Raw genomic sequence first — 55,046 nt, forward strand, 5'->3', positions numbered from 1 at the left:
CGAGTAGTCGCGGAACAGGCTGCCGTTGATGTTGAGCTGCACCAGCGGGATGTCGAACGAGGCGTGGCGCACGTCGGACGGGCTGGTGGTGCCGGCGCTGGTTTGCTGGCTTTGCGTGCCGGCGCGCACTTGCACCGTGCCACCGAGGGTCATGCCGCGTTTGGTGAGGGCGGTCTTGGTGTCGCGGTTGCGTTGCTGGTCGTACTTGTAGTTTTCCAGGTCGGTGCGGATGCCATCGATGTCCTGCTTGGTGGCGACTTCACCTGCCGGCGTGCCGGCGGCCACGACCTTGGCGTCATCCGCCTGGGTCTGCAGTTGTTGCTTGAGGGCGTCCACCGCCTGTTGCAGTGCCTGGATCTGCTTTTGCAGGTCTTCGGTGCTGGGGGCAGCCCCGGCGCTGCCCGCCAGTGCGATTAGCCCTGCGCCCAGCCAGCGTTTGCTTGCTTGCATGAGTAATGCTCCCTTATATCGACCTGGCCTCTGCGGGCCAGGGGCTTGCGTTGCGGCCGATACCACGGCCTCGCGTCGATATAAGCAGAAGTCATGCCAGCAATTTTTATTAGACAAATCTGGAATAAATTACGCGAACTGCTGAAAACCCAGCAGGCCACGGGGCACAAGTGCGCAAAACAGCACAGGTATGCAAATACGGTCCGGGTGCAACGCCGTGGCGGCTGGCATGCTTCAGCACGGCCCCCTCCCCCGGCACACCAGCCCGCGCAACATTGCAGCAAGTACTACGTTGCAGAGGCGTGTCACTTTGGCCTCATTGCTGACAGAAGGGGTGTAAGAAAATCGCAAATCACGACATACTGTTATTGGAGCGCTTGATTGAGCGCCAAACAGGTACAAGCCAATGATCTGGGTTGAGCTGATCTCGATGATCACCATCATCGTCGCGGTCTTTCTGCTGTTCTTCCGTGGCAAGACATCGCTGCGCGGCAAGCACCCGCTCTCGGTGCGACGCGCATACGGCAAGCTGCTGAAAGCCTGCCAAGGGGACCGTACCCGCGTGCAGCGACTGATTGATACCGAGCTGCAACGCGGTGCGCCCTCGTTCGCCGCTGCGGTCGATGCCGCATTGCGCAATCAGCGCGGCTATGAAAATACCGTGCTGCTCAACGAGCAAGGCCCGGACACCATGCCACACTGAATCGCAGCCCCCGCAACGGCCATCTTCTGGCATATTTCCTGCTGAACACGCCGGCCTGCAGCCATCACGCTGCAGTATCGACCCCCGCACAGGAACCGCCATGAGCCAGACCACCGCCTTTGCCGCAGCAACCCAGCCCATCACCAGCGATACCCGCATCAGCACCGACAGCGCCGGCCTCAGGCACGGCGATATCACCATTGAATCGCCGCTGGGCGCCTTCCCTGCCTACTACGCAGCACCTGACCAGCCCGGGCCGCACCCGGTCGTGCTGGTGGTGCAGGAAATCTTCGGCGTACACGAACATATCCGCGATATCGCACGCCGGCTGGCCAAACTGGGCTACCTGGCCATCGCGCCCGAGCTGTACCATCGCCAGGGCGACGTGCGCGGGCTGGAAATCGCCCAGATTCGTGAAATCGTCTTTACCGTGCCTGATATCCAAGTGCTGGCCGACCTCGATGCCAGCCTGGATTGGGCGCTGGCCAACGGCGGCGATGCCGAACGCATTGCCATCACCGGCTTTTGCTGGGGTGGCCGCATTACCTGGCTGTATGCCGCGCACCAGCCCCGGCTGAAAGCGGCCGTGGCCTGGTATGGCAAGCTGCGCGGCTTTGCCACCGACATCCAGCCGCGCTACCCGCTGGACGTGATTGCCGAGCTGCAAGCCCCCGTGCTGGCGCTATATGGCGGCGCCGATGAAGGCATCCCGCAGCCCGACCTTGACCTGTTGCAACAGCAACTGACTGAGGCGCAAAGTGCGTCGCAATTGCAGGTCTACCCCGGCGCCCCGCACGCCTTCCACGCCGACTATCGCCCCAGCTATCGCGCCGAAGCGGCCACCGATGGCTGGCAACGGCTGCGGGAATGGTTCAAGCAACACGGCGTGTAGGCAGACAGAAATGCCGCCCTCTTGAACAAGGGCGGCATTTTTTATTCAGCCGCGCTTGCCCCGGCAAATGCATCGGCAAATGCCCGATAAGTGCCCCCTTCCCGACGATCCAGCACGGCAAAGTGCACCAGATCAAAAGCAGATGCAAAGCGGCCCTCGCCTAGCAGATTCACGGCAAACCAGCGCGCCATGTCGGCCGGCTGATTGCCAAACACCCCGCATCCCCATGCGCCAAGCACAAGGGCCGAATGACCATGCTCTCGGGCCAGCGCCAGCAGCATGGCAATCCGATTCAACATGATTGCCTCGAGCCCAGGCAGGATTTCAGGCTCATTACGCACGATCGCACCACGATTGACCGCTGGCGCGGTCACCATCGAAATCAGGTAGGGCTGCGGCAGATAGCCATAATCATCATCACGGAATACCGGCACTCGGGGTGAATAGATCATGTCGTCCAGATAAGTACATGACTTCATCTGTCGATTGGCCTCATACATTGCCATCTGCCGCAACAAGCAGGGATAAAGCCCGGAAGACTTGGCCAGATTTTCCTCTTGCGCCTCCGAGCCACCGAGGAAACCACCGCCGGGGTTCCGCGCCGACGCAAAGTTAAGGCAAAGTACGTCGCGATGCCCGCTATCGATCAGTTGCCGCGCGGCAGCAAGCGTGGTCTGGTTGCTGACTTCAAAACGGCTGTTGCGTTTTTCACTGCCCGGCTTGTGTACGAGCGAGACCAGCTCATGTGCCTGGTAGTGCCTGGTGGCTGTTTCCGCTGCCGTTTGTTCGTTTGCAATCCTCACCTGTTGCCCATCCGGCAACTCATAAAAACCACGGGCGAGAATATCCAGTGTGTCTTGCGCGATACCGGCACGGGCCGCGCGATTATTGTTGTTCATGATGCAGTCCTTTGTTTTTATTATTCTGCCCATGCAACTTGCACGGGCTGCAAGAAGTATATCCACACTTATTGTCCAACAACAACTATCTTATGGTTTCAAAGACAATAACATCTCAAAGGAATAAACTGGCGGACCGGAACAACTGCTCCCTCACCATGCAGGCTGAACAACAAGAAGCGGAATTTCTTCGCAGCTACAATATTCATGATTACGACATCCCGCTGACCAGTGTGGATATAGTGATCTTCACCGTTCAGAATTTCAGCCTTCAAGTATTGCTGGTACAACGGGCAGAGCACCCGTTCAGGTTGCGCTGGGCATTACCGGGCGGTTTCATTGATATTCATCGCGATGATGATCTGCAGGCCACGGCTTTGCGCAAACTCAAGGAAAAGACCGGGGTGGCAACACCTTATCTTGAACAGTTTGCAGGGGTAGGAAACCACACCCGCGACCCGCGCGGCTGGTCTGCCACCTTTCCGTTTTTTGCACTGATCAACCCTGAACAACTCGATCTGCAATCCGGTTCGGCCGTGGAGGACACGCGCTGGTTTGTACTGGATGAACTGGATCAGACGGGGCCGCTCGCTTTCGATCATGCCCAGCTTATTCAAGCTGCCCTGCAGCACCTTCGCCACAAAGTCGAATACTCATCGTTGCCGGTGCATCTTTTGCCGGAAAGCTTCACGCTTTCCGAGCTGCAGCATATACATGAAATCGTGTTGGGTAAGAACATCGACAAAAGCGCCTTTCGCAAACGCGTCAAAGAAGGCGACTTCCTTGAAGCGGTACCGGACGGCTGGCGCCTGGGCAGCAACCGGCCAGCGCAGTTATACCGCCTCAAGCAACTGCAGCCCCTTGTGTACTTCCAGCGACCGATGATCGGCCGCTAGTGACCTGACCGCATCAAGCCATTGGAAGCCCGCATGATCCAGCTCCCCCACGACACCCTCCGTACCACACTGCGCCAACTCAACCAGCAGATCGCCCTGCCCCGCTTTCGCCAGCTCGGTGCTGCCGATGTAGAGGAAAAATCGCCGGGCGAGCTGGTCACCGTTGTGGATAGAGAGCTGGAACAGGCGCTGACGCCCTTATTGTGCAGTCTGTTGTCCGGCTCGCGCGTGGTGGGCGAGGAAGCCGTGGCGGCGGAATCGTCACTCTTGCGCGGGCTGGACCAGGGTTGGGTGTGGTTGCTTGATCCGCTCGATGGCACGGCCAACTTTGCGGCCGGCAAGCCGGACTTTGCCACCATGGTGGCACTGTTGCGTGATGGCGAGACAGTAGCAAGCTGGATCTACGCCCCGGTGGCCGATACCTTTGCACAAGCCGAGTTGGGTGCAGGTGCGTGGCTGGATGGCGTGCGCTGGCAAGCGCCGGCTGCTGCGCATGCGCCACGACATGGCGTGCTCAAGACCCGCTTCATGCCGGCTGACTACCAGCAGGCGCTGCAGGCCAGGCTGAGCCTCGCCGAACACAGTGCCGGCATCGGCCCGGCCGGCAGCGAGTACCCTGCCCTCAGCCGGGGCGAGTGGGATTTCATTCTCTACTGGCGCACTTTGCCGTGGGATCACGCACCAGGTGCGCTGTTCCTGCACGAGAGCGGTGGCCGGGCTGCCCGGCTGGATGGCAGCCCTTATCGTGCAGCAGATGCCGGCAGCGGCCTGCTGGCGGTGGCCGATGCGGCGCAGTGGGCAGCGGCGCGCGCGCTGCTGCCCGACTGAGTACCACGACCAAATCCCTGCTGGCCTACCGTCGGGCTTTGTTCGTGGCGTTCGTACCCGCCATCAGCGCGGCACCGTAGGCAGCACCACCCCGTTGCGCGCTACATACTGCTGCCATTGCTGCTTCAGGTCGGCAACGATATCCGGGTTGTCGGCGGCCACATCGTGCTGTTCGGCCCTGTCGGCGGCCAGGTCGAACAGCTGCCATTCGGCCGTGCCCAGCGGTTTGCTCTGCCACACCAGCTTCCAGTCACCGCGCCGCACGTAGCGGCTGCCGAACAGTTCGTCGGCAAACACGAAGTCTGCCGGCCGCACTTGCTGTGCGCGATCCGTGAACAGCGGCAGCGCCGACACGCCGGTAATCGGGTTCACCTTGCGCTGGCCGTACTGGCTGCCGGGATTGGGAATGCCGGTCAGCTCCAGCAGGGTCGGCAGGATGTCCTGCACTGACACAAAGGCGCGCACCGGCGTGCGGCCTGCGGTCTGGCCGGGCAGGCGCACGATGGCGGGGGTGTTGATGCCGCCCTCGGCCGACGTTGCCTTCCACAAGCGGAACGGTGTGGCGCCCACCTCGGCCCAGCGGCGGCCGTAATCGACGTTGGATAGCGGCTTGCCCAGATTGGCGTCGCTGTTGTCGATGAACTTGCTGCCCAGATAGTGACCGGTGCCGCCCTCGGCGCCGTTGTCGGACATGAAGAAGATCAGCGTGTTGTCGTACTGGCCACGCGCCTTCAACTCGCCGATCAGCCGGCCGACGTTGGCATCGAGGTTCTCGACCATGGCCGCATAGACCTCCATGCGGCGGGCTTCGGTTTTTTGCTGAGCGGGTGTCAGTTGCTCCCAACGGGGCGCCAGCGCATCGCTGATGCCGGCGTTGACGGCGAAATCAGCCGTGATCACGCCCTGCGCCTTCTGTTTGGCGATGCGTGCGGCACGGATGGCGGCATAGCCCGCATCGTAGCGGCCCATGTAGCGGTCTATGTAATCAGGCGGTGCCTGCAGCGGCCAGTGTGGCGCGGTATAGGCGGCGTAGGCAAAGAACGGTTTGTCGTCGCGCTGGGTGCGCAGATAGCCGATCAGCTTGTCGGTATAGAAATTGGTCGAGAAGAAATCAGCCGGAATGGTGGTGAGCTTGCCGTTCTCGCGGTAGGTCACCTGATCGTATTCATTGATCTTGCCCGGCACGGGCGCAAAGTGGCTGCCCGCCCCCTGCAGCAGCGCAAACGATTGCTCGAAACCGCGAGCCTGCGGCCCCTGCTCGCGCGTCAGCCCCAGATGCCACTTGCCGGCCATATAGGTGTGGTAACCGGCATCGCGCAGGATTTCGGGCAGTGATAGCGAGCGTTCGTTCAGATAGCCCTCATAGCCATCCAGGCCGATCTGGTTGGGCTGGATGGCCTCGATCATGGTGCCGATGCCGGCCAGATGATGATCGGTGCCCGACAGCAGCATAGAGCGCGTGGGCGAGCTGGTGGGCGCGGTGTGGAAGTTGGTCAGCAGCCGGCCATTGCCGGCCAGTTCATCCAGATTGGGGGTGTGGATTTCCCCGCCAAACGCGCCGACGTCGGAAAAGCCCAGATCGTCGGCAACGATGACCACGATATTGGGGCGCGGCGCCGCCAGTGCAGGCGCCCACGGCGCCAGCAGGCCGGCCAGTGCCAGCGCGGCCGGCAAACGGCGATAGATCATCAGGATTGCTCCATGCAAGATAACGCCCCGGCATGACCGGGGCGCTGGGGACAGGCCGCCGCACCGAACGGCGGCCCATGCAGGCATTACGCTACGGCGGTTTCGCGTGCGGCTGTGCCTTCGTTGGCAGCACTGTCGGCCTTGTGCTTGGCAACCTTGCTCAAGGTACGGCTGCGGCGGCCGTCCACCGACACCGGCACGGTGCCGTCCACGGTCACGCGGCGTACCACGCGATGCGCGTCGGCATAGTCATCCACTGCGTAGTGCTGGGTAGCGCGGTTGTCCCACACCGCTACATCGCCCGGCTGCCAGCGCCAGCGCACGGTGTTTTCCAGGCTGGTGACGTGGTTTTGCAGCAGGTTGAACAAGTGGCGGCTGTCGGCAGCCGGCAGGCCGACGATGCGTTTGACAAAATGGCCCAGCAGCAGATGGCGCTCACCGGTTTCCGGGTGCACGTGCACCACCGGGTGCTCGGTTTCGTACACGGTGGAGGTGAACACTTCCTGATAACGCTTGAGCGCTTCCGGATCGGCCTGCGGCTTGCGCGCGGCGTAGTCGTATTCGTTGGTGTGGACGGCCCACAGCTTTTCGGCCAGCTCGCGCAGCTCCGGCGACAGGTCGTTATAGGCGGTGTGGGTATTGGCCCACACGGTATCGCCACCTGCTTCCGGGATCGTGACGCCACGCAGGATGGACGCTTGCGGATAGGCATCGACGAAGGTCACGTCGGTATGCCAGCTGTTGGCACGGCCACCGCGATGCGAATCCAGCTCCAGCACATAGCTGGTGCCTTCCTTGGTGTGTGCGGTCGGGTGCGGCACGGCCTTGTCACCGAACAGACCCACCAGTTGCTCCTGGCTGGCATCGTCCAGATGCGTCTGGCCACGGAAGAAGATCACCTTGTACTTGAGCCATGCGGCGCGGATCACATTGCGCACCTCGGCTGGCAGATCGCCAGACAGGGTAATGCCGCGGATTTCGGCACCGATGCGGCCGGCAACCGGGTGAATGCTGATGCCTTGCGGCAGATTGTCGAGAATGTTCTGGCTCATGCTGCTGCTCCTGATATTGGCCGCTTTACGGCTGATGACATGCGTGCCTGCCCATGCAGGCCTCTGGTCACATATAAGCAATACGCATGCCAAACAAAATCATTAGCTTCTACGGGAATATTGCGGCAAAAACGCCAAGCGCTGCTGCATTTGCTGCAAGCCACTGCAGCAGGAATTGGCAAACGCAACAATCCTTGCGCTGCGCCGCAAAATGCAAAAACCCGGCCAGGCCGGGTTCTTGATACAGCTTGCCTTGCAACGGTAAATGCCAGACCGGCTCAACGAACCACCGTGCTGGCATCCTGCCCGTACAGCAGCTTGCGTTCGTCGTCGCTGATGGTCTTGGGGCCGTTGGCTGCCGGATTGATCTGGGGCGCCAGCGCATAGGCACGCTGCACCGCAGGCCGTGCGGCAATGCGCTCGAACCAGCGCTTGAGTGACGGAAAGTCGTCCAGGTTCTGCTGCTGGCGCACATGGCCGACGATCCACGGGTAGCTGGCGATGTCGGCAATCGAGTAATCACCGGCAATGTAATCGCGCCCGCTCAGTTGCTTGTCCAACACCGCGTACAGGCGCGCGGTCTCGTTCACGTAGCGTGTGATTGCGTAGGGGATTTTCTCTGGCGCAGCGTGGCCGAAGTGATTGTTCTGCCCCGCCATCGGCCCGAGGCCGGCCATCTGCCAGAACAGCCACTGCAAGGCGTCGTTACGGCCGCGCAGGTCTTGCGGCAGCAGCTGGCCGGTCTTGTCGGCCAGATAGAGCAGGATGGCGCCGGACTCGAACAGGCTGAGCGGCGCGCCGCCATCAACCGGCGCATGGTCGACGATGGCCGGGATGCGGTTATTGGGCGCAATGCGCAGGAAATCGGCGGCAAACTGCTCGCCCTTGCCGATGTTCACCGGCACGATGCGGTAAGGCAGGCCCAGCTCTTCCAGCGCGATGGTGATCTTGTGGCCGTTGGGGGTGGTCCAGTAGTAGAGGTCTATCATGATGCCGCCTTGTCGGGTGCTTATCCGTTGATTTGCGATTTGCCCGCCGCATCAAACTGCGGCCAGCGCTTTTCCAGCTTCAACGCCTTGAGCGCCGCATCCAGATAGCGGCGGTCTATCCAGCGGTCTACATCCACCGGCTGGCGTATCAGCTTGTATTTGTAGGCATCGGCGGCCGATTGCCGGCTGCGCGCCACGATGAAAGGGTCAAACAAGGGCGACAACCGCTGTGCAAACGGGATGTTGTTGTACTCCTCGCGGTACAGCGCCTCGGGAATGCTGCCGGCCGAGCCCCACAGCTTGAGCACCGCATCGCGGTTGCCATCGCTGCTGGCCCAGTCGGCTGCACGCACCAGCGCCGTCACCACGCGCTGCGTGGCAGCCGGGTATTGCTGCGCAAAGCGTTGGTTGACCAGCACGAAGCCCTGCGATGATGCATCGGGAAAATCGCGCGAGCTGTAAATGATGCGTGCCTTGCCTTCCTGCTGCAGCTTCACCCCCTCCAGCGTGGTGAACAGCGCATCGACATCACCGGACAGAAATGCCGCCTTGGCAGTGGCCGGTTCCATATTGACCACGCGGATGTCGCGTTCGTTCAGCCCCACGGTGGCCAGGATGCGTGCCGCTGCCAGCTGCGTGGCGGTACCCTTGTTGAATGCCACGCGCTTGCCGCGCAGGTCGGCTATGGTCTTGATGCCGCTATCGGGCCGCACCGCAACGAACACATTGCCGCGCGAGCCGGTGACCAGCACCAAGCGCGTATCCAGCCCAACCGATCTGCCGACGATGGCCGGCAAATCACCCAAGGTAGTGAAATCGAGCTGGTTGTTGGAAATTGCCTCGTTCACTGCCGGCCCCTGGCCCTTGAAGAAAATCCACTCGACCTTCACGCCATCCTTGGCAAACTCGTCTTCGACGTAATGGTGCACCTGCGCCACCGAAGTCCAGCCGGTGCTTACGCGTGGCGGGTTACCCACGCCGGCGGTCGAAACGCCGATGCGGATCACCGCCGGTTGTGGTGTTGCCAGCGCGGGCAAGGCCAGCAGCAGCGCCAGCACGATGCCGGTGCCCGCAGCCCACGGGCGCAAACGATGAAACAGGGAACGCATGACAAGCTCTCTTGGTCTGAAGAATGAACTCATCAGAGCAAGAGCCATGCCATTACCCGGAGCAAGGCCGGATGCGGGGTGCGGATCAATCTTGTTCAAATCGGTGCAGCGCTGCGACAGCAGGCTGTTGCATACTGCGCAGCGTAGGCTGCTTGCTCGCGGCCTGCGTTAATCAATTACGACGACTGCGACGCACGGAGATATTCGCCATGAAACATCAGATTGCCATCGCCCTGTTGTCGGCAGTGTGCATGCTGCCCGCCCATGCGGCGCTCAAGCCGGGTGATGCCGCCCCCGTCTTCAGCACGCAAGCCTCGCTGGGCGGCAAGGTCTATGGCTATGCACTGGCTGATGAGCTGAAGAAAGGCCCGGTCGTGCTGTATTTCTACCCGGCTGCGTTTACCAGCGGCTGCACGGTGGAAGCGCATCTGTTTGCCGAGGCGGTCGAGCAATACAAGGCGCTGGGTGCCACGGTGATCGGCGTATCGCACGATGACATCGACACGCTCAAGCGTTTTTCGGTCAGCGAATGCCGGGGCAAGTTTCCGGTCGCAGCCGATACCGACGGCAGCATCATCAAGCAATACGACGCCGGCCTGCCGGTGGGCAAGATGGCCAGCCGCATTTCTTATGTGATCGCGCCTGATGGCAAGGTGATTTACGAATACAGCAGCCTGTCGCCGGACAAGCACGTGAGCAACACGCTGCAGGCACTGCGCGACTGGCGCACCGCACACCCGGCCAGGTAAGCGGGCCTGCCCGGCTCAGTCTGCCTGCGGCGGAGCCAGAAAGCTGCTGCGCGCCTCATCCAGCGTGCGCAGCCCGCTGGCTTGCCCGTATTCAACCAGCTGGGCGTTGTCGAGCACATAGGCAAAGAAACCCTCGGCATCCAGCGGCTGGTGCAGCGCATGCACCACGCGGCCGACAAAGGCATGCGCCACCAGCAGCACCGTCTGCCCGGCGTATTGCTGTTGCAGGCGCAGCAAGCCCTCTCCCACGCGGGCAAACACCGCCTCGATCGATTCACCGCCCTGCGGCGCCAGCGCCCATTGCCGCGCCACCTTGCGCGCCCATTCGTCCGGGTAGCGCGCGGTGATTTCTTCCAGATTCAACCCCTCGAACACGCCCACGCAGCGCTCGACAAAGGCATCATCGTGCGCCACCGGCAGCGCCAGCCGCTCGGCCACTGCTGCGGCTGTTTGCGCAGCGCGCTGCAACGGCGATGCCACGATGACATCGATGCCGTCCGGCACACGCCCCGCCAGCGCACGCGCCTGCGTCTGCCCGTGCGCATTGAGCGGCAGATCAGTGCTGCCCAGAAAACGCCGCTGGGCGTTCCAGTCGGTTTCGCCATGGCGGGCAAACAACAAGCGCATGCGCACTCCTCCAGAATGAAAAAGCGGGCGCAATGGCGTTACGCCCTGCGCCCAGCATACGCCAGCCGGTGCCTGCATGGGCAGGCACCGGCCTCTGCGCCTGAAACCACTCAAAGCACCCACGAGTGCAGCGAGGCCCCCTCGCGGCGGCTAGGGCGGGGGGTTTGGAATCAAAACGGAGAAGCAGACGTGCCGCCTTCATCCCCGGTGGGAACCCGGCTTTGCCGGGTTCTTGATGCCGGTTTGCCTGCCACTCACGGTCGTGTTTACGCCTGCTTCGCGTCGCGGTAGGCGGTGTAGCGGTTTTCCGGAATCGGCAGGCCCAGATTGCCGCGCAAGGTCGATGCCTCGTACTCGGTGCGGAACAAGCCGCGCTTTTGCAGGATGGGCACCACCAGGTCGGCAAACTCGACCAGACCGGCCGGATAGGTCGGTGCCAGCAGATTGAAGCCGTCGGCCGCGCCGTTGACGAACCATTCTTCCAGTTGGTCGGCAATGCTGTCCGGCGTGCCGTGGATGACGCGATGGCCACGCGCACCGGCCACCCACTCGTACAGCTGGCGTATGGTCAGATTCTCGCGCTTGGCCAGCTCCAGCAACAACTGGCGGCGGCTCTTGTTGTTGTTGGTGTCCGGCAGGTCTTGCGGCACCGGGCCGTCCAGATCGTAGTCGCGCAATACCGGGAAGCCACCCAGACTGGCCAGCAGCGACAGGCCGATCTGCGGGTGGATCAGCGCGCGCAGCTGTTCTTTCTTGTCCAGCGCCTCTTGCTCGGTGCGGCCGATCACCGGGTACACACCCGGCAGCACCTTGATGTGATCCGGGTTGCGGCCGTATTGCTCGGCGCGCGTCTTGATGTCGCTGTAGAACGCCTGGGCATCGTCCAGCGTCTGCCACGCGGCAAAAATCGCCTCGGCAGTGCGCGCCGCCAGCACACGGCCCGGCTCGGACGCACCGGCCTGCACCAGCACCGGTTGCCCCTGCGGCGAGCGTGCCACGTTCAGCGGCCCCTTCACCTTGAAGAATTCGCCCACGTGGTTCAGATCGTGCAGCTTGTCCGGGTCGCTGAATACGCCGTTTTCCTTGTCGTACAGCAGCGCATCGTCTTCCCAGCTATCCCACAGCCCCTTCACGACCTCGACAAACTCGGTGGCACGGCGATAACGCTCGCCATGCTCCGGGTGCTCCTCCAGGCCGAAATTCAGCGCGGCCTGCGCATTGCCCGAGGTCACCACATTCCACGCCGCGCGGCCGCCGCTGATCTGATCGAGCGAGGCAAACTTGCGGGCGATATGCCACGGCTCGTTGTACGTCGTGGAGGCGGTGGCGACGAAACCGATGTTCTTCGTGACCGACGACAGCGCCGAATACAGCGTGATCGGCTCGAAGCCGGCGCCCTGCGCACGGCGGCTGCGGGTTTCATGGTCACCGGTGCCACCCCAGAAACCATCGCTGTCGGCGGTGAAGATGGTGTCGAACTTGGCCTTTTCGGCCAGCTGGGCCAGCTTCTTGAAATGTTCGAAATCGGTAGCACCGGCCGGGTTGGTATCCGGGTGACGCCATGAGGCCTCGTGGTGGCCGGACGGGGACAGGAAAACGCCCAGTTTGATTTGACGCTTGTTGCTCATGATCGAGTCCTTCTGAAAGGGAGGGGCAGCACCGGCGCACGCCGGTCAGGCAGGCCAATGCGGCCCGCTATGCGCTCTTCTTCAGCAAGCGGCGTTCCAGCAGCGCGCCAAATGCAGCCGGGCCAGTCTGCACGCGGCTTGCAGCACAGTGCGCGCCCCTGATCGCCAGCGTGCCGGATTGCACAGATTGTCTCGACTGCCACAGCCAACCCAGCAGGCTGCTGAAAAATCATCAGCACATTGATCTGCGATGGAGCGCCACGCCAAACTCGTCTAAGCTTGCGCATCACTTCATCAGGGTGGCAAGCACGCCGCCAGCCCGCAGACAGGAGCCTCGCCATGCCCCGCATTACCGGTCAGTTCGACGTCACGCTTGTTGCCCAGCCGCACGAAGAACAGGTAGGCGATCCGGCCATTGGCCGCCGCAGCATCGACAAACACTTCCACGGCGAGCTGGATGCCCACAGCCTGGGCCAGATGCTGGCTGCCGGCGGCAGCGTGCCCGGCTCGGCCGGTTATGTCGCCATCGAGAAAGTGACCGGTACCCTGGCCGGCCGGCAAGGCAGCTTCGTGCTGCAGCACAACGGCACCATGAACCGTGGCCAGCCCACGCTGACGATCCACGTGGTGCCCGACAGCGGCAGCGACGCACTGACCGGACTCACCGGTAACATGGCCATCCGCATTGAGGATGGCCAGCACTTCTACGATTTCGATTACGCCCTGCCCGATTCGGCGCAGTAAACCACCCAGCCCAGGAGCCAGCACCGCCATGTCCCAGATCACCCTGCACAACCAGACGGCGTATATCGCCCAGTACATTATCAATAAAGGCCAGCAGATCATTGCCCGCTTGCCCGGCCTCGCCCCGCAAGCCACCTTGAGCGTGCCGGTTGAGCATATCTATGAGGTGGTTGCCACCACCATCGTGGACGGCAACACCTATACCAGCGCGCCGGCCACCATCAGCGGCGCCACCAGTTTCCTGGCCCAGATCAAGCAGAACGCGCAGCAGGGCACTTACGACTTCGAAATGGTGGTAGGGCCATCCAGCAAGGGCGACGAGCTGCAGTTCCAGAAAACCACGCTGGCCCCGGTCACCTTTACCATCAGCGAGAATGGCCGGGCACTGCAATCCATCGTTGTCACCGATTCTTTCATGGTCCAGACGCTGCAAATCAGCGATACCTACAGCATTTATGCCGTCATCAACGGCGTCACCACCGATACGGTGACCACAAACAATCCGAATGCAACCGTCAGTGCCGTTACGGACACGACGGACCTGGCGCCCGGCTATTTCACGCTGGTGGTGAGCTGATCGCAGCACGGTTCAGTCTTCGCTCGATGGGCCGGCGCTGCGCGCGATCGGCCCCGCGCCTGCCGATCTGGGCGCACAAAGCGTGCAAATCGGCAACGTATCCGGTTGGCTGGTGCCGGCTGGCAATACGCGCTGCGCCTTGCTGCTGCACGGTGTGCGCGCCGACCGTACTGCAATGACCGAGCGCGCGCTGGTTCAGATCGCTGGGCTATACCGCGCTGCTGATCGACTTTCAGGCACACGGTGAAAGCCCGGGCGAACACATCACCTTCGACGCACTTGAAAGTGCCAATGCCCACGCCGCGCTCGACTATCTGCGCCAGCAGCATTGCCGGCAGGTGATCGCCGTGGGTCAATCCATGGGCGGCGCAGCCAGCGTGCTTGGGCCGGCGCCGCTGGCGGTCGATGCGCAGGTGCTGGAGTCGGTTTACCCCAGCATCGAGGATGCGGTGGCAGACCGGCTGCAAATGCGGCTAGGGCTGCCGGGGCGCTGGCTGGCACCGCTGCTGTACTGGCAACTGCCGCTGCGGCTGGGTGTATCGCCATCCGCGCTGCGCCCCATCGAGGCCATTGCCCGCGTGCGCTGTCCGCTGCTGGTGATGGCAGGCAGCACCGACCAGCACACCACCATGGCCGAAGCGCAGCGCCCGTACGCTGCCGCGCCACAGCCCAAATCGCTGTGGGTGGTCGAGGGGGCCGCGCATCAGGATTTGTATCACTATGCGCCGGATGACTACCGCGCACCTGTCCTTGCGCTGCTCGCCTCACTGCCACCGCCCTGAGCAGATCAAGATGCCGGCTCGCGCAGCGCCGACGCAGCACCGATAATCAAGGCAGTCCCATACCGCAGGAGCCACCATGTTTGCCGCCTCGCCAGACGATTTGTTGCATATCACCCATCTGTTTGCGGCCGTGGTGCTGGGCGGGTTGATCGGGCTGGAACGGCAATGGCGCCATCACCCGGCCGGCCTGCATACCAATGCGCTGGTCGCACTGGGTGCCGCAGCCTATGTGCTGGCCGCCACCCTGGGCAGCGACCCCACCGGCCCTGCCCGCGTAGCCGGTCAGGTGGTGACGGGGGTTGGCTTCCTGTGTGCCGGGCTGATCTGGCACGAGGGAGGCAGCGTGCGCGGCATCAATACCGCCGCCACCGTGTGGTGCTCGTGTACCGTCGGCGTGCTGGCCGGGCTGGGTCAGCTCAAGTGGGCCATCATCGTCGGCTGCATGGTGGTGCTGGCCAACGTCATCCTGCATCTGATCGATCACCGGATGAATGGCGATGCGGGTTAAAGGCTGCCGACGCAGCACGCGGGGTGCTGGGCTGCCTCAGCTTCGGTTCAGCAACCGCCGCAGGGCCGGGTCCAGCTGGCCCAGAAAGGCATCGACCTGCTGCGTATAGTCACCACTGCCGCCCAGGTCCTGATTGATTTCCTTGTGCGATTTGTCCTGCGGCAACACGCTGGCGCTGATACCCAGCAGCTTGGCCTTGGCCGCGTATTCACGCGCGCTGGGGCAGGATTCGGCGCGGCGGCTGGAACACACGCCCAGCCACGGCTGCGCGCCCTTGGCCAGCTGTTGCAGCGGCGATGCCGACTGCCAGAATGCCTGATCGCTGCCGAAGGCGGCATCGTACAGATGCAGATGGCGATGCTGCATCAGGGTCGGCACGTCGATGGCGGCGCTGTCGAGCGAGACGGTGCCCAGCCACGGTCTGGCGCCGGCCTGCAGCGCCTTGGCCGGGGCCGAATTCAGCAGCGAGACCAGATGCGCGCCGGCCGAGTGCCCCATCAACACAAAGCGGGCCGGGTCCGCGTCCCAACTCGCCGCCTTGCCTTGCGCAAAGGCCAGCGCGGCAGCCACATCCTGCGCCTGCACCAGCGGGTCGGCCGCCGGCAGCATGCGGTAGTTGATCGAGACAAAAACAAAGCCCTTGGGCACCCAGTGCGCCACCTTGTTGTCGACCACCTGCGCCGCGCCCTTGTCGCCCAGCCGCCAGGCACCGCCATGCACCATGAAGATCACCGGGGCATTGGCCGCCTGCTGCGGCAGATACACATCCATGCGCTGGCGCGCGTCGCTGCCATAGGCCACATCACGCAACACACGCACACCGGCCGGCAGGCTGGCACTGTCGGCGCCATCGTCGCTCTCCAGCTCGTTCTGCTGCGCCGCCACACGCCGCTCGCGCAGCCTGTCGAGCACCGTGCCTGCGTGGGCGGCCTGCATCAGCAGCAGCCCAAGCAACAGACTCGACACGGCCATGGCAGCCGGCTTGCGCGCCAGTGCGGGGGATTTCGGCTTGTGCATCGTGCAACTCCTGTTCAGATTTACATCGTATTCAGGCTGGCCATTTCGTCGGCCACTGCATCAGCAACGATTTGCCCCAGCGTATCGATGACAGCATCGCTGCGCGGCCCGGCGCGATAGAGCATCACGCCCAGCGGGGGCAAGGCCGGCAGACCATCGATCACCGCCAGCGTGGCCGGCATGCCGATGCGCGTGCGCACCGTCAGCGCCAGCCCGGCGGCGGCGGCGGCCCAGATGCCGCTCAGGCTGGGACTGGTTACCGCCACGCGCCAACTGCGGCCGGCCCGCTCCAGCGCATCGATGGCCGCAGTGCGCAACAGGCACGGTGCAGCCAGCAGCGCCAGCGGCAATGCCGCGCCATCGCTGGCCAGACCGGGCGCTGCGATCCAGTGCAAGGGCAACTCGGCCAGCCGCTGGCCGGGCAAGTCGCTGCCGCTGTCCCACGCCAGCGCGAGATCAAGCTTGCCGGCGCGCTGTTGCGCCAGCAACTCGTGGTTGCGCCCGATGCTGACCTCGACATGCACTTGCGGGTGCGCGCGGGCAAACCGGCCCAGCAGACGGGTAAGCAGGTGTTCGGCAAAGTCCTCCTGCAGGCCGATGCGTACCTGGCCGGCCAGCTCGACGCCGCGCACGGCATCGGCAGCTTCATCGTTCAGCGCCAGCAGCCGGCGTGCATAGGCCAGCATCACCTCGCCGGCCGGCGTCAGCGCCAGCCCGCGCCCGGACTTGCGCAGCACGGGTGCCCCCACCTGCTCTTCCAGCTTTTTGAGTTGTGCGCTGATCGCCGATGTCGAACGCCCCAGCCTGTCTGCCGCCTGGGCAAAGCTGCCCAGCTCCACGCCACAGACAAAGCTGCGCAGCACATCAAGATCGAACTGGATACGTCGCATCAATCATCCCGAATATCAAAACATTCAATCAAAAACTTCCCGATATTCAGCATTAATCTGGCTTGTTAAGGTGGCGCTGTCAAATCCGTATCAGGAGACGCAATGACCCCCGCCCAATCTGCCTTTGGCAACAGCGCCCCCAAGCTGGCACAACTGACCGATGACGTGCTGTTTGGCGACATCTGGCAACGCAGCGAGTTGCCGCCGCGCGAGCGGTCACTGATTACCGTTGCTGCGCTGATCGCGCTGTACCGGCTTGAGCAACTGCCCTTCCACCTGCAACGTGCACTCGACAACGGCATCAGCCGTGCCGAACTGGCCGAGGTCATCACCCACCTGGCCTTCTACGCCGGCTGGCCCGGCGCCGCGTCGGCCGTGCGCCTGCTCGATACCCTGCCCACCCCAGCCTGAGGACCACCACCATGCCTTTCAGCCGCATCTCGCTCCGCCACGGCAAATCCGCCGACTATCTGCGCGCGCTGTCGGACAGCCTGCAACGCGCGCTGGTCGACACCTTCGACGTGCCCGAGGACGACCGCTTCCAGATCATTCACCAGCTGGCCGAACACGAGCTGATCTTCGACCGCCACTATCGCGGCGGCCCGCGCAGCGATGACTATGTGCTGTTCGACATCACCACCGGCAAGACGCGCAGCAACGCACAAAAGCAGGCGTTTTACCTGCGCCTGACCGCGCTGCTGGCCGAATCCCCCGGCATACGCCCGCAGGATGTGATGATCGTGGTCAGCAACAGCCATGGTGACGACTGGTCGTTTGCCAATGGCGAGCCGGCTGCCCCGGCCGCGTGAGTCGCTGACAAAGCCCTGCTGGCCGCGTTACGCTCACTTGCCGTACGGTTTGTACTGTCTGCGTTTCGCGTGCCTTGCCAGCACCGTTTCACTGGGTTTTGTCTGCGACTCTCGGTCAAGCGGTGCCCCCGGCGCGCAGCATGGCCACAAAGCCATCGCGCGCCGGGTTCGCCCGCGCGGCCTGCCAGGCCAGCCCCAGCTGCCATTGCGCAGCCGCATCCGGCAGCGGCAGGCTGCGTATGCCTTGCGCCAGCAAGGCGGTAGCGCGCGCCGGCAGCAAGGCCAGCCCGACGCCGGCCGCCACCAGTGCCAGCACGGTCTGGATGTCGTCGCTGTGCTGCAGCACGCGCGGCACAAAGGCCCGGCTGGCGCACCAGCGTGCAATCTGCCCCGCCAGACCCGGCCCGCGCGATGGTGTGAGCGCAACGAAACCGGTCTCGTTGAGTTCATCCAGCGCAACCGGCAGCGTTTGCCAGCGCACGTGCGCCGGCAGCACCAGCGCCAGCGTTTCGCTGCGTAGCGGCAGGCAATCCAGTGCACCGTCCACCGGCAGGCGCACAAAGCCCAGATCAAGCTCACCAGCCAGCAGGCGGCGCTGCTGCTCGGCTGATGACAGATCGTTGAGTGTGATATCCACCTGCGGATACTGCTGCCGGTAGGCCGCAATTGCCTGCGGTGCCAGATCGAGTGTGGACAGGCCAAAGCCGATGCGCAGCCGGCCGCGCTGCCCGGCCAGTACCTCACGCGCATGGCTGCGCACCTGCGCGGCATGGCGCACCAGCGCACGTGCGTCATCCAGTACGCCGGCACCGAATGCGGTCAGCAGCGCGCCATGCCGGCCACGCTCAAACAACTGCCCTCCCAGTTCCAGCTCCAGCGCCTGTATCTGCTTGCTCAGCGCCGGCTGGGTGATGAACAACGCTTCGGCAGCCTGGCCGTAGTGGCCATGCTCGGCAACAGCCACAAAAGCACGCCAGAGTTTGATGTCCATGCTTTTTCATTCCAATTCATTATTAATATATCAATATTTTTTCATTTTACGCATGAATTGGTACGACGTTTAATGACGTCATCACACCGATGGAGCAAAGCAGCATGAGTACCCACACACTGCGCGCCGCCAGCGTGCAATTCCAGCACCGTGCCAGCGACAAGGCCTACAACCTCGGCCGCATTGCCGACTTCACCCGCGAAGCAGCCGCTGCCGGCGTGCAACTGCTGGTGTTCCCGGAAATGTGCATCACCGGCTACTGGCACGTACCCAAGCTGGATGTGGCCGCGCTAGAAGCGCTGGCCGAGCCGCTGGCCGGCCCGTCAATCAGCGCGGTGCGCACGCTGGCCGCCATGCACGGCATTGCCATCGGCGCAGGCTGGCTGGAGCGTGCCGACGACGGGCGGCTGTTCAACAGCTACGCGGTCTGCATGCCGGATGGCAGCCAGCACGTGCACCGCAAGCTGCACGCATTCGAGCACCCGCATATCCACAGCGGCGAGCGCTATACCGTGTTCGACACGCCCTGGGGCATACGCGCCGGCATCCTGATCTGCTGGGACAACAATCTGGTGGAAAACGCCCGTGCCACTGCGCTGGCTGGCGCCAGCCTGCTGATCGCGCCGCACCAGACCGGCGGCACCAATTCGCGCAGCCCGCATGCGATGAAGCCGATACCACTGCAGAAATGGCACGAGCGCGTGAGCAACCCGGCCGCCATCGAAGCCGAATTCAGGGGGCCGAATGGGCGCGAATGGCTGCTGCGCTGGCTGCCGTCGCGCGCGCACGATAACGGCATGTTCGTCATCTTCAGCAATGGCGTGGGGCAGGATGAGGACGAGGTCCGCACCGGCAACGCCATGCTGCTCGACCCCTATGGCCGCATCATTGCCGAAACCTGGGCAGCCGCCGATGCCATGGTAGTGGCCGATCTGGACCTGGGCCTGATCGACATGAGCACCGGCCAGCGCTGGCTGCGCGGCCGCCGGCCCGAGCTGTATGAAGTGCTGACGCAACGGCGTGGCGACGAATTGGACCCACGCGCCGCACGCTTTTCAACGGCCAGCACCCACAAGGAAACGTAAGATCAATAACAGAAAAAACTACTATAAGTCATTGATTTCTTGACATTCAGTAGGTGATTTCCCACGCTGGGTACACCCGCGCAGCAGCGCGGGATACTCATAATGGAGGAGTCATCATGAAACCGACCGTACTGGCCGGGCTGCTTTGCCTGTTCGGCGTCAACGCCGCATGGGCGTGCACGCTGCCGCCGCAAGCCATCATCACCCTGCCGGCCGGCATCGACGGCAAGCTGCCTGTCATGCCGCCCGATGTTGCACCACTGCCAACACCGGTGCCGGCCACAACTCCGGCCCCAGGCACGACGCCAACCCCGACGCCTTACCCCAGCACCTGCCCGATGAGTTCTTACTACGGCACGACCGCCACCATGCCGTCGCTAAACAATCAGGAGGTCACCGACCGCCTGGGTGGCAACATCAACAGCACGCCGCTGGCGCCGGGCTGGTTGCCGACGCAGGTTTACCTCGCAGGTGCCAAGGCTTCGTTCAATGGCAAGAACTACACCGCCAAGTGGTGGACACAGGGCCAGCAGCCCGACACCCCAAACGGCGCATGGCAGGAAGATGCCAACGCCAGTGGCGTGCAGGTCTGGAGCGCCACCCGCGCCTACAACAACGGCGAGCAAGTGGTTTACGACGGCAAGCTGTATCGCGCCAAGTGGTGGACCCAGAATGAAATCCCGGGCGCCAGCGAATGGGGAGGCTGGGAACTGCTGGGCGACCCGCCTGCCGGCACCATTGATACCAGTGCCATGCCCGACGCGTTCAGCATCCAGGTCAGCAAGACCAATGGTCAGCTGATCCTGAACTACCTGGTCAACCGTACCATTACCCACACCTTTGTCACCAATGGCCAATGCGGTGCCAGCGACAACAAGAGCCCGGTCGGTCCCTTGGCCGAGCGTTGGGAGGTACGACTGGACGGCGTGAAGGTTGCCGATGGCATGCTCAATCCACCGCAATCCTCCGGCTTCCCCCCACCCCCGCCGGTGGCCGTCGGCCCCGATGGCAAATGCCTGCCGGCCGGCACCACAGTGTGGACCGCTGTAGAAGGCCAACAGCAAAGCGGCAGCGCCACCGTCCCGGTGGGCAGCTCGCGCTTCCTCAGCGTCTGGGCCTGCAAGGGCACACAGTGCCGTCCGACCAAGCTGCTGGATCACGGTTTGACCGGCAAGGCCACCGTACCGCCGCCACGCTACATCAATCCCTGATGCTGCTGCGGTAGCGAAAAGGCGAGTCATCCGGCTCGCCTTTTTTGATCCGCTCGAAATACAGCTGCCTGCGTTGCGTAAGTTTTCACGCGTGGCTCGCCACGCTCGGCGAGCAGTCGTACCCGCATGCTGCTTGAATCCCCTCCAAGCGTGGCCACCTCTAACATAAATGTAACAAAAACGATACAACACACATCGCGCCGCAATCCGCCAGATGCCTTGCTCCAACAGCGCAAACTAATGTGTAAGCTTTTGATTTGTTGACATTAATGCCAACAGCATCAACGCTGGCTACACCCTTTGCAACAAGGGCCCACAATAAGGAGGAGTAGTCATGAAACCATCATCGATGGCTGCAATGTTGTGCCTGCTGGGCCTGGCCGGCCCGGTAATGGCGTGCTCGCCACTGCCACCCGTCATCGTCAAGCTGCCGGCCGGTCTGGACGGCAGGCTGCCGGTCATGCCGCCGCTGCCCGATCCCAACTATCCGTATATCCCGCCTGCCACTTCAGGCATGTGCGGCACCCCGGCGCGCTTTGGCTACAACGCCAACGTGCCGGCACTGAGCAACCAGGAAGTGAGCGATCGGCTGGGCAGCCCGGTTACGCCACTGGCGCCCGGCTGGCTGGCCAGCCAGATTTACAACGCGGGCGATCAGGCCTCGTTCAACGCCAAAAACTACAGCGCCAAGTGGTGGACGCAGGGCCAGCAACCCGACACGCCCAACGGCGCCTGGGATCTGTCCATCGACCCGCTGGCCCTGCCCAACTGGGATGCCACCCGCGCCTACAACGCTGGCGAGCAGGTGATCTACGCCGGCAAGCTCTATCGCGCCAAGTGGTGGACACAGAACGAACAGCCGGGCAGCAACGAATGGGGTGCCTGGGCACTGCAGGGCGATGCGCCGGCCACCAGTGTGGATGTGAGCAAGCTGCCGGGCGATTTCACTGTGAGCGCCGTCAAGACCGATGGGCAGTTGTTCGTGAGATATACAGCCTATGGGCAGACCAGCGTGGGTTATACCCAGATGAACAACTGCCAGATCGAAGTTCATCCCCCCATGCCTGACCCGACGCTGGCCGATAGCTGGGAAATCCATGTCGACGGTGTGAAGGTGTTCTCAAGCCCATTGGGTGCACCGTACAGCAGTGCCATCCCGCCTGCGCCACCGGCGCTGCGAAACCCGGACGGCAGTTGCGTCAGCGGGATTCACGGGCTCCCCGGCGCCACGGTGAATTTGACCTCGACCGCCAGCACCACCGTGCCGCTGGGTACCTCGCGCTTCGTCAGCGTCTGGTCGTGCAAGGGCACGCAATGCCGGCCGAGCAAACTGTTCGACCACAGCCTGACCGGCCAGCCGACCACCACACCGCCGCTATACGTCGCCCCCTGACCGGGTAACGCGTATGCCGTGGCGGGCATCCAGCCCGCCATGGTGCAAGCATCAATCCTGCAGCGGCACCCAGATCTGCATGGCGCCATACAGATCACTGCCGACGGCATCGGCATACAGCTCGAAGCTGGGGGCATAGGCCATCTGCTCGCCCGATTGCGGCAACCAGCGCTGCATGATTTCCTGCCAACCGGCAGCAATGAAGCGGCCAAACTCGGCCTGGTCTCGCGCCGGCTGCGTGGTATAGACCGCATAGCGCCCTGCCGGCACGCTGACGATCTCATAGCCCTCGGGCGCCACCGTGCCTGGCGCCACCGGCACCGTTGCGGCATAGCGAAAGCTGGTGGTTACGGGGTCGTAGTCATACATCACCCCGTAGATTTGCCCCTGCTCGTGCAGGTGACCGGGCAGATCGCGCAGCTTCTGCTCTGTCGCCACGCGCTGCCAGAAAGCTGGAATATCACGATGGTTGTGCCCGTCGTGCAGGTCAGTGCTGATGGATAAACCCAGCGTAATGGCGCCGGGATAGCTCAAAACGGATATCGACATGGATCGCCCCAAAGAATAGTCATCAAGCAGCGAAATCATAACGTCAGCCCGATGAAAAATACATCGGTGAATGCAGGCACAGTGCGGCAAGGGCCGCTACATTGGTGAAAGACATGCACGGTATCCTGCCCGCCAGCGTGCCATACCGGCACCGTGGGCAAGGCGGCCGTGCCGTGCTACCTTCTCTGCCTTGCCTGCCCCGTTGCGTGGCGTGGCCTGTTCCAGCAATGCGGTACCACATAGCGAATCAATGAAGCGGCGGCTTTCCATCTATAGCGATGCAGAAATTGCACAACGGCACCGGCGCCTGAGCGGCTCGGCGCTGTGTTCGCTATTGCTGCACGCCGTGTTGCTGATGCTGCTGGCACTGGCACTGCCACCGTTGAGCAATGGCACCGAAGACGCCGGCAGCGGCCTGCTGATCAGCCTGGCGCCGGAAACGCTGGCCCAGCCCGAAGACATCACCCCCGATACCCAAACAGCACCGCCGGCCGATACGTTGCCACTGCCCGCGCCGCACACACCGCCACAGCAAACGCGCCATGCCGCGCGCAGCGACAAGCAAAATGCACACAACGCCCGCCAGAAAGCAGCGCCCCCACCCCCAGCCGAGCCGGCCAAACCGGCACCCGCCGCGCCGGCAGAGCCGGTGGCCGTGACGGAGTTCTCCAGCTACGCCGTGCCACCGCACAAACAGGACAAGGACAATACCCCTGCCAGCGCGCCTGCAGCCTCGCAGCCGGCACACGCCCCCCTGCCCCAACCGAGTGCCGCCCCCGTCCCCCCCACGGCAACGCCGCACCCGGCCCAGCCTGTCGCCCATGCAGCATCCGAACCGATGCCGACCGCGGCCCCGAGTGCGACGCCTGAACCCGCCACGCTCGCAACGGCAGCCACACCGCAGCCCAGTGCCGTACCCAGCCCGCGCCCCACCAGCGCGCCCACTGCAGCGCCGGCACCGACAAATACCCCAGTCCCCAGCCCGGCCCCCACGCAGCAGCCTTCGCCGCTGCCAACCCTACAAGCGGCCCCGACACCGCAGCCCACGGCACGCCCGACCGCAGCGCCAACCATCGCGCCCAAACCCACGCAGGCCCCCAGCCCGCAGCCCACCGCACCGGCCACACCGGTACCGACAGCGGTCGCCACCCCCAACCCGACACCGCTGCCGACACGCGCGCCCACGCCGCTGCCGCCAGCCACCAGCACACCACACCCGGCGCCAACGCATGTGCCGCTGCCTACCCCCAGTGCCTTGCCCAGCCTGCCGCCGACGGCCGCGCCGGCACGCGCTGCTGCAAGCGCCCCGGCACCAAGCAGCACGCCGGCCCCGCGTGCAGCAGTGACGCCCTTGCCAGCCAGCCGTCCCGCTGCCGTGGCGGCTTCGCGCGTAGAAGCCACCGCACAGGCCCAAAGTGCCAGCAAGCCGGCCAGCACCAGCCCGGCACCACAGGCAGCCAGCGCCACCGCACGCAGCGCAGCTTCCACCCCGGCTTCGACCACCACGCCGGCAACGCGGGCAGCCAGCACCGTTGCCAGCCGGCCGGGCAGCGGCATCACGCCACTGCCGACCACCGGCAGCAGCCCGACTGGCGGCAAGAGCACCGCAGCCGGGCAGAAGCAGGCTACGGCAGAAGGCACGGGGGTGGGCAACGGCAAGCCGGCCGACAGCGGCGCGCGCGGCAGCAACAGCGGCAACGCGCCAGCCAAGGAAGTGGTGGTGGGCGATCTGGGCAGCCTGCTGGCCAAGCCGACGGCGGCACCGGCGCTGAACACGCACTACACGCCCCCATCGGCAGAAACCAACCGCTTTGGCCGTGGCACCTTCACCACGCCGCAACTCGATACCGCGGCACGGGTGCGTTTCAGCTTCTGGGACGGCAATGTGCGCAAGAAGATCGAGCGCATGGGCCTGCTCAACTTCCCGCGTGATGACAATGGCAAATCGCTGTATGGCCGCGTGCGGCTACGCCTCATCCTGAATGGTGATGGCCGGCTGGTGCGCTATGAATTGCTCGAATCATCGGGCAACCCGCAGCTCGATGCCGGCGCCCAACGCATCGTCGATGCCGCCAGCCAGACCTCATACGGGCCGGTGCCCGAAGCCTCGCTCAACGAACAGGGCCAGATCGTGCTGGACCGCACGCTGATCTTCGACAAGGACGGCACCGGCCTGCTGTCGCAGTAGCGCTGCTGCGCAAGGCTTGGTCGGCGGCAACCATGCCTAGGGTCAGAACGGCGCAGCTGCCTCGAACTGCATGGCCGCGCCGCTGACCGGGTGGCGCAGCGCCAGCAGGCGCGCATGCAGCAGCAAGCGCGGCGCATGGCCCATCCACTCGCCGCCGTACAACGTATCGCCCAGCATGGGGTGGCCGATGGCCTGCATGTGCACCCGTAACTGATGGGTACGGCCGGTCACCGGCTCCAGATCGACCCGGCTGGTGTTAGCCGCCGCATCGTAGCCGGTGCGCCAGTAGCGCGTGTGTGAGGGCTTGCCGATCTCGTGGTTGACGTGGTGCAGCGGCCGGTTGGGCCAGTCCACGCACAGTGGCAGGTTGACCTCTCCCTCCTCGGCAATCTGGCCGCCGACCACGGCGGCATAGCGCTTGTCCACCTGCCGGTCCATGAAGGCCACGCTGAGCGCGCGCTGCATGTCCGGCCCACGCCCGAATACCACCAGGCCCGAAGTATCCATATCCAGCCGGTGCACCGTCATCGCATCGGGGTATTCAAGCTGCACGCGGCTGAGCAGGCAATCGGCCTTGTCATCACCCCGCCCCGGCACGGCCAGCAGGCCGGCAGGCTTGACCACCACGATCAGGTGATCGTCGGCGTGGATCAGATCAAGCCCGGTATGGGCGGGTGGGCTGTAAATGCTCATGAAAACTCCGGTCGAGCGCGCGGTTTTACCAGCCGGTGATCAGACGGGCAAGCGGCATGCAGCGCACATTGTGCGACAATCCGCCCTCTTTGCATCACCGGGCCGACCGGACGTGGCCATCATGGACAAGAAACTCATTCACATCTCCACGCTGGAGAACCTCGATACCTGGGCACGCTACCGCAACGGCATGTGCCTCGATTGCACCTCGGCGTGCTGTACCATGCCGGTCGAGGTCAAGCTGCCCGATCTGGTGCGCATGGGCGTGGTCGACCCGTTCGAGGCCGAGCATGAACAGCCCAAGCAGATCGCCAAGCGGCTGCAAAAAGCTGGCGTGGTCGCGCATTTCAACTTCAAGCACAGCGTGTACACGCTGGCGCAGCGCGCCAGTGGCGACTGCACCTATCTGGATGCCGAAACACGGCTTTGCACAATTTACGATGTGCGGCCCAATACCTGTCGCAATCACCCCAAGATCGGCCCCCGCCCGGGCTATTGCGCCTATCGCAACAAGTAAACGCGATGCCTTACACGCTTGCCGCACCGGTACACAGCCTGCTGGAGATCAAGAAAAGTCGCTTCATCGGACTGGTGATGCCGGTGGCCGACCGGCCTGCCGCGCAAGCCATCGTGGACCGCCTGCGCGCCGAGCACCCCGAGGCGGTGCATGTGTGCTGGGCGCTGCTGGCTGGCGGTCATTCGGCCGCGGTTGACGATGGCGAGCCGGGCGGCACCGCCGGCCGCCCCATGCTGGAAGTGCTGCGCCACCAGGATCTGGAAAAAGTCGTCGCGGTGGTGGTGCGTTATTTTGGCGGGGTAAAGCTGGGCGCAGGTGGACTGGTGCGCGCCTACACCGATACCGTCGCACAGGCACTGCTGCAAGCCGAAAAAGTACCGCTACGCGCAATGCGCGAGCTGCACGCGCAGGTGCCGTATGCACTGGAAGGCCTGCTGCGCCGGCTGGTGCAGCAACAGGCCGATGCCACGTTGCTCGACGTACAGCACGCCGATGCGGTCACGCTGAGGCTCAGCCTGCCTGCTGATATCGCAGCGGCATTCCAGCAACAGGCCAGCGACGCCTGCCATGGCGCGCTGGTCTGGCTGAAGCCGGATTGAACCGGACGCCCATCTGCTGGCGGCCTTGCGCCGTGTAGCACTGTCACGGCGCTACGCGGCGTGAATCAAGCTCATGCCGTGTAGCCCAGCTGGCGATAAATGCCGGCGCTGTCGCGCGCGCCCCAGCGGCGCGTGATCAGGCCGTTGCGCAACTCGAACCACTCCATCGCCACCGCTTCATAAGTCTTGCCGGTAGCCGGATGATGAAAAAACTGGCCGACCGCGCGACCGGATTCGTTCAGGCGCAACGCCACGCTGTGGCCTTCGGCCACCAGATCGACCACCTCCAGCTTCATCTGCAGCGCTTCGTGCAAGCGTATCCAGGTGGGCAACACATCGTTGAGGCGGCCCCAGCCCAGCACGCCATAGACCACAGCATCGTCGGCAAACAGCTTTTGCATGGTCTGCCAGTCACCACGATTGAACGCATCCACATACTGCCGGATCGCGGCCTTGTTGATATCGGTGCTCATGATGGTCTCCCCCTTTTGATTGATGTGCCCCGGCGTTACAGCCGGGGCGTGATGAATATTGCAAACGCCTACAAGGCAAGATGCATGTCACTGCCCTTGCCATGGCCCACGTTCAGCTTGCGCGTCTGCGTGTGGCCGTCGCTGCTGGCCACCAGCGTGTACTGGCCTGCCGGCAGCCGGGCGTAGAAATACGGGCCGCGCGTTTCGGTATCGATCACCACCTGGCCATTGCGGTCGCTCACCACCACATGCACACCGGACAGATAGGCGCCGGACTTTTCGGTGAGCAGCACGTGCACGTTGTAATCACCACGCTGGCTCCTGATCTGCGCCAGCTCTTCGTCGCCGACACCACCGCTGATGAAGTCGGCAGCGCCCATCCGGTCTGCAGCATAAGCCGGTGCAACAAGCAGGCAAGCGAGTGCAGCAGCCTTGAGCACGGTCGTTTGTAGCAGCTTCATGAGTATCTCTCCTTGTTCAGGTCATGCCGTCATCCATTGCGGCAAGCAACACCGGTCGGAACGGCACGGTTTAGAGGCCACTTCATTAAACCGCTATTGCGCACGCATGTTCAGCCACAATTCACGCTGTGCAGCGCCAATTCTGCCGAAGCGCCTGTCATGTACTCACGGCCTGGTCTGCGTGCCATCTGCATCAAGCACTCGGCAAAGCCGGGTGCTCACCGTCTACTGAGCGAGCAACGAGGGCGCTTCGCTTGTTTGAATCCACGCCCCCCGCCCTCGCCGCTGCGAGGGGGCCTCGCTGTCGCTCGTCAGTGGCACGAACAAGATCATTGCGAAGCTGCCGTTCAAGCCAACAGGCCCCACAAAGCACCGCTATCCGTCCGGCAGGGCAGACAAGCCAGGGCTGCAACGGCAAAATAGCAGCATCAATACTGCTGCTGCCGTCCATGAACCAAGATGATGTGATCGCCGCCACGCGCCTGTGGCTGGAAAAGGCCGTGATCGGCCTGAACCTGTGCCCGTTTGCCAAGGCGGTATACGTGAAGAACCAGGTACGCATCGTGGTAAGCGAGGCACGTCACCTGGATGGCTTTCTGGAGGACCTCGACCGCGAGCTGGATTATCTGGTTGCTGCCGATCCGGCCGAAACCGATACCACCTTGCTGATCCACCCCACCTTGCTGGCCGACTTCCTCGTGTTCAACGATGTCACCGGTATTGCCGAAGAAGCAGTGGAAGAACACGGGCTGGAGGGGGTGATCCAGATTGCCAGCTTCCACCCGCAATTCCAGTTTGAAGGCACCGAGCCGGACGAGATCAGCAACTACACCAACCGCGCGCCCTACCCCACGCTGCACCTGCTGCGCGAGGACAGCATCGCGCGCGCCGCTGCGGCCTTCCCCGATGCGGCGGCCATTTTCGAGCGCAATATCGAGGTACTGGAAAAACTGGGGGTGGCCGGGTGGGAGTCGCTGGGCCTGAAACGCTAAGGCCGCGCAATGCGCGGCCTCGGCTGACGTCTGTCCATCGCCCCGGCATCGGCCGGGACTGGTGGCGTCACTTTTTCTTTCTGGCGAAAGGAAAGGCCAGCTGCTTCAGATAGCCATTCGGCACATAGTCACCCAGCACGCCATAATCGCTCGGCCATTTGCGATCTGATTTCACGGCTGTACCGAACAGGTAATCGAGGAAGGCAAAGTGCGCGGCGTAGTTGCGGTCCAGCGCTTCGCGGTCTTGCGAGTGGTGCCAATGGTGGAAGTTGGGCGTGACCAGGATGTAGCGCAGCGGCCCCAGTCGCACGTTTACATTGGTGTGATTGAACACCGCCTGGAAGCCCACGATGATGATGTAGGCGTCGATCACGTCCTTGGAGAAACCCAGCACGAAGATGGGCGCCAGCACCAGGGTGCGGGTGATGATCAGCTCCAGGATGTGCTGGCGCGAGCCGGCCAGCCAGTCCATGCTTTTCACGCTGTGGTGGACAGCGTGCAGACGCCACAGCCACGATACCTCGTGATAGGCGCGATGCGTCCAGTACTGCACCAGATCGGCCACCAGCACGATGAGGAACAGCGCCACGCCAAACGGCAAATCCTGCACCCATTGCTGGATGCCGTCACGCACCGCCCAGCCAAACAAGCGGTGCACCAGCAGATTGGTGGCCAGCAGGATGAAGCCGACCACCATGTGGTTGACGATGAAATGCTGCAGGTCGGTCTGCCATTCCGGGCGGAATACCGGCTGATCGCGCCGCAGCGGGAACAGTTTCTCGACAAAAATGAAAATCAGGCTGGAGCCCAGCAAGTCGAGAATGAACCAGTCCAGCCCGATATACGGGGTGTGCTGCGCGTAAGGCTGCACCGGCACCTTGCTGCCGCCCAGCAGGGCTGCCAGCACCACCAGTGCAAAGGCGGCGGCAGACAACCAGCGCGCACGGTCCAGCACGATATTGGCCAGCGCAACACCGCCACTGGCCACCATGGACCAGAACAGCAGGGTGCGCATTGCGTCGGGGTTATAGACCTCGCGCAGCTGGGGGGTGGTCAGATAGGCCGGAAAGTGAAACGCCAGCACGCCCAGAAAGCACATCAACCCCAGCATCAGCGCAAACACGCCGGTAGCCAGGCCATTGCCAAAATAAATCCGCCCGTGCGAGGTCGACAGGCGGTTCAACTTGTCCAGCATCACCATTTTTCCGCAACAAAATTGTAGCGACGCTAACATATTTCACTTTCGTCAGGGAAATGTATGTTTCATGTTGTTTAAAATGGAATACACCTGCCAATTCAGCAAAAAAGTAACAGCTAATACACATTGCTGCAGCTTGTTCGCGTGATACTCGCCCGTAAAGAAGCGATTGCCACTATAGTAATCATCAAACTTACAAGTCGGACTTGGGAATGGCATTTCGCCTCGGATTGCGCGGCAAGCTGCTGCTGGCGCTGATCGTTTCAGCATTGCTGACCTTGCTGCTGGCCGGTGTGCTCGGCTGGCAGGCGGTCGATTCAATCCGCACGCATCTGGGCGATGCCTATGCGCGCAACTTCACCCTGCTCAACCGCGAGCGCATCGTGGCCCCCGTCTCGCGCGAGCTGGCACTCTCCTTGCGGCTGGCGCATTCCGAAGTCACGCGCCGCTGGCTGCTCGACGAAGACGACACAGCCCTGCGCAGCATTGCCTTCAAGGAAGCAGAGGGCTATCGGGAAGACTTCCGCGATCACTCCTACTTCGTGATTTCGGCGCGCAGCAACCAGTATTACTTCAACGACAGCAAATCCACCTTCAGCAGCGCGCCGCGCTACCGCCTCAACCCGGCCTCGAGCAACGACGGCTGGTTCTTTGGCACCATGCGCAACACCACCGATTTCAACATCAATGTCGATCACGACGTCAAACTCGGCCTGACCAAGATCTGGTTCAACGTCATCGTCAAGAACGGCAAGGAGGCCATTGGCCTTGCCGGCACCGGGCTGGACCTGTCCACCTTCCTCAAGGATTTCGTCGGCACGCATGAACGCGGCGTGACCGCCATGGTGGTCGATGCGCACGGCGCCATCCAGGCCCACCCGGACGGCAGCCGCATTGCGCTCAATTCTGCCGTCAAGCAGGCTGGCAACGACCAATCGCTGTATGGCCTGCTGTCGCGCCCGCAGGATGCCGCCGCCGCCGAGACAGCGCTGACCCAGGCCGCCGCCCACCCCAGCGATGCCGTACTGTTCTCGGCCATGCTGCAAGGCAAGCCGCAGCGCTTTGCCGTAGCCTGGCTGCCTGAGCTGAAATGGTATGTCGTCACCGCTGTCGATCTCGATGCGGCTCAGGTGATCGACGACCAGTTGCTGCTGCCCGTTGCCATTGCCGCCATGCTGCTGTTTGTCGGTGCGGTTGCGCTGTTCGTCTACACCGTCAACCGCTTGCTGATCCGGCCGCTGCTGCAGCTGGAGCAATCGGCGCGCACCATTTCCTCCGGCGACTATGCCGTGGCGCTGCCACCGGCCCGGCATGATGAAATCGGCGCCCTCACCAATGCCTTCGGCAGCATGGTCAGCAAGATCCAGCGCCATACAGAAGAACTGGAATCCACCGTGCGCCTGCGTACCGCCGAGCTGGTGCAGGCCAACCAGCAGATGGCGGCCGCGCACAAGAAGATCAGCGATTCCATCACCTATGCCAGCCTGATCCAGCGGGCCATCCTGCCCGAGCAGGCACTCAGCAGCACACTGGGGCCGGCACAGGCGGTGCTGTGGCAACCGCGCGATACCGTCGGCGGCGACTTTTATGTGTTCCGCGCCTATGCCGACGGCTACCTGATCGGCGTGGTGGACTGCGCCGGCCATGGCGTGCCCGGCGCCATCATGACCATGCTGTCCACCTCGGCGCTCGATCAGGCGCTGGTCGAAGCGGACGTACGCAACCCGGCCGCCGTGCTGACCCGGCTGGACGCCATCGTGCGCGGCAAACAGCTGGATGAACGCAACGGCATGATTGCCACCAGCATGGACTGCGCGCTGGCATGGGTCAGCGCCAATGCAGACAGCGTCACCTTCTGCGGTGCGCATCTGCCGCTGTATTACCATGACGGCAGCACGGTGCAGGTGCTGGCCGGCAATCGCCGTGCCATCGGCGAGCGCCAGCCGGGCGAATACACCAATACGCGCCTGGACGGGCTGCGCGCCACCTTCTATCTGACCACCGATGGCCTGCTTGACCAGGCCGGCGGCGAACGCGGCTACGGATTTGGCAATACGCGCTTTGCCGATATGATAAACATGCATGCCGGTTTGCCTTTGGCCGAACAGGTCGGCGCCTTTGCCGCCACGCTGGCCGATTATCAGGGCACACATGCCCAGCGCGACGACATCACCCTTGTTTGTTTCCGTCCGGCCTGAATGCCGGCACCCACGGCCTTGCGGCCGAGCAGAGAGATCGCATGGAACTACTCGACTTACATGCCTTGCAGCAGACCTACAATGCCCAGCGCATCCTGCTGTGCTTCAACGGCCCGCTCACGCGCAGCCTGATTGAAGAAATCGGCACCGCGCTGCGCAACTACCTGCAAAGCGCCAATACCACGGCGTCGGCCTCTACCGATGTATTCGGCGCCTATATCGAAATGACGCAGAATATCCGCCACTACGCGGCGAGCAAGGGCTGGGAAGACCACGAGGCCAGCGCCACCGTGGTCATCGCACGTGATGCAGAAGACCGCTACGTGGTATCGGCCGGCAATCTGGTCGATGGCGCCGACGGCGACGTACTGCAGGCCCAGGTGCGGGCGCTGGCCGCCATGGACAAGACCGAGCTCAAGACCGCCTACAAAACCCAGCTGCGCAAGCCGCGTGATGAAGACAGCGGCAGCGGCGCGGGCCTGGGCCTGATCGATATCGCCCGCCGGGCAGCGGCACCGCTGGCATGCAGCCTGCGGCCCCTGCCCGACGGTCGCGCCTTTTTCAGCCTCAGCGTCGTGATCTGATGTCGTGCCCGGCCAGGCATCTGCAGCGATGAGTGAGCCGGTCAAACAACAAGAAACCTACAGGTAGTACCAAGCCATGAATGATTTGCACATCCCTGCCAGCCAATCCACCCCGGAAATCCGCACCGACAGCGCTGCGGGTACCCTGCTGATGCGCGGCGATTCCTACCCGGAAAACTCCTTCGAGCTGTTCTCGCCCCTGCTGGGCTGGGTGCAGCGCTATCTGGCCGAAACCGTGCAGCCGCTGGTGCTCAACCTGCACCTGCTGTACCTGAACACCAGCAGCGTGAAGGTGATGATGGAGATTTTCGACAATCTCGAAGAAGCCCATGCCGGCGGCCGCACGGTCAGCGTGAACTGGCACTATGATCAGGAAAACGAGCGCGTGGCCGAGCTGGCCGAAGAGTTCAAGGAAGATTGCAGCTTTCCGTTCAATATCGTGCAGCAATAAGGCCGGCCATGAACGACGTCACCCCGCTGGATCTGCGCATCGAGGCACTGCTGGCCGATGCGCAGTACGACGACCATCCGCTGCGCGGCGCACTGAACGAGCTGTATGGCGAGTTCCGCTCGCAGTTGCACCTGATCGAGCGCGTCACCCATGTCTCCGACCTTTATCAGCACATGGCGCGCGAGCAAAACCAGTCGCTGCTGGAGCGTTACCGCCGCCAGCTGAAAAAGCTGGAAAAGATCGCGCGTATTTCCGATCGCTATCAGGCCGTGATGCGTGACTTGAACGAGGCGCTCAAGGATGCCTCCAACCACGACGCGCTCACCGGTCTTGCCAACCGGCGCATGCTGATGGATGCGCTGCGCACCGAATCCAACCGCCTGCTGCGCCAGGGCCGGCCAATGACGCTGGTGCTGGCCGACATCGATCACTTCAAGCAGATCAACGACGCCTACGGGCATGAGCGTGGCGATGCCGTACTGGTGGACATTGCCCGTGCCATGGCCTCGTCGGTGCGTGAATACGATCTGTGCGGCCGCTGGGGCGGCGAGGAATTCCTCATCGTGATGCCGGAAACCGGCCTGCCCGAAGCACTGGAAGCCGTCGAGCGCATGCGCCGCGCAATTGCCGCGCTGCACGTGGTTGCCGGCGAACACAACGTGACCGCCAGCTTCGGCGTGGCCGAGCACCTGCCGGGCGATCATCTGTCTGCCACCATCAGCCGGGCCGATACCGCGCTCTATGCCGCCAAGAAGCTGGGGCGCAACCGCTGCGAAGTCGCCCCTGCCGGCAGCCAGCCGGCCAGCCCCGCAGCAGACTGACCACCTGCCTGGCGCACCGGCTGCACGGCTTGTTGCGCGCGGCATCCGACAGCCGTTCGTCGGCAATCCGGCCGCATAGTCGGATGCTGACAGTTTCTGGGTGCGGCAATTACTGCACTATTCAAGCATGGTCTACTCCGTCCATGCGCCTCCATGTCACCCAGCCGGCCCAGATTGCTGCCACCATTGACGCTGCGCCTGCATCATCTGCGCGGTGGTGCCACGTGGCTGTCGTTTGGCGCGCTGCTGTCGCTGCTGATCATCATCTCGGTGCTGATCCTGCTGCCCCTGCGCGCGCAACAGCGTGCCACCATGGCCGATCTGCGCGAAACCGTGGTAGCGCGGGCCACCCTGATCCAGTCCCGTCTGAACGAAGTGTCCTACCAGGTGCAAATCCAGCGCGAAGCTGCGGAAGCGCTGCTGGAACCGCATACCCCGCTCCCCCCCTCCCCGCTGTCGGCCTATCTGGGCAGCAGCGATGGCGCACCAGGCTTGAGCCTGGCGCTGGTCCCCTCCGAGCTGGTGCCGGCGCGTGTGGGCAATCTTGTCCTGAACGCCAGCGCGGCCAGTCCCGACCTGCAACGCGAAACCCAGATGGCGCTGTGGCTGTTTCCACTGCATCGCGCCGCACTGCGCACCACCCCCGATCTGGCGTGGGTGTATTACCTGTCGGCCGGCCCGCTGTATGCCGTGTCGCCCTGGGTGCCAGTACGCGAACTGCACGACCGGTCGGCCGGCGGGCAGCCCGGGTTTCTGCTGCGCCCCAACAACGACGACTTGCTGACCCGGGCCGCCCCCGCCCGCAACCCCGGGCGTGCGGCCTTCTGGACCCAGCCCTATGTTGATCCGGCCAGCCAGCAGCTGCTGGTCAGCCACGGTGCACCGGTGTACGAAGGCCGGCATTTCCGTGGCATGGTGGGGGCAGATCTGCGACTGGGCTTTCTGCAACAGGCGCTGGATACCCGGCACCTGTCGGGCGGGCGCCTGCTGCTGGTACGCAGCCCGACCGCCAGCCTGGCCGAGGCACGGCTGATTGCGGGCAGCAATCAGCGCATCAACCCGCGTATCGCGCCCACGCTGGCCATGCAACTGGGGCTGAATGCGGGCGAGCTGGACGACAAGCTGGCGCAAAGCGGCGAATTCCGCCACAGCGGCACGCGCGAACTGATTGCCGTGCCCATCCCCGATGCCGGCTGGTGGCTGGTTTACGAAGTCCCCAGCGGCCGGATCATGCTGAGCGTGCTGGAGCAACTGCAACCTGCCGCCATGGTCGTCGCCGTGCTGCTGCTGTTGCTGGTGTTCACCTATCACCGGCTGCACCGCAGCACGCTAGCGCTGCAACGGCTGGCCATGCGTGATCCGCTCACGGGGGCCTTCAACCGCCGCGCGCTGTTCGAGGCCATGGAACGCGAGCGCGCGCGTTACCGTCGCGGCGGGCATCTGTACGGGCTGATCATGGCCGACATCGACTTCTTCAAGCAGGTCAACGACCTGTACGGCCACGCCGCCGGCGACGAAGTACTGCGCGTGATCACGCGTGTACTGCAGACCGACCTGCGTGATACCGATCTGCTGGCGCGCGTGGGCGGCGAGGAATTCGTCATCCTGCTGCCGCACAGCGACCCTGCCACCGCACTGGCCACGGCTGAACGCTTGCGCCATCAGGTAGAACAGACCGTGGTGCAAAGCGGCGACAACACCATCCAGGTCACCATCAGCCTGGGCGTCACCGTCCCCGCCTACGCCGGAGAGGAAATCGACCTGACCTACCAGCGTGCCGATGTGGCGCTGTATTCAGCCAAGTTCTCCGGGCGCAACTGCAGCAAGTGCTTCTTCATGCACGAGTGAAGCCGCGCACAAAACCCGGCAACGCGGTGCTGGCAAGGCGTGCAAAACGCAGCCAGCGGGGGTTTGTTTGCGGCTACTCCCTCAAGCTCGGCTGTCCATCACCCCGGCCAACAGCCAGCGCTGCGTGAACACAAAGCACAGCAACACCGGCAGCGCCGCCAGCACCACGGCGGCCAGCACCAGGCTGGTCGAGGTGGCAAACGGCCCGGTCAGATCGTGGAAGATGCCCACCGCCAGCGGCATCTTCATCCGGTCGCTCAGCACCACCGATGGCCACAGGTAGTCATTCCACGCGCTGACGAAGGTAAAGATGGCCAGCGTGGTGACGGCCGGCCACGACATCGGCACCGCAATGCGCCACATCACCTGCCATTCGTTTGCACCATCGACGCGGGCGGCCTCCAGCGCATCGGCCGGCAGGGCCTCGAAATACTGCTTCATCATGAACACGCCGAAGGCGCTGGCGATATTGGGCAGCATGGCGGCGCCATAAGTGCCCAGCCAGCCCAGCTGCGACAGGGTGAGGAAGTTGGGCACCACGCCGATTTCCATCGGCACCATCAAGGTGGCCAGCAACAGGCCGAACAGCCAGCGCCTGCCGGGGAATTCCATGTGCGCCAGCGCATAGCCAGCGGGAATGGCCAGCAACAAGGTGGCCAGCACGGTACACAGCGACAGCAGCAGCGAATTGCCCACGTAGGTAAAGAACGGGATTTCGTTCAGCACGCGGCCGAACCAGTACCAGCCCGGATCACGCGGCCAGAACGCCTGCGGAAACCGCCAGATGCCGGACGGGTCTTTCGACAAGCCCACCGCCAGCGCCCAGAGGAAGGGAAAGGTCATCAGCAAGGCGCACAGCAGCAGCGCTGCATAGTGCAGCGGCAGGGCCAGCGCCCCCAGCCGGATGCGCCGGGTCTGCACTGCAGCCGGCAAGTTCAGGGCCAGTTGCTCGGTGCTCATACTTCCTTCCCCCAGATGCCTTTTTGCCCGAAGTAGCGGAACTGCACCGCCGCCACGGCAAAGCAGATGATCATCATCACCACCGCTGCTGCGGCGGCCAGCCCAAAGCTCTGGCCATGGAACGCCGCGCCGTAGACAAACATCAGCAGGGTGATGGTGTCCGAGCCACCGCCGGTCAGCACCAACACCTCCTGGAAGGTTTTCAGCGCCCCCATAGTGGCCAGCAGGGTACACAGCAGGATGACCGGCTGCAGCGCCGGCAGGGTGACGTGGCGCAGGCGTTGCCAGAAGCCGGCGCCGTCCAGCAGCGCGGCATCATGCAGCGCACGCGGCACCGCCTGCAGGCCGGCCAGATAGAGCACCATGTAATAGCCGACGTTCTTCCACACCGCGAAGATCATCGCGGCATACAGCGCAAACTGCGGCCGGCCCAGCCAATCCATGTCTGCCCCCGGCCACAGGTGGCTCCAGTCCAGCATGCTGTTGAGCAGGCCGTCATACTGGAACACATAGCGCCATGCCACTGCCACCACCGAGACCGCCACCACCACCGGCAGGTAGTACATGGTGCGAAACCACCCTGCCCCCGGCAGCGCACGCCGCACCAGCAGCGCCAGCCCCAGTGCACCGATCTGCAGCGCCGGTACGGTCAGCAGGAACAGCAGCGAGTTTTTCAGCCCCCGGATAAAGTAATCCGATTCGGTCAGCGCCACATAGTTGGCAAATCCGTTCCACGCCGTGGCGCGCTCGGCCAGGAAGTAATCCATCAGCGACAGCCAGAGGTTGCACAGCAGCGGCCACAGGCTGAACAGCGCAAACGGCAGCAAGAACGGCAGCACGAACAAGATCCCGGTATACGGGCGCACGCCGGGTCTGGCCATGCTGCATCCTTGCAAGCGATTGACGATATGATGTTTTCCGGCAAACCATGGCTTGCGTCAAGGCATGCGCTGCATGGCCCGTATGCATGTCGCGCATCCGGCTGTCGCGCATAATGAAGCCGATGCCACTGGCGGATAGCCCATGAAACCCAGCCTTGCCCTGCTACGGAAGCGCCCGATGCTCGCCTCTATCCTGCTGCTGCTCGTCGTTGCCCTGACCGCCTGTTGGGCCTGGGAGTGGTGGCCGCGCGCGCCGCAAACACCATCCGGCATTGCGGCCGACCAGCCCAAGGCACGCCAGCGCATCCGCACCGATTTCCTGCCCTATTGGGAACAGGTGCCGCTGCAGGAGATGGAGCGCCAGGCCGCCAAATATCCGCGCGAGCTGTGGCTGGAAGGCACCACCCACCAGCGCCAGGTGGCGCTGACCTTTGACGACGGCCCCGGCGAATACACCGGGCCGCTGCTGGATGTGCTGAAAAAGCATGGCGTGCATGCCACCTTCTTCATGCTGGGGCAGAACATGGAGCTGCGCCCGTGGGCAGTGGAGCGTGCGTGGCGCGAAGGCCACACGCTGGCCAACCACACCTTTACCCACCCGCATCTGTCGGGTGTGGACGAGCAGACCTTCTGGGACGAGGAGCTGGGCAAAACGCAGGCCATCTTCAAGCGCATGGTAGGCTTCGAGCCGACGCTGATGCGCCCGCCCTATGGCGAGATCAGCGATGCGCAGATCGAATTCCTGGCACGGCGCGGCATCAAGGTGATCTTGTGGTCACTCGATACGCAGGACTGGAACAAGAACCGCATGCTGTTCGGCAAACACAACATCGAGCGTGCGGTGCAGGACAATATGCATGAAGAGGCGATCATCCTGATGCACGACGCGGGTGGCAAACGCGGCAAGACGGTGGCCGCGGTCGATGCGCTCATCCCGTGGCTGAAAGCCAGCGGCTACGAGTTCGTCACCGTGGACCGCCTGCTGGGGCTGCCGGCGCAGCCCCAGCCGCCACAGCTCAAGACCGCCAGTTTGCCGCAATGAAATCGCTGATGGCGCGGATGACCACAGGTGCACCATCGCCGCTGAGCAGATCCGCGCCATGCGCGCCGCCAGGGAAGACCTGCAGCGCCTTGGTACCCCCGGCTACCTCGTGCATGTGCGTGGTGTCGGCCAGATAGCTGTCGTACTTGCTGTTGATGAACAGCTTGGCTGCCGTCGATGCCTTGAGCGCCTCATCCGGCGCGGCAATGCTGCCATAGGCGCCCGGCGAGCTGAGCAACACGTAAAGATCGGGCTGGATGTCCAGCGCAGCCGGCACGGTAACAATGCCGCCCATGCTGGCACTGACCAGCGCCAGATGCCCTGCCCCGCGCGAGCGCGCAAAAGTGCTGGCGGCGCGCAGGTCATCGGCAATATGGCTCAGGTCTATCTTGCCGGCCGACGGCGGATAGCCACGGAAGTTGTAGGTGAGCACGGCATAACCTTGCGCAAGCAGGCCGGGCAGCAACGGTGCCCAGTCGTCCTGGGTGCGGTTGTATTGATGCGACAGCAGCACCACGCGGTCGGCATGCTCCGGACCGTACCAGACGCCCGACAGCAATGTGCCGTCGCCACTCTGGAAGGCCACGGTTTGACCGCTGACCTTGGGTACTGCCGGTGCCGCCTCGGCCGCTGGCGCGGGTTTTGCGGCCTTGCCGGTTTTCAGCGGCTTGGCGTGCACCACCGGCAGGGCCAGCGCAGCGGCCAGCAGCAGAGCAAGATGGGGACGGTTAAGGGATGTCTTGAACATGGCAGGGCTCCTGAAGACCGGCAAAGGCCGGCAGCAGGGCCAAGATTAGGGATGACAGCAGGCGGACCGTGATAGCAGCATGGCCGCAGCACTGTGCAAAACGACAGGAAGACCAATATGGACCGCAACGCGCTACCGCCGCTGGCCGTCATCGGCCGCAGCATCTATCCCGATCTGGTCATGCCCATCGCCGTGGCCGAAGGCGAAGTGCTGGCGCCGGCCGACCCGGCGCACCCGCGCTACGTGATCGTGCACGTGCGGCAAGGCTCGGCCCTGCTCAGCCTGCATGGCCAGCCCGTACTGGTGAGCGCGCCGGCCGTGCTGCTGCTGGATGAGTCCAGCCGCCCGGCCATCATCCGCGCCACACGGCTGGCCTTGTCCTGTGTCTATTTCCACCCTTGCGTGGTCAACAGCGTGTTCAGCATAGAGGCACTGCAGAGCACGCCCTGGTTCGACGGCACGGCCAGCCAGGATGCCTGGCTGCTGCAGCCGTTTCTGGATGCGATACACATGGGCCAGCCGCTGACGCTGCTGCCCGCGCTGCACGCACAACTGGCCGCCGCCTGCGCGCGCATCGCCGCCGAAGGCGACGAGCAGCGTGACGGCAACTGGCCCTGCCGCATGCGCTCGTGGCTGATCGAACTGCTGTTCCGCCTGCGCGTGCTGAGTGACGACGCCCCTGCCCATGCCAGCACCGCAGCCACCGGCCACCGGCTGGATCAGGTACTGCTGCTGGTGCACGACCGCTACAACACCAGCTTTACCCTGGACGAACTGGCCCGCTGGTGCGGCAGCAACCGCACCACGCTGAACCAGCACTTCCGCAAACTGACCGGCCAGAGCGTGCGCGCCTATACCATCGCGTTGCGCATGCAGATGGCCGCCACGCTGCTGCGCGACACCCTGCTGCCGGTCAGCGAGGTCATGGAGCGCGTCGGCTATGACAACCCGAGCAATTTCACCCGTACCTTCCGCCAGACCACCGGCGTGACGCCGCGCCAGTACCGTACTGCAGAGTGCTGGATGCAATAACGCAGACATTCTCCACCACAAGGATCACCATGACACACCCGCTTGAAGGCGAATGGCAATTGCTCTCGTCCGACCTCACCATCGGCGACACCACATATCCCTGTCTGCCCGACGACTGGCGCATGATCAAGATGATCACAGCCACGCGCTTTGCCTTCTTTTCGGCCAGGAACGAGCGGCCGAACTTCCCGTCCTACGCCGGCACGCCCGAACTGCGACTGGAAGCCTTTGCCAGCTACAACTCGGGCAGCGGCACGTGGAGCCTCGACAACAATCAGTACGTCGAGCATATCGAGTTCTGCAATTTCCCCAACTACGTCGGCCAGTCCATCGCCTTTGACATCAGCTTCGATGGCGACCAGCTGACCATGGCCGGCCGCTATCCGCTGGTGAGCATGGGGCTGGGCGATGCCGATGGCCATCTGGTGGAAGTGTTCCGCCGTCTGCGCTGAGCGCCTTGCACTCCATAGGGCCTTGAGCTGCGGGCCAACGGCATCAAGCACCCGGCCAAGCCGGGTTCTCACTGCTTATGCGAGCGAAATGACGGCGCTCTCTGATTGATTCCCCCCCGCCCTCGCCACCGCGAGGGAGCCTCGCTGTTGCTCGTCAATCGCTGCAGGGAACTGTTGTTGAAACGTTGAACGTCACTACGAGGATCGCCATGAACAAACTCGCCCTGCCCCTGCTCGTGCTGGCCCCGCTCGTAATCGCGGTGGCAGGCTGTCACCGCCAGGCCGCGCAGGCCGACACCGCAGCGGGCGAGCTGTTCGATGACTTCAGCTATGCCAATCCCGGCGAGCTGGCCGCGCATGGCTGGATCATGCGCACCGCCGCCGGCTGGCCCGGCCCGACGGGCGCACTGTGGAGCGCACAGCGCTTCAGCATGGTTGCCGACCCGCAACAGACCGGCAACCGGCTGCTGCGCATGAATGCCGAAACCGATGGCAGCACCACGCGTCAGGCCCAGCTCTGCCATGCACGCAAATACCTTGCTGGCACCTATGCCGCGCGGGTGCGCTTTTCTGCCGCCCCGGTCAGCGGCCCCGACGGCGACCGCACGGTGCAGACCTTCTACCTGATCAGTCCGCTCAAACGCGACATGGACCCGGATTTCAGCGAGATCGATTTCGAATACCTGCACCACGGCGGCTGGGGTGAGCGCAATGCCGCGCTGTTCATGACCAGCTGGGAAACGGTGCAAATGCAGCCCTACAGGCAATACAACCAGAGTCATACCCAGCGTGGCGAGCTGACCGGCTGGCATACGCTGCTGGTGCAGGTGGCCAAGGACGAAACGGTGTATTACGTCGATGGCGTCTACAGCGGCCGGCACGGCAAAAGCAGCTACCCACGCGTGCCGATGTCGATCAATTTCAACCTGTGGTTCACCGCCGAAGGCATGACCGCTGACAAAACCCTGCGCCGCTGGGAAGAAGACGTGGACTGGGTCTATCACGCCGCCAATCAGGTACTCAGCCCGCAACAGGTGGATGCGCGCGTGGCGGCGCTGCGCAAGGCGGGCACGGCGTTCACCGATGGCGTAGCACCGGCTAACCCGGCGCTGCCGTCGCCGTGTGATTTGTAGCAGCCGTGGGCGTTGGTGGTTGTAGCAGCGCCACAGCAGCTTTCTTTTTCTGCAAGCTCAGGTGATGATGCCTTCGACGCTTCCCTCAAAGACAGCGTCCATCCTCGCCACACCCAAGGAGCAGAAATGCCCGATGTTTCGCAGCAAGGCACGGCCCATGAATCAGCTGGCTTTGCATATCGCGTGCTGCCACGCCTGTTTGACTTTGTTGCAGCCCTCATGCTGTTTGGCGTGCTATCCGCCCTTCTGCACGACATCGACTCGGCCAGCGCTTTTGCAGTGATCTGGTTACCGCCAGTGCTGGTCGAAGCCATGTTGCCACGCAGCCCGGCCAAGCTGCTGTTCGGCCTGCAGGTCATCCGGCTTGTCGATCTGCAGCCCGCCAAACGCTGGCAACTGGCTGCACGCAGCGTGCTTTGGAGTGCACTGCCCCTGGTCGCACTCTGGCCAAAAACGGCAATGCCCCCGGAGACAGCCACCTCGATGTCCTGGTTGCTGTTGCTCCCTGTGCTGCCGATAATCGATTGCGCCTTTGTATTGCGCGGGTCGCGACAGCGTCTGCTGGACCGCTGCTTGGGGCTGGCCGTGGTGCACAAGCAATCAACCGCTGCGGAGCCCGAATCGCCACAAGTGATGCAAGCCCGCCATGACATGCCGGGCGATGACCACGTCACGCTCACCAGCTTTGACCAGATTTTTCCGGCCGAAGCACTTCGCGGCCTGTTGGAAGCAGAAGGAATTCCTGCCAGCCTGAAAGATATGCAAACGGTCCAATACAACGCCCTGTGGTCCAATGCGCTCGGCGGCATCAAGGTGCAGGTGCCGGCCGGTGAGCTGGCCCGGGCCCGCGAGATCATGGCCGCATTCGAGCGTGGCGATTACGACCTGATCGACGAGGCGGATGAAGCAACATCCGCCCCGCCGGATCAGGCAGCAGCAAAGCTGTAAACGTCCATGGCCAGGATGCGCTCGGTGACGGCGGCAAAGTGCCGCGTCACTGCCGGGCGTTCGCCTGCGGCGCCCAGCGCCACATAGATGGGCAGCAGGTGTTCCTGCGTCGGGTGGGCGCGGGCAGCTTCCGGCGCGCGGGCGCGATAGTCGAGCAGCGCCTCGACGTCACCGGCCTGCAGGCGGTCATGGAACCACTCCTGAAACGCCGTCACATAGGGTGGCGCTGCTTCGCCGTCATGACCCCACTCGATTTCGTAGAGATTGTGGGTGAGGCTGCCCGACGCCACCAGCAGCACGTCGTCCGGCAACAGCGTGGTCAGCGCCTGCCCCAGCTGGTAGTGCCAGGCCGGGCTTTGCCGGCTGTTGATGGTGATGGGTACCACCGGCACCTCGGCATCCGGGTACATGTCCTTCAGCGGCACCCACGCGCCATGGTCCAGCCCGCGCTCATCGTCGACGCGCACCGGCCAGCCGGCATCCTGCAGGCCCTTGGCCAGCTGCAGCGCCAGTTCGGGGTCGCCTTGTGTGTCGTAACGCACCTCGTACAAGGGGGCCGGGAAGCCGCCAAAGTCATGAATGGTGTCGTGGCTGGCGGCGGTGCCGACCACGGGTGTCGGTGCCGACCAGTGCGCGGAGAACACCACGATGGCGCGCGGCTTGGGCAAGGATTGCGCCAGGCTGTGCCAGGCCGTGCCGGTGGCACCGGCACCCAGCGCCAGCATGGGCGAGCCGTGGGAGACGAATACGGTGGGCAGGCGGGTCATGATGAACTCCAGTGCAAGCCCGGCATTGCCGGGCGGTTGGTAGGATACTTTACGCGTGATGGTTGGAAATGCCAGCGCTTCAGCGCTTGGGCAGGCGGCTGCGCACCAGGGTGAGCGCCCCGTCGCCCAGCAGGGCCACGGCAGCGGCCGTCACAGTCAGGAACACCGGGTATTCCCAGCCACCGTTCTGGTTGCCAAAGGCCCAGCCATTGCCGAAGTGCACGGTCGATGCGGCAGCCAGTTGCACGGTCAGCACGCCGGCTACCCAGCGCGGCATGATGCCGGCCAGCAGCATGGCGCCACCGATGATCTCGGCAAACGTGGCCGGATAGGCCAGCCAGGCCGGGAAGCCGACCGAGGCAAAGAACTGTGCGGTGCCGGGCAGGGTAAACACCAGCAGCTTGGTCAGGCCGTGAGCCAGAAACATCACCCCCAGCGCGGTGCGCATCAGGAAGATGCCAATTTGCTGGCTGTCGAATCGGGTGGTCGTGGTGGTGCGGGTCATGGCGGCTGTCCTTGTGGCAGTGATGTGCGATGGAGACAGCTTAAGCCCGTAGCCATTCAGGATAAACCAGCATTCAATAGATGATTTATCCCGAATTTCGCAACAATAGGCCGCGGGATCAGATGTCCACACCGATGGCCGCCAGGCTGGCCGGGTCATACAGCGACGGAATCAGGCGAATGCCGTTGGTGGTATGCGCCAGCAGCGCCGGTACGCCACGCACACCTGCAGCACGCTGCGCCTGCTGGCCGGCCTGCAGGCGTGCCCGTGCAGCCCGCACGGTGGCATCATCCTGCATGGCAGCGAGGAAAGCAGCACGCGGCATGCCCAGCCCCTCGGCCACGCCAGCCAGCACATTCACATCACTCACGTCCTGGCCGGCCACATAGCGGGCTTGTTGTAGCGCTTCAAGCACCGCCAGCGCATCATCGGGCTGCGCGCTCGACAGGATGTGGAAGGCCAGCGTGAGCAGCCACGAATCGAAACGGCCGCCGGCCTGCAGTACGTCGCGGCGATAGGCATCGGAAAACTGCTGACCGGTCATCTGCATGATGCGCTGGTCGTTCTGCCAGGCATAGGCGGCAAAGCCTGCATCCATCTCGCGCCCGTTGGCGCCAGCAAACAGGCCGGTGGGCGTCAGCCGCAGCGGCTTGCCGGTCTGGGCCGCCACCTCGCGCACAATGGGGTGTGCGCCGTAACACCAGCCACACAGCGGATCAAACAGCAGTTCGAAGGATTGGATATCGTTGGACATGGAATGAGTGCTTGAATTTATAGACGACCGGTCTAATTATAAGCAAACTGTTTTGAATAGCGCAGCAGCACCATTACGGTAGCATTCACCATCTGCTGCTGCACCGTATCTGTACCAGAGGAGCACATCCATGCAAGGCTTTGAATTCTACAACCCGACCCGCATCGTCTTTGGTGCCGGCAAGATCGCCGAGCTGGCGCGGCTGGTGCCCGCCAACGCGCGCGTGCTGGTGCTGTACGGCGGCGGCAGCATCAAGCAGAACGGCACACTGGATGAGGTACGCGCGGCCTTGCACGGCCATGATGTGCGCGAGTTCGGCGGTATCGAGCCCAACCCGCGTTTCGAGACGCTGTTGCAGGCGGTCGAGATCGTCAAAACAGAGCAGATCGACTTCCTGCTGGCGGTGGGAGGCGGCTCGGTGATCGACGGCACCAAGTTTGTCGCGGCAGCCGCGCGCTATGCGGGCAACGATCCGTGGGACATCCTCACCACCTTCGGCAGCACCATTCAGGACGCCGTGCCGTTAGGCAGCGTGCTGACCCTGCCGGCCACCGGCTCGGAAATGAACAACGGCGCAGTAATCAGCCGCGCCGGGGACGACAAGCTGTTCTTCGGCAGCGAGCGCACCTTCCCGGCGTTCTCCATCCTCGACCCGACCAAGACCTATACCCTGCCACCGCGGCAGATCGCCAACGGCGCGGTCGATGCCTTCGTGCACGTGATGGAGCAATACCTGACCTACCCTGCCGGCGCGCTGGTGCAGGATCGTTTTGCCGAGGGCCTGCTGCAAACCCTGATCGAAGTCGGCCCGCAGGCGCTGGCCACGCCGACCGATTACACGGTACGCGCCAACCTGATGTGGTCTGCCACCCTGGCGCTGAACGGCCTGATCGGTGCCGGCGCGCCACAGGACTGGGCCACCCACATGCTGGGCCACGAGCTGACCGCCGTTTACGGCCTGGATCACGCGCAAACCCTCGCCATCGTGCTGCCGGCCATGCTGCAGGTGCGGCGTGCCGACAAGCGCGCCAAGCTGCTGCAATACGCCGAGCGCGTATGGGGGCTGCATGAGGGCAGCGATGATGCGCGCATCGATGCCGCCATCGCCCATACGCGCGATTTCTTCGAGCGCATGGGCAACCCGACCCATCTGGCCGCCTATCAGATCGGCAGCGACGCAGTCGAGCGCATCGTCGGCCAGCTGGCACGCCATGGCATGACGCAGCTGGGCGAGCGACAGGACGTGACACTGGACGTGAGCCGCCGCGTGCTGGAAGCCAGCCTGTAAGCGCCTGTCCCGACCCGAGCCGTGACCTTTGGAAAGCGGCATCAGGGCAACAAAAAAGCCACGCAATGCGTGGCTTTTTTGTTGCTGCAAGCGATGAAGCGCGACCTATTGCGCTTCCGGCTTGGCCGGCGCAGTCATGCCGTGGCCGTAAACCACCTTGAAGTTGGCCTTGATGCCGTCCAGATAGCTGTCCTGCTCGGCCTTGCCATAAGCACGTTCAAGCTGAGTCATCAGGCCCTTGCGCTCGCCAGCACCCGGCTGCTCTGCGGGAATGGACTTGATCGCCTTGTAGATGACAAAGCCCTGGCCCGGCACATTGCCCGAGGCATAGGCTGGCAGCTTGGCAGCAGGCACCGAAAACAGGCCATTCAGTGCTTTCGGGTCCACACTGCGGTCCCCCATGCGGGTCAGCTCGCGCTGCTCTTGCCACTTCAGCGGCACGTCCTGGCCCTTTTGCAGCGCGGCCAGCTTCTTCGCACCATCGTCAGCCGCCAGCTTGGCCGCCTTTTCCTGCTTGAGCTTGATCTGGATATCGGCCGATACGCTAGCCAATGGCTGTTGCTGGGCCGGCTTGTAATCAACCACACGTGCGGCCACCACGGTGCCCGGCAGCGTTTCAATGCCTTCGGTATTGTGCTTTTTCTTCAGCACATCATCGCTGAAGACCGCTTCAAGCAGCTTGGGATTGTTCAGCACGCTGTCCTTGGCCGAGGTCTTGCTTACCCAGTCACTGGACATGATGGCCAGCTTGTAGGCGTCAGCTGCCGGCTTCAGGCTATCGGCCTGGTTGTAAACGGTGTCGTTGAACTTTTCCAGCTGCGCCTGGAAGGCAGTCTGCGCCTTCTGCTGCTTGAGTTGCGCAACGATTTCCGGCTTTACGTCGGCCAGCGTGCGGGTCTTCACATCATCGATATGGATGATGTGGAAACCGAACTGCGTGCGTACCAGCCCGGAGAATTCGCCCTTGCCCAGCTTGAGCGCAGCGGCCTTGAATTCCGGCACGAACTGCACGCTGTCATCAAACCAGCCCAGATCGCCCCCATTGGCACCCGAACCCTTGTCATCCGAATTGGCCTTGGCCAGCTCACCGAACTTGGCCGGATTGGCCCTCGCTTGCTTGAGCAGCGCTTCGGCCTTGTCTTGCGCGGCCTTTTGCTGCTCGGCATTGGCGGAAGGCGCTACCGCGATCAGGATATGCGAAGCCTTGCGCTGCTCGCGCGTCAACTCTTTCTGGTGTTCGTCGAAATACTTTTGCACGTCGGCGTCGGACACGACTTGCGCATCCACCAGCGTGCCGCGCGAAAGCGCGATGTATTCCAGCTTGACCTGCTCGGGCAACTTGAATTGTGCAGCGTTCTTGTCGTAGTACTGCTTGATTTCGGCATCGCTCACCGTAGCTTGCGCCAGGTAATCGGCCGGGTTGATCAGGGCTCCGGCGACGAGGCGTTTTTCGCCAATGGCGCGGGTCAGACGATCCAGCGTGGCGTTGGAAGCAATCACGCTGAGCGGCAACGCCGACAGCAGCTGACGGCCGGCAAGGTCGTCGCTCATCAGTTTTTCAAAGTCCTTGGGCGACATGCCTTGTGCCGCCAGCACTTTCTGATAAGTTTGGTTGTTGAACTGGCCGTTTTCCTGGAATACCGGATAGGCGGCAATGGTATCGCGCAGCTGGTCGGCGCTCGGGCCGAAGTGCAGCTTGTGCGCCTGCTCGAGCACCAGTTGGCGGTCGATCAGTTGACGCACCACCATGGGCTTCATTTCATTGCTGACAGGCTGGCCCTGCGTGGCCTTGGCCACGTCTGCCTCGGTGATTTCGGTGCTGCCCACCTTGGCCAGGTAGTTGTTACCACCCTGCAGGGCGCTCAGGCCCTGTACACCTACCCCAACCATCAACCCCAGCGCTACGAGGCCGAGAACGACCTGTACCGACGTTTTATTCTTCTCAACAAAATCGAACATGTGACATGCAACTCCGCGATGTTTCGCGCCGTATCATGCCAGAAGCGCACTGCGCTGTCTCGGTCGCTGGATCACAGGTTGCAGAAAAGAAAAAAGCCAAGCACTTGCGTGCTTGGCTTTTGATTCTGGCGGAGCGGACGGGACTCGAACCCGCGACCCCCGGCGTGACAGGCCGGTATTCTAACCAACTGAACTACCGCTCCAGAAGAGAAAGCGATTTTAGCAGACTTCAGAAACTTTGCAAGGGGTTTTCACCAAATTTGCTTCGAACTGAACTACTGAATCACTTTGGTGGGTAGTAGTGGATTCGAACCACCGACCCCCTGCGTGTGAAGCAGGTGCTCTAACCAACTGAGCTAACCACCCATCCGTCTTTCGTCGCTGCTGTTACCTCAGCGACGAAAGACCATCATTGTACTGCATCTTTCAGGGATTTACCAGCCCTAAATTTCGGCTGTTTTGCAGCTTCGATCTTGATGGTCTCGCCGGTGCGCGGATTGCGGCCGTTGCGAGCTTCGCGCTCGGCAACATAGAAAGTACCGAAACCGACCAGCGTCACTTCGTCGCCCTTGTTCAGCGCGGCCGAGATGGCTTCAACGGTGGCATCGAGTGCCTTGCCAGCAGCAGCCTTGGACAGGCCGGCGGATTCTGCGATGGCATCAATCAATTCGGATTTGTTCACTTACGTCCCCTTACATTCTGGTTGGATGGTTCCGGTCAGCCGATTGCTTGAGCTTTATAGCAAGCGGCAAAATCGCGTGTCAACTAGTGCTTTGTGAGCTGTTGGCCCGCATCAACGCTTGGATTGGCGCTGCTTTGCGGCAAAATTGCTTCCGCGTTCTCCGTAGCTGCGTCCAGGGGCTGCGGCTGGCGCTCCAGCGCATGGCCCAACACCTGATCGAACCACTTCACCGGATGGATGCTCAGCCCGCGCTTCACATTGTCCGGGATCTCGGTCAGATCCTTGACGTTCCCTTCCGGGATCAGCACTTGCTTGATGCCACCACGGTGCGCTGCCAGCAGCTTTTCCTTCAAGCCGCCAATCGGCAATACCTCGCCGCGCAGCGTAATCTCGCCCGTCATCGCTACATCGCATCGTACAGGAATATCAGTTAACACTGATACCAGCGCGGTAGCAAGGCCGATGCCGGCACTGGGGCCGTCCTTGGGCGTGGCGCCCTCGGGCAAGTGTACGTGGATGTCCTTCTTCTCGAAGGCATCGGCAGCAATACCCAGGCGCTCTGCGCGGCTGCGCACGACGGAGCGCGCGGCTTCAATGGATTCCTTCATCACGTCGCCCAGCGTGCCGGTGCGGGTGATGTTGCCCTTGCCCGGCATGGTCACGGCTTCGATGGTCAGCAACTCGCCGCCCACTTCGGTCCATGCCAGACCGGTCACCTGGCCCACCTGGTTCTGCTGTTCGGCCACGCCGTATTCGTAGCGCTGCACGCCAAGGTACTTTTCCAGCGTCTTGGGCGTAACGGTGATCTTCTTGTCGCTGGGCTTGAGCAACAGCGCCTTGACCACCTTGCGGCACACCTTGGCGATCTCGCGGTCGAGCGAGCGCACGCCGGCTTCGCGGGTGTAATAGCGCACGATGTCGCGCACGGCAGCGTCGGAAATGCTCAGCTCGCCCGGCTTCACGCCGTTGTTCTCCATCTGCTTGGGCACAAGGTATTTGAGGGCGATATTCACCTTCTCGTCCTCGGTATAACCCGACAGACGGATGACTTCCATGCGGTCCAGCAGCGCTGGCGGAATGTTCAGCGAGTTGGCGGTAGCCACGAACATCACGTCCGACAGGTCGTAATCGACCTCCAGATAGTGGTCGTTGAACGCGTGGTTCTGCTCCGGGTCGAGCACTTCCAGCAGCGCCGACGACGGGTCGCCACGGAAGTCCTGGCCCAGCTTGTCCACTTCGTCGAGCAGGAACAGCGGGTTCTTCACGCCAACCTTGGTCATGCTCTGCACGATCTTGCCGGGCATGGAGCCGATGTAGGTGCGGCGGTGACCACGGATTTCTGCCTCGTCACGCACGCCACCCAGCGCCATGCGCACGAACTTGCGGCCGGTGGCGCGGGCGATCGACTCGCCCAGCGAGGTCTTGCCCACGCCGGGAGGGCCCACCAGGCACAGGATGGGGCCCTTGAGCTTGTCGACACGGCTTTGCACCGCCAGATACTCGACGATGCGTTCCTTGACCTTATCCAGGCCATAGTGATCGGCGTCGAGGATGTCCTCGGCAGCGCCCAGGTCCTTGCTGATCTTGGACTTCTTCTTCCACGGCACGCCCAGCAGCGTATCGATGTAGTTGCGCACGACGGTGGCCTCGGCACTCATCGGGCTCATCATGCGCAGCTTCTTGAGTTCGGCCTCGGCCTTCTCGCGGCCTTCCTTGCTCATGCCGGCCAGCTTGATCTTCTTGTCCAGCTCGTCCAGATCGGCGTTTTCGTCCAGCTCGCCCAGCTCTTTCTGGATCGCCTTCACCTGTTCGTTCAGGTAGTACTCGCGCTGGCTCTTTTCCATCTGGCGCTTCACGCGGCCACGGATGCGCTTTTCCACCTGCAGGATGTCCAGCTCGGTTTCCAGCTGCTTGAGCAGGTGCTCGATGCGCTTCTTCACGTCGGGCATTTCGAGAATGGCCTGCTTCTGTTCCAGCTTGAGCGGCAGATGCGCAGCCACGGTGTCGGCCAGACGACCAGCCGATTCGATGCCTGCCAGCGAAGTCAGGATTTCCGGCGGGATTTTCTTGTTCAGCTTCACGAACTGGTCGAACTGCGCCAGCAGGGTGCGGCGCATGGCTTCGACTTCGTGACCTTCGTTTTCTTCGGGGTCGAACGGGGCAGCTTCGGCACGGAAGTAGCCGTCTTCGTCAAACAGACCGCTGACATTGGCGCGCACCAGACCTTCGACCAGCACCTTGACGGTGCCGTCCGGCAGCTTGAGCAGCTGCAGCACGGTGGCAATGGTGCCCACCGGATAAATGTCACCCAGCGAGGGTTCGTCCTTCTGCGCGTTCTTCTGCGCAGCCAGCAGGATGTGCTTGCCGCCATCCATGGCTGCTTCCAGCGCGCGGATCGATTTGGGGCGACCCACGAACAGCGGAATCACCATGTGCGGAAAGACGACGACGTCGCGCAGCGGCAACATCGGGTACACAGCGGACCCGGTCGGCAAAGTATGGTTATCGGACATGAGATTCGCCTAAGTTAAAAACAGGGAGAATGAAGGGATAATGTGGCTTCACCGGCATAAATTCAACGCCGCCGGGCACGTCTGTGCACGGCGGCGTCAAAAGCAGTGCAATAACAGGTGCTTAGGCCGCAGCGGCCTGATCCTTTTCCATCGCAACCAGCTCCGGCACCTTGCCGTCGAGGATGACGTCGGCATCAACCAGCACCTTGGCAACGCCTTCCATCGCCGGCAGCTCGTACATCGTATCGAGCAGCGCGCCTTCCAGGATCGAGCGCAGGCCACGTGCACCGGTCTTGCGTTCCATCGCCTTCTTGGCAATCGCCGCCAGGCCTTCGCTGGTGATGTCCAGTGCCACGTCTTCCATCTCGAACAGGCGCTGGTACTGCTTGACCAGTGCGTTCTTCGGCTCGGTCAGAATGGACACCAGCGCCGCTTCGTCCAGCTCACCCAGTGTGGCAATGACCGGCAAACGACCGACAAATTCCGGGATCAGGCCAAAACGGATCAGATCGTCCGGCTCCACTTCATGCAGCAGCTGGCTGGCATTGGCGCTTTCGTCCTTGCTGACCACTTGTGCACCGAAGCCGATGCCACCCTTTTCCGAGCGGCTGCGGATGATCTTGTTCAGCCCCTCGAACGCACCGCCGCAAATGAACAGGATGTTGGTGGTATCAACCTGCGGCATTTCCTGGTTCGGGTGCTTGCGGCCACCGTGCGGCGGTACCGACGCCACCGTGCCTTCCACCAGCTTGAGCAGCGCCTGTTGCACGCCCTCGCCCGATACATCGCGGGTGATGGACGGGTTTTCCGACTTGCGGGCGATCTTGTCGATCTCGTCGATGTAAACGATGCCGCGCTGCGCCCTCTCGATGTCGTAGTCGCACTGCGCCAGCAGCTTGGCGATGATGTGCTCGACATCCTCGCCCACATAGCCGGCCTCGGTCAGCGTGGTGGCATCGGCAATCACGAACGGCACATCCAGCATGCGCGCCAGCGTTTGCGCCAGCAGCGTCTTGCCCGAGCCGGTCGGGCCGATCAGCAGGATGTTGGACTTGGCCAGCTCGACGCCTTGCGCCGCCGCCACGCCCTTGGTCGACAGGCGCTTGTAGTGGTTGTACACCGCCACCGACAGGATTTTCTTGGCGCGCTCCTGGCCCACCACGTATTGATCCAGATTGGCGCGGATCTCGGTCGGCACCGGCAGCTTGCGCCCGTCCGGCGTCGTGGCCTCGATGCTGGCCAGTTGCGTCGCCTCTTCCTTGAGCACATCGGTGCACAGGTCGATGCATTCGTTGCAGATGAATACATCCGGCCCGGCGATCAGCTTCTTCACTTCATGCTGGCTTTTGCCGCAGAAGGAGCAATACAGTAATTTTTCTTTGTCGGTCATCTTGAAACCAGTCAGTGGCCGCCGGCAGCGCCGGCGGCATTTACCTCGGTGAATCAGCCTTCGCGCGACACCAGCACTTCGTCGATCAGGCCGTATTTCTTGGCTTCTTCCGAGCTCATGAAATTGTCACGGTCGGTATCGCGTTCCACCGTTTCCAGCGATTGGCCGGTGTGTCGGGCCAGCAGCTCGTTCAACTGGCGCTTGGTCTTGATCAACTCGCGGGCGTGGATTTCGATGTCCGATGCCTGGCCTTGCAGGCCGCCAATCAGCGGCTGGTGGATCATGATGCGCGAATTGGGCAGCGCAAAGCGCTTGCCTTCGGCGCCACCTGCCAGCAGGAAGGCGCCCATGCTGGCCGCCATGCCGATGCACAGGGTAGAGACCTTGGGCTTGATGAACTGCATGGTGTCGTAAATCGACATGCCTGCCGTCACCGAGCCACCCGGCGAGTTGATGTAGAGGTGGATATCCTTGTCCGGGTTTTCGCTCTCAAGGAACAGCAACTGTGCCACCACCACGTTGGCGACTGCATCGTTCACCGGGCCGACGAGGAAAATGACGCGCTCTTTCAAGAGGCGCGAATAGATGTCATAGGCACGCTCGCCACGGCCGCTTTGCTCGATCACCATCGGCACATAGCCGAGGTTCTGCGGATCAAATTGCTGCATCCTGTTTCCCCTGGGTTCGCTACATGGGCCGTCGCCGCATCGTGCTGCGCCGGCAAGAATAAGTACGGCGCGGAAACCGCTGCGCCATCGAGATGGACATCAGGGCGCCGCGCCGGTTTTACAAGGTGCTATCGAACTAAATCGATCAGCCTTGCTGGCCCATCAGCTCGTCAAAGCCGACCGCCTTCTCTACAGCCTTGGCCTTGGACAGCACGAAGTCAACCACGTTGTCTTCCAGCGCCATCGATTCCGGGCCGGCCAGACGTTCACGCTTCTCGTAATACCAAGCCACGACATCGGTCGGGTCTTCGTAGTTTTGCGCCAGTTCGTCGATGATGGCCTTGATCTGTTCAGCCTTCGGCTCCAGACCATTGGCCTTCACCAGCTCGGCCAGCACCAGACCCAGATGGACACGGCGCTGAGCTTGCTGTTCGAACATGGCCGGCGACAGCGGCACCAGCTTCGGGTCAATGCCGCGTTGCTTCAGGTCAGCCTGGGCTTGCTCGGCCAGGCGGCCGATTTCCAGTTGCACCAGCGCCTTCGGCAGATCCACCGGAGTGGTTTCGATGATGGCGCTCATGACGTTTTCCTTGGCGCGCGCCTTCAGGCGGAACTTCACTTCGCGCTCGAGGTTGCTCTTCACTTCCTCGCGCATCTTGGCAATGTCGCCGTCGGCAATGCCCAGGCTCTTGGCAAACTCTTCGTTCACTTCCGGCAGCTTGGCTTCAGCCACGTTCTTCACGGTAATGGCGAACACGGCGGTCTTGCCGGCCACGTCCTTGCCTTGATAGTCGGCCGGGAAGTTGACGGTCACGTCCTTGGCTTCATCTTCCTTCATGCCGACGATGCCGGCTTCGAACTCGGGCAGCATCTGGCCCTTGCCCAGCAGGAAGGCGTAGTTCTGTGCGGTGCCACCGTCAAACGCCACACCGTCGATGGTACCGACGAAGTCGATGATCACGCGGTCTTCGTTCGCAGCAGCGCGCTCGACGCGCTCGTAACGGGTGCGTTGCTTGCGCAGGATGTCCAGGGTCTTGTCGATCTCGGCATCGCTCACGCTCAGTGTCGGCTTTTCGATTTCCTTGCCGGCGAAGTCACCCAGCTTCACTTCCGGGTACACCTCGAAAGTCGCGACGAATTCGAAGTCGCCCTCTTCCGAGCTGCCTTCCTTCGGCTCGAAACGCGGATAGCCGGCAACCTGGATCTGATCCTTGGCCACGGCTTCGCCGAACGA

57 protein-coding genes and 2 tRNA genes (1 of these 59 running past the window's edge) are annotated in these 55,046 nt (G+C 63.1%); 29 read left to right on the forward strand and 30 right to left on the reverse strand.

The window, feature by feature from the left end; genetic code table 11:
- The coding region (locus B9A19_RS03065) for a nucleotide exchange factor GrpE (RefSeq protein WP_217806973.1) at positions 1–450 on the reverse strand (450 nt) is incomplete at its 3' end.
- Between the two features lie 406 nt (positions 451–856).
- Between B9A19_RS03065 and B9A19_RS03070 the strand changes: the two genes are divergently transcribed.
- Together B9A19_RS03070 and B9A19_RS03075 are read left to right on the forward strand one after the other, a co-directional pair.
- Complete coding sequence (locus B9A19_RS03070) at positions 857–1,153, forward strand: hypothetical protein (protein ID WP_084089084.1); 297 nt, start codon at positions 857–859, stop codon at positions 1,151–1,153.
- 100 nt (positions 1,154–1,253) lie between these two features.
- Positions 1,254–2,045 carry a dienelactone hydrolase family protein gene (locus B9A19_RS03075; RefSeq protein ID WP_217806974.1) on the forward strand — a complete coding sequence of 264 codons (792 nt, stop codon included), beginning with the start codon at positions 1,254–1,256 and terminating at the stop codon, positions 2,043–2,045.
- Between the two features lie 41 nt (positions 2,046–2,086).
- Here the strand turns inward: B9A19_RS03075 and B9A19_RS03080 are convergent, their stop codons facing one another.
- Positions 2,087–3,010: a TIGR02452 family protein gene (locus tag B9A19_RS03080; protein ID WP_217806975.1), complete on the reverse strand. Its 924-nt coding sequence runs from the start codon at positions 3,008–3,010 to the stop codon at positions 2,087–2,089.
- 92 nt (positions 3,011–3,102) lie between these two features.
- On the opposite strand from B9A19_RS03080, the gene B9A19_RS03085 reads away from it, so the two are divergent.
- Together B9A19_RS03085 and B9A19_RS03090 are read left to right on the forward strand one after the other, a co-directional pair.
- Positions 3,103–3,840, forward strand: coding sequence for an NUDIX hydrolase (locus B9A19_RS03085; protein ID WP_084089087.1), 738 nt, complete (start codon positions 3,103–3,105; stop codon positions 3,838–3,840).
- A 33-nt stretch (positions 3,841–3,873) separates the two neighbouring features.
- A complete protein-coding gene (locus B9A19_RS03090) occupies positions 3,874–4,668 on the forward strand; it encodes an inositol monophosphatase family protein (protein WP_084089088.1) in 795 nt (264 codons plus the stop codon).
- 63 nt (positions 4,669–4,731) lie between these two features.
- On the opposite strand, the gene B9A19_RS03095 is transcribed toward B9A19_RS03090, so the two are convergent.
- The 4 genes from B9A19_RS03095 to B9A19_RS03110 all read right to left on the reverse strand — a co-directional run bounded on the left by B9A19_RS03095 (position 4,732) and on the right by B9A19_RS03110 (position 9,507).
- The gene (locus tag B9A19_RS03095) at positions 4,732–6,357 is read right to left on the reverse strand and encodes an arylsulfatase (RefSeq protein WP_084089089.1); all 1,626 of its coding nucleotides are present in this window, start codon (positions 6,355–6,357) and stop codon (positions 4,732–4,734) included.
- An 86-nt stretch (positions 6,358–6,443) separates the two neighbouring features.
- Positions 6,444–7,409 carry a TauD/TfdA dioxygenase family protein gene (locus B9A19_RS03100; RefSeq protein WP_084089090.1) on the reverse strand — a complete coding sequence of 322 codons (966 nt, stop codon included), beginning with the start codon at positions 7,407–7,409 and terminating at the stop codon, positions 6,444–6,446.
- Between the two features lie 278 nt (positions 7,410–7,687).
- Positions 7,688–8,398 carry a glutathione binding-like protein gene (locus B9A19_RS03105; RefSeq protein WP_084089091.1) on the reverse strand — a complete coding sequence of 237 codons (711 nt, stop codon included), beginning with the start codon at positions 8,396–8,398 and terminating at the stop codon, positions 7,688–7,690.
- Between the two features lie 20 nt (positions 8,399–8,418).
- Complete coding sequence (locus tag B9A19_RS03110; protein ID WP_084089092.1) at positions 8,419–9,507, reverse strand: ABC transporter substrate-binding protein; 1,089 nt, start codon at positions 9,505–9,507, stop codon at positions 8,419–8,421.
- Between the two features lie 209 nt (positions 9,508–9,716).
- Here B9A19_RS03110 and B9A19_RS03115 point away from each other — a divergent pair, with 209 nt between their 5' ends.
- Positions 9,717–10,256 carry a peroxiredoxin gene (locus B9A19_RS03115; protein WP_084089093.1) on the forward strand — a complete coding sequence of 180 codons (540 nt, stop codon included), beginning with the start codon at positions 9,717–9,719 and terminating at the stop codon, positions 10,254–10,256.
- A 15-nt stretch (positions 10,257–10,271) separates the two neighbouring features.
- Here B9A19_RS03115 and B9A19_RS03120 read toward each other — a convergent pair whose 3' ends face one another.
- Together B9A19_RS03120 and B9A19_RS03125 are read right to left on the reverse strand one after the other, a co-directional pair.
- Positions 10,272–10,883, reverse strand: coding sequence for a histidine phosphatase family protein (locus tag B9A19_RS03120; RefSeq protein WP_176216746.1), 612 nt, complete (start codon positions 10,881–10,883; stop codon positions 10,272–10,274).
- 266 nt (positions 10,884–11,149) lie between these two features.
- Positions 11,150–12,511: an LLM class flavin-dependent oxidoreductase gene (locus B9A19_RS03125; RefSeq protein WP_084089095.1), complete on the reverse strand. Its 1,362-nt coding sequence runs from the start codon at positions 12,509–12,511 to the stop codon at positions 11,150–11,152.
- Positions 12,512–12,850: 339 nt separating this feature from the next.
- Here B9A19_RS03125 and B9A19_RS03130 point away from each other — a divergent pair, with 339 nt between their 5' ends.
- From B9A19_RS03130 to B9A19_RS03145, 4 genes are all read left to right on the forward strand, one after another.
- Complete coding sequence (locus B9A19_RS03130) at positions 12,851–13,255, forward strand: DUF3224 domain-containing protein (protein ID WP_084089096.1); 405 nt, start codon at positions 12,851–12,853, stop codon at positions 13,253–13,255.
- A gap of 28 nt (positions 13,256–13,283) precedes the next feature.
- Positions 13,284–13,832, forward strand: a complete 549-nt coding sequence (locus B9A19_RS03135) for a hypothetical protein (protein ID WP_084089097.1) — start codon at positions 13,284–13,286, stop codon at positions 13,830–13,832.
- A gap of 203 nt (positions 13,833–14,035) precedes the next feature.
- On the forward strand, positions 14,036–14,614 hold the full coding sequence (locus B9A19_RS03140) for an alpha/beta hydrolase (RefSeq protein ID WP_084089098.1): 579 nt from the start codon (positions 14,036–14,038) through the stop codon (positions 14,612–14,614).
- 76 nt (positions 14,615–14,690) lie between these two features.
- On the forward strand, positions 14,691–15,122 hold the full coding sequence (locus tag B9A19_RS03145) for an MgtC/SapB family protein (RefSeq protein ID WP_084089099.1): 432 nt from the start codon (positions 14,691–14,693) through the stop codon (positions 15,120–15,122).
- A 36-nt stretch (positions 15,123–15,158) separates the two neighbouring features.
- Here B9A19_RS03145 and B9A19_RS03150 read toward each other — a convergent pair whose 3' ends face one another.
- A complete protein-coding gene (locus B9A19_RS03150; protein ID WP_084089100.1) occupies positions 15,159–16,139 on the reverse strand; it encodes an alpha/beta hydrolase in 981 nt (326 codons plus the stop codon).
- A gap of 20 nt (positions 16,140–16,159) precedes the next feature.
- The gene (locus B9A19_RS03155; RefSeq protein WP_084089101.1) at positions 16,160–17,029 is read right to left on the reverse strand and encodes a LysR family transcriptional regulator; all 870 of its coding nucleotides are present in this window, start codon (positions 17,027–17,029) and stop codon (positions 16,160–16,162) included.
- 102 nt (positions 17,030–17,131) lie between these two features.
- On the opposite strand from B9A19_RS03155, the gene B9A19_RS03160 reads away from it, so the two are divergent.
- Positions 17,132–17,440, forward strand: a complete 309-nt coding sequence (locus B9A19_RS03160) for a carboxymuconolactone decarboxylase family protein (RefSeq protein WP_084089102.1) — start codon at positions 17,132–17,134, stop codon at positions 17,438–17,440.
- Between the two features lie 11 nt (positions 17,441–17,451).
- Entirely contained in the window at positions 17,452–17,838 is a 387-nt protein-coding gene (locus B9A19_RS03165; RefSeq protein WP_084089103.1) for a tautomerase family protein, read from the forward strand.
- A gap of 115 nt (positions 17,839–17,953) precedes the next feature.
- Here B9A19_RS03165 and B9A19_RS03170 read toward each other — a convergent pair whose 3' ends face one another.
- Positions 17,954–18,829 carry a LysR family transcriptional regulator gene (locus B9A19_RS03170; RefSeq protein ID WP_084089104.1) on the reverse strand — a complete coding sequence of 292 codons (876 nt, stop codon included), beginning with the start codon at positions 18,827–18,829 and terminating at the stop codon, positions 17,954–17,956.
- Between the two features lie 104 nt (positions 18,830–18,933).
- Between B9A19_RS03170 and B9A19_RS03175 the strand changes: the two genes are divergently transcribed.
- The 3 genes from B9A19_RS03175 (at position 18,934) to B9A19_RS03185 (ending at position 22,518) form a co-directional block, all read left to right on the forward strand.
- Entirely contained in the window at positions 18,934–19,914 is a 981-nt protein-coding gene (locus B9A19_RS03175; RefSeq protein ID WP_084089272.1) for a nitrilase family protein, read from the forward strand.
- 116 nt (positions 19,915–20,030) lie between these two features.
- Positions 20,031–21,125, forward strand: coding sequence for a carbohydrate-binding protein (locus B9A19_RS03180; RefSeq protein WP_084089105.1), 1,095 nt, complete (start codon positions 20,031–20,033; stop codon positions 21,123–21,125).
- Between the two features lie 334 nt (positions 21,126–21,459).
- Complete coding sequence (locus tag B9A19_RS03185) at positions 21,460–22,518, forward strand: carbohydrate-binding protein (RefSeq protein ID WP_084089106.1); 1,059 nt, start codon at positions 21,460–21,462, stop codon at positions 22,516–22,518.
- A 51-nt stretch (positions 22,519–22,569) separates the two neighbouring features.
- Here the strand turns inward: B9A19_RS03185 and B9A19_RS03190 are convergent, their stop codons facing one another.
- Positions 22,570–23,067: a GyrI-like domain-containing protein gene (locus B9A19_RS03190; RefSeq protein WP_176216747.1), complete on the reverse strand. Its 498-nt coding sequence runs from the start codon at positions 23,065–23,067 to the stop codon at positions 22,570–22,572.
- Positions 23,068–23,317: 250 nt separating this feature from the next.
- Between B9A19_RS03190 and B9A19_RS03195 the strand changes: the two genes are divergently transcribed.
- Positions 23,318–25,255: an energy transducer TonB gene (locus B9A19_RS03195; protein WP_084089108.1), complete on the forward strand. Its 1,938-nt coding sequence runs from the start codon at positions 23,318–23,320 to the stop codon at positions 25,253–25,255.
- 42 nt (positions 25,256–25,297) lie between these two features.
- Here the strand turns inward: B9A19_RS03195 and B9A19_RS03200 are convergent, their stop codons facing one another.
- Positions 25,298–25,948: a pseudouridine synthase gene (locus B9A19_RS03200; protein WP_084089109.1), complete on the reverse strand. Its 651-nt coding sequence runs from the start codon at positions 25,946–25,948 to the stop codon at positions 25,298–25,300.
- A 121-nt stretch (positions 25,949–26,069) separates the two neighbouring features.
- Here B9A19_RS03200 and B9A19_RS03205 point away from each other — a divergent pair, with 121 nt between their 5' ends.
- A complete protein-coding gene (locus tag B9A19_RS03205; RefSeq protein ID WP_084089273.1) occupies positions 26,070–26,465 on the forward strand; it encodes a YkgJ family cysteine cluster protein in 396 nt (131 codons plus the stop codon).
- Between the two features lie 5 nt (positions 26,466–26,470).
- The gene (locus tag B9A19_RS03210) at positions 26,471–27,064 is read left to right on the forward strand and encodes an IMPACT family protein (RefSeq protein WP_084089110.1); all 594 of its coding nucleotides are present in this window, start codon (positions 26,471–26,473) and stop codon (positions 27,062–27,064) included.
- 71 nt (positions 27,065–27,135) lie between these two features.
- On the opposite strand, the gene B9A19_RS03215 is transcribed toward B9A19_RS03210, so the two are convergent.
- Both B9A19_RS03215 and B9A19_RS03220 read right to left on the reverse strand, forming a co-directional pair.
- Complete coding sequence (locus B9A19_RS03215; protein ID WP_084089111.1) at positions 27,136–27,537, reverse strand: ester cyclase; 402 nt, start codon at positions 27,535–27,537, stop codon at positions 27,136–27,138.
- Positions 27,538–27,605: 68 nt separating this feature from the next.
- Positions 27,606–27,998 (reverse strand): carboxypeptidase-like regulatory domain-containing protein, encoded by a 393-nt coding sequence (locus tag B9A19_RS03220; protein WP_084089112.1) that lies wholly within the window; start codon positions 27,996–27,998, stop codon positions 27,606–27,608.
- Positions 27,999–28,447: 449 nt separating this feature from the next.
- Between B9A19_RS03220 and B9A19_RS03225 the strand changes: the two genes are divergently transcribed.
- Entirely contained in the window at positions 28,448–28,990 is a 543-nt protein-coding gene (locus B9A19_RS03225; protein WP_084089113.1) for a DUF1415 domain-containing protein, read from the forward strand.
- A gap of 67 nt (positions 28,991–29,057) precedes the next feature.
- Here B9A19_RS03225 and B9A19_RS03230 read toward each other — a convergent pair whose 3' ends face one another.
- Positions 29,058–30,185 (reverse strand): sterol desaturase family protein, encoded by a 1,128-nt coding sequence (locus B9A19_RS03230; RefSeq protein WP_217806976.1) that lies wholly within the window; start codon positions 30,183–30,185, stop codon positions 29,058–29,060.
- 215 nt (positions 30,186–30,400) lie between these two features.
- Between B9A19_RS03230 and siaA the strand changes: the two genes are divergently transcribed.
- The 5 genes from siaA to B9A19_RS03255 all read left to right on the forward strand — a co-directional run bounded on the left by siaA (position 30,401) and on the right by B9A19_RS03255 (position 36,090).
- A complete protein-coding gene (gene siaA / locus B9A19_RS03235; protein ID WP_084089115.1) occupies positions 30,401–32,386 on the forward strand; it encodes a biofilm regulation protein phosphatase SiaA in 1,986 nt (661 codons plus the stop codon).
- Positions 32,387–32,427: 41 nt separating this feature from the next.
- Positions 32,428–32,970 carry a biofilm regulation protein kinase SiaB gene (siaB, locus tag B9A19_RS03240; RefSeq protein WP_084089116.1) on the forward strand — a complete coding sequence of 181 codons (543 nt, stop codon included), beginning with the start codon at positions 32,428–32,430 and terminating at the stop codon, positions 32,968–32,970.
- Positions 32,971–33,046: 76 nt separating this feature from the next.
- Entirely contained in the window at positions 33,047–33,421 is a 375-nt protein-coding gene (gene siaC, locus B9A19_RS03245; RefSeq protein ID WP_084089117.1) for a biofilm regulation phosphoprotein SiaC, read from the forward strand.
- Between the two features lie 8 nt (positions 33,422–33,429).
- Positions 33,430–34,242, forward strand: coding sequence for a biofilm regulation diguanylate cyclase SiaD (gene siaD, locus B9A19_RS03250; protein WP_084089118.1), 813 nt, complete (start codon positions 33,430–33,432; stop codon positions 34,240–34,242).
- 153 nt (positions 34,243–34,395) lie between these two features.
- Entirely contained in the window at positions 34,396–36,090 is a 1,695-nt protein-coding gene (locus B9A19_RS03255; RefSeq protein WP_084089119.1) for a GGDEF domain-containing protein, read from the forward strand.
- Positions 36,091–36,171: 81 nt separating this feature from the next.
- On the opposite strand, the gene B9A19_RS03260 is transcribed toward B9A19_RS03255, so the two are convergent.
- Both B9A19_RS03260 and B9A19_RS03265 read right to left on the reverse strand, forming a co-directional pair.
- Positions 36,172–37,050 (reverse strand): carbohydrate ABC transporter permease, encoded by an 879-nt coding sequence (locus B9A19_RS03260; protein WP_084089120.1) that lies wholly within the window; start codon positions 37,048–37,050, stop codon positions 36,172–36,174.
- Positions 37,047–37,931 carry a carbohydrate ABC transporter permease gene (locus tag B9A19_RS03265; protein WP_084089121.1) on the reverse strand — a complete coding sequence of 295 codons (885 nt, stop codon included), beginning with the start codon at positions 37,929–37,931 and terminating at the stop codon, positions 37,047–37,049. The genes B9A19_RS03260 and B9A19_RS03265 overlap by 4 nt, the downstream gene beginning before the upstream one ends.
- A gap of 178 nt (positions 37,932–38,109) precedes the next feature.
- On the opposite strand from B9A19_RS03265, the gene B9A19_RS03270 reads away from it, so the two are divergent.
- Positions 38,110–38,973, forward strand: a complete 864-nt coding sequence (locus tag B9A19_RS03270) for a polysaccharide deacetylase family protein (RefSeq protein ID WP_176216748.1) — start codon at positions 38,110–38,112, stop codon at positions 38,971–38,973.
- Here the strand turns inward: B9A19_RS03270 and B9A19_RS03275 are convergent.
- Entirely contained in the window at positions 38,948–39,721 is a 774-nt protein-coding gene (locus B9A19_RS03275; RefSeq protein WP_084089123.1) for an alpha/beta hydrolase, read from the reverse strand. The two genes, B9A19_RS03270 and B9A19_RS03275, sit on opposite strands and share 26 nt — an antisense overlap.
- A 117-nt stretch (positions 39,722–39,838) precedes the next feature.
- Here B9A19_RS03275 and B9A19_RS03280 point away from each other — a divergent pair, with 117 nt between their 5' ends.
- From B9A19_RS03280 to B9A19_RS21970, 4 genes are all read left to right on the forward strand, one after another.
- A complete protein-coding gene (locus B9A19_RS03280) occupies positions 39,839–40,753 on the forward strand; it encodes a helix-turn-helix transcriptional regulator (protein ID WP_084089124.1) in 915 nt (304 codons plus the stop codon).
- 29 nt (positions 40,754–40,782) lie between these two features.
- Positions 40,783–41,205 carry a lipocalin-like domain-containing protein gene (locus tag B9A19_RS03285; protein WP_084089125.1) on the forward strand — a complete coding sequence of 141 codons (423 nt, stop codon included), beginning with the start codon at positions 40,783–40,785 and terminating at the stop codon, positions 41,203–41,205.
- A gap of 209 nt (positions 41,206–41,414) precedes the next feature.
- Positions 41,415–42,338, forward strand: a complete 924-nt coding sequence (locus B9A19_RS03290; protein WP_084089126.1) for a glycoside hydrolase family 16 protein — start codon at positions 41,415–41,417, stop codon at positions 42,336–42,338.
- Between the two features lie 15 nt (positions 42,339–42,353).
- Positions 42,354–43,286: a putative signal transducing protein gene (locus B9A19_RS21970; protein ID WP_245804267.1), complete on the forward strand. Its 933-nt coding sequence runs from the start codon at positions 42,354–42,356 to the stop codon at positions 43,284–43,286.
- Here B9A19_RS21970 and B9A19_RS03300 read toward each other — a convergent pair.
- From B9A19_RS03300 to B9A19_RS03310, 3 genes are all read right to left on the reverse strand, one after another.
- Positions 43,265–44,053, reverse strand: coding sequence for a dioxygenase family protein (locus B9A19_RS03300; RefSeq protein WP_084089127.1), 789 nt, complete (start codon positions 44,051–44,053; stop codon positions 43,265–43,267). The genes B9A19_RS21970 and B9A19_RS03300 overlap by 22 nt on opposite strands.
- Positions 44,054–44,132: 79 nt before the next feature.
- Positions 44,133–44,558 (reverse strand): DoxX family protein, encoded by a 426-nt coding sequence (locus B9A19_RS03305; protein WP_084089128.1) that lies wholly within the window; start codon positions 44,556–44,558, stop codon positions 44,133–44,135.
- Positions 44,559–44,676: 118 nt separating this feature from the next.
- Complete coding sequence (locus B9A19_RS03310; RefSeq protein WP_084089129.1) at positions 44,677–45,312, reverse strand: DsbA family protein; 636 nt, start codon at positions 45,310–45,312, stop codon at positions 44,677–44,679.
- Between the two features lie 130 nt (positions 45,313–45,442).
- Here B9A19_RS03310 and B9A19_RS03315 point away from each other — a divergent pair, with 130 nt between their 5' ends.
- Positions 45,443–46,600 carry an iron-containing alcohol dehydrogenase gene (locus B9A19_RS03315; protein ID WP_084089130.1) on the forward strand — a complete coding sequence of 386 codons (1,158 nt, stop codon included), beginning with the start codon at positions 45,443–45,445 and terminating at the stop codon, positions 46,598–46,600.
- 105 nt (positions 46,601–46,705) lie between these two features.
- Here the strand turns inward: B9A19_RS03315 and B9A19_RS03320 are convergent, their stop codons facing one another.
- The 8 genes from B9A19_RS03320 to tig all read right to left on the reverse strand — a co-directional run.
- The gene (locus B9A19_RS03320; RefSeq protein WP_084089131.1) at positions 46,706–48,559 is read right to left on the reverse strand and encodes a SurA N-terminal domain-containing protein; all 1,854 of its coding nucleotides are present in this window, start codon (positions 48,557–48,559) and stop codon (positions 46,706–46,708) included.
- Between the two features lie 126 nt (positions 48,560–48,685).
- Positions 48,686–48,762: transfer RNA gene (locus tag B9A19_RS03325), tRNA-Asp, on the reverse strand.
- 86 nt (positions 48,763–48,848) lie between these two features.
- Positions 48,849–48,925, reverse strand: a tRNA-Val gene (locus B9A19_RS03330).
- A gap of 43 nt (positions 48,926–48,968) precedes the next feature.
- Positions 48,969–49,241 (reverse strand): HU family DNA-binding protein, encoded by a 273-nt coding sequence (locus tag B9A19_RS03335; protein WP_084089132.1) that lies wholly within the window; start codon positions 49,239–49,241, stop codon positions 48,969–48,971.
- 83 nt (positions 49,242–49,324) lie between these two features.
- Positions 49,325–51,754 carry an endopeptidase La gene (gene lon / locus B9A19_RS03340; protein ID WP_084089133.1) on the reverse strand — a complete coding sequence of 810 codons (2,430 nt, stop codon included), beginning with the start codon at positions 51,752–51,754 and terminating at the stop codon, positions 49,325–49,327.
- A 121-nt stretch (positions 51,755–51,875) separates the two neighbouring features.
- Positions 51,876–53,144 carry an ATP-dependent Clp protease ATP-binding subunit ClpX gene (gene clpX / locus B9A19_RS03345; protein ID WP_084089134.1) on the reverse strand — a complete coding sequence of 423 codons (1,269 nt, stop codon included), beginning with the start codon at positions 53,142–53,144 and terminating at the stop codon, positions 51,876–51,878.
- A 53-nt stretch (positions 53,145–53,197) separates the two neighbouring features.
- Positions 53,198–53,812, reverse strand: coding sequence for an ATP-dependent Clp endopeptidase proteolytic subunit ClpP (gene clpP / locus B9A19_RS03350; protein ID WP_084089135.1), 615 nt, complete (start codon positions 53,810–53,812; stop codon positions 53,198–53,200).
- Between the two features lie 145 nt (positions 53,813–53,957).
- Positions 53,958–55,046 carry the 3' portion of a trigger factor gene (tig, locus tag B9A19_RS03355; RefSeq protein ID WP_084089136.1) on the reverse strand. It continues 219 nt past the right edge of the window, so only the last 1,089 of its 1,308 coding nucleotides appear in the window; the start codon falls outside the window, past its right edge; it ends in the stop codon at positions 53,958–53,960.

The sequence above is a fragment of the Andreprevotia lacus DSM 23236 genome (assembly GCF_900176275.1).
GTDB lineage: Bacteria > Pseudomonadota > Gammaproteobacteria > Burkholderiales > Chitinibacteraceae > Andreprevotia > Andreprevotia lacus.

What these genes read in the sequence shown, in the direction of transcription:
- B9A19_RS03190 (WP_176216747.1), bottom strand. Translation starts at nt 23,067, where the DNA reads ATGTCGATATCCGTTTTGAGCTATCCCGGCGCCATTACGCTGGGTTTA.
- B9A19_RS03280 (WP_084089124.1), top strand. Translation starts at nt 39,839, where the DNA reads ATGGACCGCAACGCGCTACCGCCGCTGGCCGTCATCGGCCGCAGCATC.
- B9A19_RS03090 (WP_084089088.1), top strand. Translation starts at nt 3,874, where the DNA reads ATGATCCAGCTCCCCCACGACACCCTCCGTACCACACTGCGCCAACTC.
- B9A19_RS03155 (WP_084089101.1), bottom strand. Translation starts at nt 17,029, where the DNA reads ATGCGACGTATCCAGTTCGATCTTGATGTGCTGCGCAGCTTTGTCTGT.
- B9A19_RS03160 (WP_084089102.1), top strand. Translation starts at nt 17,132, where the DNA reads ATGACCCCCGCCCAATCTGCCTTTGGCAACAGCGCCCCCAAGCTGGCA.
- siaC (WP_084089117.1), top strand. Translation starts at nt 33,047, where the DNA reads ATGAATGATTTGCACATCCCTGCCAGCCAATCCACCCCGGAAATCCGC.
- B9A19_RS03175 (WP_084089272.1), top strand. Translation starts at nt 18,934, where the DNA reads ATGAGTACCCACACACTGCGCGCCGCCAGCGTGCAATTCCAGCACCGT.
- B9A19_RS03070 (WP_084089084.1), top strand. Translation starts at nt 857, where the DNA reads ATGATCTGGGTTGAGCTGATCTCGATGATCACCATCATCGTCGCGGTC.
- B9A19_RS03120 (WP_176216746.1), bottom strand. Translation starts at nt 10,883, where the DNA reads ATGCGCTTGTTGTTTGCCCGCCATGGCGAAACCGACTGGAACGCCCAG.
- B9A19_RS03075 (WP_217806974.1), top strand. Translation starts at nt 1,254, where the DNA reads ATGAGCCAGACCACCGCCTTTGCCGCAGCAACCCAGCCCATCACCAGC.
- B9A19_RS03165 (WP_084089103.1), top strand. Translation starts at nt 17,452, where the DNA reads ATGCCTTTCAGCCGCATCTCGCTCCGCCACGGCAAATCCGCCGACTAT.
- B9A19_RS03315 (WP_084089130.1), top strand. Translation starts at nt 45,443, where the DNA reads ATGCAAGGCTTTGAATTCTACAACCCGACCCGCATCGTCTTTGGTGCC.
- siaD (WP_084089118.1), top strand. Translation starts at nt 33,430, where the DNA reads ATGAACGACGTCACCCCGCTGGATCTGCGCATCGAGGCACTGCTGGCC.
- B9A19_RS03130 (WP_084089096.1), top strand. Translation starts at nt 12,851, where the DNA reads ATGCCCCGCATTACCGGTCAGTTCGACGTCACGCTTGTTGCCCAGCCG.
- B9A19_RS03265 (WP_084089121.1), bottom strand. Translation starts at nt 37,931, where the DNA reads ATGGCCAGACCCGGCGTGCGCCCGTATACCGGGATCTTGTTCGTGCTG.
- B9A19_RS03115 (WP_084089093.1), top strand. Translation starts at nt 9,717, where the DNA reads ATGAAACATCAGATTGCCATCGCCCTGTTGTCGGCAGTGTGCATGCTG.
- B9A19_RS03145 (WP_084089099.1), top strand. Translation starts at nt 14,691, where the DNA reads ATGTTTGCCGCCTCGCCAGACGATTTGTTGCATATCACCCATCTGTTT.
- B9A19_RS03260 (WP_084089120.1), bottom strand. Translation starts at nt 37,050, where the DNA reads ATGAGCACCGAGCAACTGGCCCTGAACTTGCCGGCTGCAGTGCAGACC.
- B9A19_RS03110 (WP_084089092.1), bottom strand. Translation starts at nt 9,507, where the DNA reads ATGCGTTCCCTGTTTCATCGTTTGCGCCCGTGGGCTGCGGGCACCGGC.
- B9A19_RS03085 (WP_084089087.1), top strand. Translation starts at nt 3,103, where the DNA reads ATGCAGGCTGAACAACAAGAAGCGGAATTTCTTCGCAGCTACAATATT.
- B9A19_RS03270 (WP_176216748.1), top strand. Translation starts at nt 38,110, where the DNA reads ATGCTCGCCTCTATCCTGCTGCTGCTCGTCGTTGCCCTGACCGCCTGT.
- B9A19_RS03225 (WP_084089113.1), top strand. Translation starts at nt 28,448, where the DNA reads ATGAACCAAGATGATGTGATCGCCGCCACGCGCCTGTGGCTGGAAAAG.
- B9A19_RS03320 (WP_084089131.1), bottom strand. Translation starts at nt 48,559, where the DNA reads ATGTTCGATTTTGTTGAGAAGAATAAAACGTCGGTACAGGTCGTTCTC.
- siaB (WP_084089116.1), top strand. Translation starts at nt 32,428, where the DNA reads ATGGAACTACTCGACTTACATGCCTTGCAGCAGACCTACAATGCCCAG.
- B9A19_RS03300 (WP_084089127.1), bottom strand. Translation starts at nt 44,053, where the DNA reads ATGACCCGCCTGCCCACCGTATTCGTCTCCCACGGCTCGCCCATGCTG.
- B9A19_RS03200 (WP_084089109.1), bottom strand. Translation starts at nt 25,948, where the DNA reads ATGAGCATTTACAGCCCACCCGCCCATACCGGGCTTGATCTGATCCAC.
- B9A19_RS03305 (WP_084089128.1), bottom strand. Translation starts at nt 44,558, where the DNA reads ATGACCCGCACCACCACGACCACCCGATTCGACAGCCAGCAAATTGGC.
- B9A19_RS03290 (WP_084089126.1), top strand. Translation starts at nt 41,415, where the DNA reads ATGAACAAACTCGCCCTGCCCCTGCTCGTGCTGGCCCCGCTCGTAATC.
- siaA (WP_084089115.1), top strand. Translation starts at nt 30,401, where the DNA reads ATGGCATTTCGCCTCGGATTGCGCGGCAAGCTGCTGCTGGCGCTGATC.
- B9A19_RS03285 (WP_084089125.1), top strand. Translation starts at nt 40,783, where the DNA reads ATGACACACCCGCTTGAAGGCGAATGGCAATTGCTCTCGTCCGACCTC.
- B9A19_RS03150 (WP_084089100.1), bottom strand. Translation starts at nt 16,139, where the DNA reads ATGCACAAGCCGAAATCCCCCGCACTGGCGCGCAAGCCGGCTGCCATG.
- B9A19_RS03220 (WP_084089112.1), bottom strand. Translation starts at nt 27,998, where the DNA reads ATGAAGCTGCTACAAACGACCGTGCTCAAGGCTGCTGCACTCGCTTGC.
- B9A19_RS03100 (WP_084089090.1), bottom strand. Translation starts at nt 7,409, where the DNA reads ATGAGCCAGAACATTCTCGACAATCTGCCGCAAGGCATCAGCATTCAC.
- B9A19_RS03105 (WP_084089091.1), bottom strand. Translation starts at nt 8,398, where the DNA reads ATGATAGACCTCTACTACTGGACCACCCCCAACGGCCACAAGATCACC.
- B9A19_RS03230 (WP_217806976.1), bottom strand. Translation starts at nt 30,185, where the DNA reads ATGCTGGACAAGTTGAACCGCCTGTCGACCTCGCACGGGCGGATTTAT.
- B9A19_RS03180 (WP_084089105.1), top strand. Translation starts at nt 20,031, where the DNA reads ATGAAACCGACCGTACTGGCCGGGCTGCTTTGCCTGTTCGGCGTCAAC.
- B9A19_RS03095 (WP_084089089.1), bottom strand. Translation starts at nt 6,357, where the DNA reads ATGATCTATCGCCGTTTGCCGGCCGCGCTGGCACTGGCCGGCCTGCTG.
- clpX (WP_084089134.1), bottom strand. Translation starts at nt 53,144, where the DNA reads ATGACCGACAAAGAAAAATTACTGTATTGCTCCTTCTGCGGCAAAAGC.
- B9A19_RS03275 (WP_084089123.1), bottom strand. Translation starts at nt 39,721, where the DNA reads ATGTTCAAGACATCCCTTAACCGTCCCCATCTTGCTCTGCTGCTGGCC.
- B9A19_RS03215 (WP_084089111.1), bottom strand. Translation starts at nt 27,537, where the DNA reads ATGAGCACCGATATCAACAAGGCCGCGATCCGGCAGTATGTGGATGCG.
- B9A19_RS03195 (WP_084089108.1), top strand. Translation starts at nt 23,318, where the DNA reads ATGAAGCGGCGGCTTTCCATCTATAGCGATGCAGAAATTGCACAACGG.
- B9A19_RS03125 (WP_084089095.1), bottom strand. Translation starts at nt 12,511, where the DNA reads ATGAGCAACAAGCGTCAAATCAAACTGGGCGTTTTCCTGTCCCCGTCC.
- B9A19_RS03205 (WP_084089273.1), top strand. Translation starts at nt 26,070, where the DNA reads ATGGACAAGAAACTCATTCACATCTCCACGCTGGAGAACCTCGATACC.
- B9A19_RS03255 (WP_084089119.1), top strand. Translation starts at nt 34,396, where the DNA reads ATGTCACCCAGCCGGCCCAGATTGCTGCCACCATTGACGCTGCGCCTG.
- B9A19_RS03310 (WP_084089129.1), bottom strand. Translation starts at nt 45,312, where the DNA reads ATGTCCAACGATATCCAATCCTTCGAACTGCTGTTTGATCCGCTGTGT.
- lon (WP_084089133.1), bottom strand. Translation starts at nt 51,754, where the DNA reads ATGTCCGATAACCATACTTTGCCGACCGGGTCCGCTGTGTACCCGATG.
- B9A19_RS03210 (WP_084089110.1), top strand. Translation starts at nt 26,471, where the DNA reads ATGCCTTACACGCTTGCCGCACCGGTACACAGCCTGCTGGAGATCAAG.
- clpP (WP_084089135.1), bottom strand. Translation starts at nt 53,812, where the DNA reads ATGCAGCAATTTGATCCGCAGAACCTCGGCTATGTGCCGATGGTGATC.
- B9A19_RS03135 (WP_084089097.1), top strand. Translation starts at nt 13,284, where the DNA reads ATGTCCCAGATCACCCTGCACAACCAGACGGCGTATATCGCCCAGTAC.
- B9A19_RS03185 (WP_084089106.1), top strand. Translation starts at nt 21,460, where the DNA reads ATGAAACCATCATCGATGGCTGCAATGTTGTGCCTGCTGGGCCTGGCC.
- B9A19_RS03170 (WP_084089104.1), bottom strand. Translation starts at nt 18,829, where the DNA reads ATGGACATCAAACTCTGGCGTGCTTTTGTGGCTGTTGCCGAGCATGGC.